Origin of the sequence: Streptomyces sp. NPDC050504, assembly GCF_044458065.1 — a bacterium.
In the GTDB taxonomy this organism is placed as follows: domain Bacteria; phylum Actinomycetota; class Actinomycetes; order Streptomycetales; family Streptomycetaceae; genus Streptomyces.
On record NZ_JBITHO010000019.1, the window covers coordinates 1 to 54,172 of the forward strand.

Here is a 54,172-nt window from a genome sequence, read left to right on the forward strand (position 1 = left end):
CATTCCGAACCCGGAAGCTAAGCCTTTCAGCGCCGATGGTACTGCAGGGGGGACCCTGTGGGAGAGTAGGACGCCGCCGAACAATCATTGTGGGAAAGCCCCGCACCTTATGGTGCGGGGCTTTTCTGCGTTTTAGGGTGCTGCCATGTGCATATCCGTGGCGCCCGCCGCCTTCTCCGGCACCACCCTCTACGTCGGGCGGCAGACCCACCCCGAGCACGGGCTCATCCACGTCCTTGGGTACCAGAACACCGCCGTGAACCTCTCCCGCGGGCCCAACGCCATGCTGCTGCACCTGCCCGGCGTCGGGATGACGCCGCGGAACTTCGTTCCCGTGGGGCACGACGCTGACGTTCTGGTGCGGATGGTCGAAGCCGTGCGGCCCGCTCCCGAGGACGGGCCCGTCCCCATGGACTGGATGGAGTGCGCAGAGCCGGAGGCACACGTCGTGCACGTCTTCGAGCACGACGTGTACACCGTGCTGCTCGCCGCCGATCCGACGTGCGTCCCGGACGCGCTCGCACAGGTGCCGGCGCACAAGAGGCCCGTACTGGAGCCCGAGCTCTTCGAGTTCTACGCCGAGCGGTACTCGCAGCACACCATCGCCGTCTGCTGCTTCGACAACGCCCAGGCGCAGGAGGCCAAGCCGCTGCTGATGTGGTTCGAGCCGCTGGACGACGGCGAGTTGGTGGCGCCCGCGCTCGACTGCCACAGCGGGGCCGCACCCGATCTCGGCGCCCGGGTCGACGTCGACCACTGGGTGGTCTTCGGGACCGACGAGTGCGGTGAGGAGTGGGGCGAGCCCGTCACGTACCGGAGCGGGATGCGGCGTCGGCTGCGGCGGTTGCTGCCCGACAGGGTGATGGGGGCCCGCTTCGACGGGGCGCTGCCCAACGGGGACTTCGCGCTGTCGCACGAGGCGCTGCTCGCGGGAGACTTGGGGCGCGTGCGGCGCGTGGGGCCAGCCTAGGGTGGGCGCATGCGCTATGACCTCGTCATTTTCGACAACGACGGTGTGCTCGTCGACAGCGAGCCCGTCGCCAACACCATCCTCGCCGGGTACCTGACCGAGCTGGGGCACCCCACCACGTACGAGGACTCCCTCCGCGACTACATGGGGGCCGCCGTGCACCGCGTGCACGACCTGATCATGGAGCGGACCGGGCAGCGGCTGCCGGAGGACTTCGACGCGACGCTGCACGCGCGGACCTTCGCGGCCTTCGAGCGGGAACTGCGGCCCGTCGACGGGGTCGAGGACGTGCTGGGCAAGCTGGTCGCCGACGGGGTGCCGTACTGCCTCGCGTCCTCCGGGAGCCACGAGCGGATCCGCGTCGGGCACCGTGCGGCCGGGCTCACGCGGTGGTTCGACGACGAGCGGATCTTCAGCGCGGAGGACGTGGGCAAGGGGAAGCCCGCGCCGGACCTCTTCCTGCACGCCGCCGGGCGGATGGGCGTGGCGCCCGCGCGGTGCGTGGTCGTCGAGGACAGCCGGCTGGGGGTCGCCGCTGCCGTGGCCGCCGGCATGGACGTGTACGGGTTCACCGCCATGACCGAGGAGGAGAGGCTGGCCGGGGCCAATGGATTCTTCTCGGACATGGGGGAGTTGATCGAACTGATGCGGTGATCGACCTACCGGCCGGTATGGCCGAGGTCTAGTGTGCCGCCATGACGGATGCGCGGCTCAGGCACGGCCGGGTCTCACTGGCGTTCTCCTTTCTGGCGCAGGGCGTTGCCTTCGCCCTGCTCGTGACCCGGATTCCGGCCATTCAGGACCGGTACGGGATATCCGACGGGCTGCTGCCCGTGTTCCTGGCCGCCGTGCCGGTCCTCGCGGGGGCCGCGAGCGTCGCCACCGAGCGGATCGTGCGGCGCCGGCCGCCCAGCGTCGTACTGCGCTGGTCGCAGCCCCTCGTCCTGCTCTCCCTGGTGGGCGTGGGGGCCGGGAACGAGCTGTGGCACGTGGCCGTCGCGCTGGGGCTGTTCGGGGTGGCGGTGGGGGCGCTCGACGCGTCCATGAACATGCTGGGCGTGAGCCTCCAGCAGGCGTACGGGCGGAGCATCATGCTCGGGTTCCACGCCACGTACAGCCTCGGCGGGATCGCCGGGGCCTCGCTCGCCTGGGCGGGCGCGCACTGGGACCTGTCGCTGCTGGTGTCCTATCTGCCGGTCGTCGCCGTGCTGTTGCCCGCCGCGCTGCTCGCGAGCCGGTGGTACGCGGACGGGGACAGCGCCGGGGAGAGGGGCGGGAAGGCCGTGGAGAAGGGGGTGGAGGCGGGCGGGGAGGCTTCCGGGGCGGTGGCCTCGCGGGTGCTGCTGCCGCTCTGTCTCGTGATGGCCTTCGCGTACATCGGGGACTCTACGGTCGCCAACTGGAGCGCCAAGTACCTGGAGGACGTGCTCGGTTCGTCCGAGGAGCTGGCGACCTTCCCGTACAACGCCTACATGGTCACCACGCTGCTCGGGCGGGCCGTCGGGGACCTCGGGGTGCGGCGGTTCGGGGCCGTTGCCGCGGTGCGCTGCGGGGCCGTGCTCGGCGGGCTGGGGTTCGGGGTCGTGGCGGTGGCGCCGGGGGCCTGGACGGGGATCGTGGGGTTCGTGCTGCTGGGGCTCGGGCTGTGCGTGATCGTGCCGCAGACGTTCGCGGCGGCGGGGCGGCTGTTCCCCGGGGGCAGCGACGCGGCGGTGGCGCGGCTGAACGTCTTCAACTACGTCGGGTTCCTGGTCGGGGCGCCGCTCGTGGGCGGGCTCGGGGAGGCGTGGAGCTACCGGGGCGCGATGGTGGTGCCGATGGTCATGGTGCTGGTGACGCTGGTGTACGCCCGGTCGTTCGGCGGGGACGGGGCCCGATACGGTGGCGGGCATGAGCGGGCGCGGGTGGTTGATGTGGGACGAGGCGCTGACGACGTATGACTTCGGGGCCAGTCATCCGATGGATCCGGTGCGGCTGGCGCTGACCATGGGGCTGGTGCGGGCGTACGGGCTCGATCGCGCGGTGGACGTGGTGGCCGCGAAGGCCGCCGGGGACTCGACGCTGCGGCTGGTGCACCGCGAGGACTACGTGGCGGCCGTGCGGGCGGCTTCGGCGGATCCGAGGGCGGCGGACCAGGGTTACGGGCTCGGGACGGTCGACGATCCGGCGTTCCCGGGGATGCACGAGGCGTCCGCGCTGATCGCCGGACAGTCCGTCGCCGCAGCTGAGGCGGTGTGGCGGGGGGACACGCAGCACGCCGTGAACTTCGCGGGCGGGCTGCACCACGCGATGCCGGGGGCGGCGGCCGGGTTCTGCGTCTACAACGACGCGTCGCTCGCCGTCGCGCGGCTCCTGGAGCTCGGCGCGGAGCGGGTGGCGTACGTGGACGTGGACGTGCACCACGGGGACGGGGTGCAGGCGACGTTCTGGGAGGACCCCAGGGTTTTGACCGTGTCCCTCCATGAACATCCGAGGACTCTCTTTCCCGGGACGGGGTGGCCCGAGGAGACGGGGGCGGCGTCGGCGGAGGGTTCGGCGGTGAACATCGCGCTGCCCGCGGGGACCGGGGACTCGGGGTGGCTGCGGGCGTTCCACGCGGTGGTGCCTGAGCTGTTGGCGGACTTCCGGCCGCAGGTGCTGGTGACGCAGCACGGGGCCGACACGCACTTCGAGGATCCGCTGGCGCACCTCGCGGTGTCGCTGGACGCGCAGCGGGCCGTGCAGGCGTCGTGCCACGAGTTGGCGCACGAGTACGTGGACGGGGGGCGGTGGGTGGCGCTGGGCGGGGGCGGTTACGCCGTGGTGGACGTGGTGCCCCGGTCGTGGACGCACCTGGTGGGGATCGCGGGACATCGGCCGGTCGACCCGGAGTCGGTGATTCCGGCTTCTTGGCGGGACGAGGTGTACGCGCGTACGCGGCAGTTGGCGCCCGCGCGGATGACGGACGGGCGGACGCCTGCGTGGCGGGAGTGGGAGGCGGGGTACGACCCTGCGGACCGGGTGGACCAGGCGGTGCTGGCCACCAGGCGGGCGGCGTTTCCCTTGCGGGGGCTCCTGGCTTAGGGGCGTTGGGTAGCTCGGTTACGCCAAGTGTGGGGTGTGTTTCGGGTTTTGGCCCCCTTCCGGGGGCGGTGCGGCAGCATCAGGGGGGTGTTGAGCACCGGAGCGCTGCGTGCGCATCTGTTGGCCGCCCGGCTCGCCGGGCCCGTCGCCACCTCGCGGGAGGAGAGCCTGCGGAGCTATCGGCTCTTCGCGGCGCGCGATCCCCGCGTGACGCTTGGGCTGGACCCCGAGTGGGGATGGGGCGAGCGGGACCTCATCGAGTTGATGGCCGACAAGTGCGGGGTCTCGGGCGACCCGGAGCACCGTACGGGGCCCGACGTGATCGACCCCGAGCGGACCCTCGCCGCGCTCGACGCCTTCGCGGCGCGGCTCGCGGACGCGGCCCGGCGGCGGGCGCCCGTTCTGTTCGGAACGGGACATCCGCACCGTTTGCTCGGGTTCTACGCAGCCCTCGCGGACGCGTTGTCGGCGGCGGGATGCCCCGTCCTCACCCCGGCGTATGGCCGCTGTGTCGACATAACGACCCGGTTCGGGGTACGTACGTACAACCTTGACTACGTACGGGGAGTCGCGCTGGTGCGGGAACCCGGCGCGCGGGGACCGGGTTGTGAGACCGGCGCGCACACCCACTCACCCCTCCCGATTCGGGTCGCCCTGGAGGGTGCCGCGGGGGCCGGAGGGCCCCTTCCCGAGCTCGTCGTGGGGGACCACGGATGGGTCTGCGGGGCAGGTCAGCTGGGCATTGAGGCCATCGGCCTGGCGGATACGGACGACCCCGCGCTGTTCGTCGGGGAGGCCGAGGGGCGGGTGTCCGTCGCCGTTCCGCTTGATGACGCTGTGCGGTCTGATTACTACCGACCGCTTACTCGCTATGTACTCAATCGAGCGTGTCTGTCACAGTAGGCGGCCGATGGCAGCTCCTCTTCCCCACTCGTACCACCCGCCCCTAGTCTGGGGAGTGAGCGCACAGCGACGAAGAGTCACCGGAGGGGAAGCCGGTGTGCGTCGGGTGCGGAAGGTACAGGTGGGTCATGGCAGCTGCGAGCGATCGGCCTCTCAACGAGGTCAAGTTTCTTACCGTGGCGGAGGTAGCCTCGGTGATGCGAGTGTCGAAGATGACCGTGTACCGCTTGGTGCACAGCGGTCATCTGCCGGCGATCAGGGTGGGCAGGTCCTTCCGGGTCCCGGAACAAGCGGTCCACGAGTACCTCCGCGAGTCCTTCGTGGGGGTCGAGACCGCGTAGCAGGAGTCCGTTCCGTCCCTCGGATTACGTCCCTCACTCGGCGACGGGTAGGCTAGGCCGACGTAGGTCGTGTGGGCCCAGACGCCCCGCACCGAGATCCCCCGCTGATAGCGGGGGTGTTCCGAGAAGTGAGCGAGGGTAGTCGTGGGCTCTGTTATCAAGAAGCGGCGTAAGCGGATGGCCAAGAAGAAGCACCGCAAGCTGCTCAAGCGCACCCGCGTTCAGCGTCGCAACAAGAAGTAAGCGCGACAGCTGAGCGTGACACCGCAGCCCTCCCACCGGATTCCGGCGGGAGGGCTGCGGTGCGTTTCGGCTCTCTTGTGCCGTGCGGTCATCACATCGCAACACGCAGCCGCTACGGTGACGCCTGGGGGAGTCCCAGGCGAACGGACAGGGAAACCGACAGGGGAAGGCGCAGATCTTGGGCAGGATCGTGCTCGTCACCGGAGTGGCCCGACAGCTCGGAGGCCGGTTCGTACGGCGCGTCCAGCGCGATCCCGAGGTGGACCGGGTCATCGCGGTCGACGCGGTCGCGCCCGAGCACCACCTGGGCGGCGCCGACTTCGTCCAGGCGGACATCCGCCAGCCCGCGATCGCCCGGGTCCTCGCGGAGCACGCCGTCGACACGGTGGTGCACCTGGACGTGACCGGGACGCCGCTGGGCACCGGCGGGCGGGCCGCGGTCAAGGAGACCAACGTCATCGGCACGATGCAGCTGCTCGGCGCGTGCCAGAAGTCGCCGACCGTGCGGCGGCTCGTGGTGAAGTCCAGTACGAGCGTGTACGGCTCCGCGCCGCGCGACCCCGCCGTCTTCCACGAGACGACCCCGCCGAAATCCCTGCCCAGCGGTGGCTTCGCGAAGGACGCCGTCGAGGTCGAGGGGTACGTACGGGGCTTCGCGCGCCGCCGCCCCGACGTCGCGGTGTGCGTGCTGCGCTTCGCGAACATCCTGGGGCCCTGCGCGGACTCGCCGCTCGCCGACTACTTCTCGCTGCCCGTGCTGCCGACGGTGTTCGGCTACGACCCGAGGCTCCAGTTCGTCCACGAGGACGACGTGGTGGACGTGCTGGGACTGGCCTCGCGCGAACCGCGCAGGGGGAGCCCGAACAGCGGTACGTTCAACGTGGCGGGCGACGGCGTGCTGCTGCTCTCGCAGTGTGCGCGGCGGCTGGGCAGGCCGACGCTGCCGATGCTGCTGCCCGCGGTGACCTGGGTCGGCGCGACGCTGCGCACGGTGGGCATGACGGACTTCTCGCCGGAGCAGATGAGGCTGCTCACCCACGGCAGGGTGGTCAGCACGGCGCAGATGAACGAGACGCTGGGGTTCGCCCCCAAGTACACGACCGCGGAGACCTTCGCGGACTTCGCGCGCAGCCGGGGCGAGGGGCTGCTGCCGCCGGAGCGGATGGGCCGGGCAGTGGACCGGCTCGGCGGTCTCGCGGGGTTGGCCGGGCTCGTGAGAGGAGCGCACTGAGGATGGCGGACGCCAAGGTCATTCCGTTCGACGACGACCGTTCGCGCGGCGCTGGACAGCGCGGGGCGGGCCAGCGCGGCGCCGGGCGCGGCGGTGCGCAGCGCGGCTCGGGCCAGCGGGCGGCCGGTCGGCGCAGGGGCGCGGGGCGGCGCGGACAGGGCGCGGACGAGGCCGGTGTGACGGCTGTGACGGCCGCGTCGGGTGCGGCCGGTTCATCGGGTGCGGCCGGTGCGGCCGGGCATCCGGAGGCGTCGGCGGGCGCACCGCCGGAGGAGGCCCCCCGGGAGGAGGGCGGTGGCGGCTGGGAGCGGCGGATCGCGGGCGGCCTGTCGTTCCTGCGGCGCCGGATCACCGGCGATTACGAGGTCGACGAGTTCGGTTACGACAAGGAGCTGACCGACCAGGTCCTGATGTCGCTGCTGCGGCCGGTGTACGAGAAGTACTTCCGGGTCGAGGTGAAGGGCATCGAGAACGTCCCGGCGGAGGGCGGTGCGCTGGTCGTCGCCAACCATTCGGGGACGCTGCCGCTGGACGGGCTGATGCTCCAGGTCGCGGTGCACGACAACCACCCGGCGGAGCGGCACCTGCGGCTGCTCGCGGCCGACCTGGTGTTCATGCTGCCGGTGGTCAACGAGCTGGCGCGGAAGGCCGGGCACACGCTGGCGTGCGCGGAGGACGCGCAGCGGCTCCTGGAGCGCGGTGAGGTCGTCGGGGTGATGCCGGAGGGCTTCAAGGGCATAGGGAAGCCGTTCGGGGAGCGGTACAAGCTCCAGCGGTTCGGGCGGGGCGGGTTCGTCTCGACGGCGCTGCGGGCCGGGGTGCCGATCGTGCCGTGCTCGATCGTGGGCGCGGAGGAGATCTACCCGATGATCGGGAACGCGAAGACGCTGGCGAGGGTGCTGGGCTTCCCGTACTTCCCGATCACGCCGACGTTCCCGCTGCTGGGGCCGCTGGGCGCGGTGCCGCTGCCGACGAAGTGGACGATCCAGTTCGGGGAGCCGATCGCGACGGACGGGTACCCGCCGGAGGCCGCCGAGGACCCGATGCTGATGTTCAACCTGACGGACCAGGTGCGCGAGCAGATCCAGCACACGCTGTACAAGCTGCTGGTGCAGCGCCGCTCGGTGTTCTTCTAGTACTCGGCCGGTACTCGGCGTTCTTCCCGTACGGGTACGGAAAGGGGCGCCGCTCTCCGAGGAGAGCGGCGCCCCTTTCCGGTGCGCTGCGGCTACCTGTCCTCCGTGCTGATGCCCAGGTCCGGGAGGATCTCCGGGAGCAGCGGGGGGATCGTGACGTCCGGGGCCGGCGCGGGGGTGTTCTTCGCGCTGGGGCTCGGCGCGGTCGGTTCCGAGGACGGAGTGTCGTCCAGGAGGCCGCCGGTGTTGCCGCCGAGGAGGCCGTCTTCGGCGCTCTTGCCGGAGCGTGAGCCGGAGCCGGAGGGCTGGGGCTCGGTGGTGCTGGGGTGCTGCTGCCGCTCCGCCGGGGACTTCGGGGGTGCGGGGGTGCCGCGGTGCTTGCCGTCCGAGGTGCCCGTCGAGTCGGACGTGGAGTCCGTCCGCTCGGATTTCGGGGTGCTGGGCAGGAGCTGGCGCAGCGGCTCGACCTCTTCGTCTATGGCGTCGAAGACCGAGGTCACGTCGGAGCTGACGTCGGCGAGCTGGACCGGGAGCCGGTCGCGGATGCCCGCCCAGGTGTCGCGGTGGGACTTGGAGAACGAGGAGAGGCTCTGGATGGGGCCCATCGAGCCGTCCCGTTCGTACGCCTCGCGGAGCAGCCGGTGGCCTTCGGCGGCGTCGTGCTTCATGCCGTTGAGGGCCCGGCGGACCTCGCCCAGGGATTCGTGGTCCATGTGCCCCGATTTGGCGCGCTCCATGAGGCGGCGGGCCTCGCTGAGGCGGGTGGAGGCCTGGTCGAGGTAGAGCTCGCCACGGTCGGTGTTGCCGTCCGTGAGGCCCAGCCTCAGGTCTTCCATGCCGCGTTTCAGCCCGTAGAGCGAGTCACCGGGGAGGGCGTCGGAGCTGGCGGCGGCCACGCCGCCGAACGCTCCGGCGGCCACGCCGACGGTGAGTCCTCCCGCCGCGAGCCCCTTGGACCAGCGGGAGCGTGGGCGCAGCTTGCGGAGGCGGTGTGCGCCCCGGCGTGTCCTCTGCTCGGGCACCGTAGGGCCCCCGGCTCCGCCCGCGGCGAACATGGCCTCCATGGCGGCGACGAGCTGGGCTCGCTGCACCACTTTGACCTCGGGGTCCATCTCGGGTCTCGGCAGCTCACCGAGGCCGTTCGCCAGGGCCAGCAGCCTCCCGCTCTCGGTGGATCCGGCCGGTTCGGCCGGGTCCTCGGGCTGCGTGGCCGCCGTGGCTGGGAGATCAGAGACTGTCTGATCCTCCAGGGCCTGGGCGAAGGCGTTCGCCCGCCGGTGTGCCGAAACATTCGCGATCACTGGCGGCACCTCCTCTCGTCATGACGGTCGACTCCCCGGCGGGTCCGGAAGGTTGCACGCCTTGAGCACAACCACACGATCGAGTGAGCGAATGGGATCTCCCCTGCTCTTTGAGAGCTCGGGGAAGGACATGGCGTGACCACAGGGAGCCTGCATCCCGCACAACGAGCGGCGCGGCACTTGGGTTACGCACGACAGATGATCGGACGAGCGCGGGACGGGAGCGGTGGGGCGCCCGGGGGCGCGGACGGGCGTCAGCGGGCGTCTTCGGGAAGCAGCCGGGCCAGGGTGCGGACGGCCCGGTACTGGAGGGTCTTGATCGCGCCCTCGTTCTTGCCCATGACCCGGGCGGTCTCCGCGACGGAGAGGCCCTGCAGGAAGCGCAGGGTCACGCACTCCTGCTGCTGGGGGTTGAGCTTGCGGACCGCTTCGAGCAGTGCCGCGTTGGAGAGGGACTCCAGGACGGAGTCCTCGGGCGAGCGCTCCACCTCGTTGGCGTCGAGCATTTCGCCCGTGGTCACTTCGAGGCGGAACCTGCTCGACTTGAAGTGGTCGGCGACCAGGTTGCGCGCGATCGTGACCAGCCAGGCGCCGAAGTCGCGCCCCTGCCAGGTGAACGTCGAGATGCGGCGCAGGGCGCGCAGGAACGTCTCGCTGGTCAGGTCCTCCGCCGTCGCCTTGCCGCCGACGCGGTAGTAGATGTAGCGGTAGACCGTGTCGCTGTACTGGTCGTACAGCCGGCCGAAGGCGTCGGCCTCGCCGGCCTGGGCGCGTTCGACCAGGTCCATCATGCGGGCGCTGTCGCTGTCGGCGCTGGGACGGCGGGCGGTGGACGTGCCGCCGGCGGCACGTCCTGTGCCCCGTCTGGCGACCGTGGCTCCTCCGTCGGCCAGGGCGTAGAGGGGTGCGGCCGGGCCGCTTGTGGCTAGGCGGGGCGAGGCGAAGGCGGGGACGGCGTACGCGGTGGGGACGAAGCCGCGCAGGTGGTCGGCGACCGTTGCGCGCAGCGTAGCCAGGCCCGAGGCGTCAACCCCGACGTGTGGGTACACGGGACTCCCAGAGGCAGAGCTTCCATCACGTGCAGTGCGGGACCGTTCACTCGTCGTGTCGACGTGTGGGTTCCGGTATGCGTCTGAGGAGAATAACGCTTCGTGCAGGGAGCGCTACACCCAGTTGCTCAAATCATCGATTCCGTCGCTTCTGTTACAGCTAGAGGGCGGATCAAGTAGCACTTCGTGACCGGTTGTTGATCGGATTGCTTCACGATCTGTCTGCGTGCGCGATCTGTTGTGGCCGAGTGCGGGCAACGGGACTGGCGGCGGCCGGGGGCGGGTACGACTCCGGGATTGGGCGAGAGGGTGCAGGTGACGCGCTCGGGTGGACCCCGGGGGCGGTCACGCTCAGCGGCGGCGCCGGTGCACCGCGACCGCCGCCGCGGTGCCGCCGAGCACCGCGCCGACCCCGGCCGCCGCCGGGATGCCGACCTTCGCGGCCTTGCGGCCCGTGCGGTAGTCGCGCAGCCGCCACTCGCGGGCGCGGGCGTGCTTGCGGAGCTTGGCGTCCGGGTTGATCGCGTAGGGGTGGCCGACCAGCGAGAGCATCGGGATGTCGTTGTGGCTGTCGCTGTAGGCGGCGCAGCGGTCCAGGTCCAGGCCCTCGGCCGCGGCGAGGGCGCGTACGGCCTCCGCCTTCGCCGGGCCGTGCAGCGGTTCGCCGACGAGCTTGCCGGTGTAGACGCCGTCGACGGACTCGGCGACGGTGCCCAGCGCGCCGGTCAGGCCGAGCCGCCTGGCGATGATCGTCGCCGTCTCCACGGGGGCGGCGGTGACGAGCCACACCTTCTGGCCCGCGTCGAGGTGGGCCTGGGCGAGCGCGCGGGTGCCGGGCCAGATGCGGTCGGCCATGTACTCGTCGTAGATCTCCTCGCCGATGCTCATCAGCTCGGAGACGCGGTGGCCCTTGACGATGGACAGGGCGCTCTCGCGGGCGTCCTGCATGTGGTCGGGGTCCTCGACGCCGGCCAGCCGGAACCACGTCTGCTGCCAGGCGAAGCGGACCAGCTCGTCGCGCTCGAAGAACTTCCGCTTGTACAGGCCCCGGCCGAAGTGGAAGAGGGCCGCGCCCTGCATCACGGTGTTGTCGAGGTCGAAGAAGGCCGCGGCGCGGTCGTCGCCGACGACGGGGAATTCCGGTTCCGCCGGTGGTTCGCCCGGCGGTTCGGCCGGTGCGAGTTCCTGTGACGCCTTGCGCGCTGCCTCGGCTGCGGCCTCGCCCGCCAGCACGCTGCGTGCTGTCGCGGAGCGCCTACGGGGGGTGAGCCATCCAAGAGCGGCCATGTCGTGAGCATAGCCAGTCCGTTGCACACGTTCCGACCGGTGGGGATGCGTTGGCGTGAACACTGGGCGGCGGGCCTGTTAAACGGGCAATTCGGTCAAGGGAGAATGACGGGATGAGTCCTCTGTTTCGGCGTGGCGGCGGCAGTAACAAGAAGAACGACGGTGAGGGAGGTGTGCGGATGGTCACGCTCGTGGGCAAGCCCGGGTGCCATCTGTGCGACGACGCGCGGGGCGTCGTGGCGTCGGTCTGCGGGCCGCTGGGGGTGGCGTGGGAGGAGAAGAGCATCGAGGACGACGCGGAGTTGCACCGGGAGTACTGGGAGCAGATCCCCGTCGTGCTGATCGACGGGGAGCAGCACACCTTCTGGCGCGTGGATTCCGACCGGCTCCGCCGCGCGCTCGGAGGCTGAGGGCGTCTGACCGAAAGACGGTTACCATCATGGGCGTTTTGTGTGTTCTCGGGGGCGTAGTCGTTAGGAGTGTGTACGGTTTTGCCCCCTTCAATGCTCCAACGGACCGATGACGCCCCCGGTTCCAAGATCGACGCAATCGGTTGCGTGACCCCGGTCACTTTGACTGGACAAAGCGGACACCATCTTTGTGCACGCGTTCACAAAGACATAGCCTGCATCCGACGGGGCGGTCTTGGGACACACGGCCGCCTACAGCCCCGCTCATCCCGCAGGAGCACCGTGGCAACTGGCCGAAATCACCGACCGGCGACCCGTAGCCGAGGAATTCCCGAGGCCACCGTCGCCCGCCTTCCGCTGTATCTGCGCGCCCTGACCGCGCTCTCCGAGCGCTCCGTACCCACGGTCTCGTCGGAAGAGCTGGCCGCCGCCGCGGGGGTCAACTCCGCGAAGCTGCGCAAGGACTTCTCGTACCTGGGCTCCTACGGGACCCGGGGCGTCGGCTACGACGTCGAGTACCTCGTCTACCAGATCTCCCGCGAGCTCGGCCTCACCCAGGACTGGCCCGTCGTCATCGTCGGCATCGGAAACCTCGGCGCCGCCCTGGCCAACTACGGCGGGTTCGCCTCCCGGGGCTTCCGCGTCGCCGCGCTGATCGACGCGGACCCGGCCATGGCGGGCAAGCCCGTCGCCGGCATCCCCGTCCAGCACTCCGACGAGCTGGAGCGGATCATCAGCGACAACGGGGTGTCCATCGGCGTCATCGCCACCCCCGCCGGAGCCGCGCAGCCCGTCTGCGACCGGCTCGTCGCCGCCGGGGTCACCTCCATCCTGAACTTCGCGCCCACCGTGCTGACCGTGCCCGACGGCGTCGACGTGCGGAAGGTCGACCTGTCGATCGAGCTCCAGATCCTCGCCTTCCACGAGCAGCGCAAGGCGGGAGAGGACTCCGCCGCCCCCGCAGTGGACGCCCCCGCCGTGCCCCCCGCCGCCCGGCGCAAGGGCCCCGACGGCGGCGAGATGCCCGCGGTGATGCCCGTATGAGCCTCCTCGTCGTCGGCCTCAGCCACCGCAGCGCGCCCGTGAGCCTCCTGGAGCGGGCCTCCCTCTCCGCCGACGCCCGCGCCCGGCTGCTGCACGACACCCTCGCCGCGGAGCCCGCGACCGAGGCCGCCGCCCTCTCCACCTGCAACCGCATCGAGCTCTACGCCGACGTGGACAAGTTCCACGCGGGCGTCGCCGAGCTGTCCACGATGCTCGCCCTGCACAGCGGCGTCCCGCTCGAAGAGCTGACCCCGCACCTCTACGTCCACTACGAGGACCGGGCCGTCCACCACCTCTTCTCGGTGGCCTGCGGCCTGGACTCGATGGTCGTCGGCGAGGGCCAGATCCTCGGCCAGATCAAGGACGCCCTCGCGGTCGCCCAGGAGCTGCACACCGCGGGCCGACTCATCAACGACCTCTTCCAGCAGGCGCTGCGCGTCGGCAAGCGCGCCCACAGCGAGACCGGGATCGACCGGGCCGGGCAGTCCCTGGTCACCTTCGGCCTGGAACAGCTCGCGGGCGACGACAGCGTCGACGACTGGGTCAAGGGCAAGCGCGCCCTGGTCATCGGCGCGGGCTCGATGTCCTCGCTCGCCGCCGCCACCCTCGCGCGCTCCGGCGCCGGACGGATCGTCGTCGCCAACCGCACCTTCGGCCGCGCCGAGCGCCTCGCCGAGATCCTGCGCGAGCAGCACGGCACCGACGCGCACGCCGTCGAGATGGACGCCGTCGCTTCGGAACTGACACGTGCCGACATCGCGGTCTCCTGCACCGGCGCCACCGGCCTCGTCCTCACCGGCGAAGCCGTCGCCACCGCGCTCGGCACCGTCCTGCCCGACCCCGAGCCCGAGCCGCAGCCCGAGCCCGCCACCGGACCCGTCCCCGACGAGAGCGCCGCCATCGCCGCGCTCGCCCGTCTGGACCGCGTCCCGCTCTCCGGCGGCCCCGCGGTCCCCCTCGACGACGACTGCCCCGTCGGCCTGGGCGACCCGCCCGCCGTCGACGCGGGCTCCCTGGAACTCCACGGCAGCTGGGCCGACAACGCGGACCTCATGGCCCCGCGCGCCGCCCGCCGCCCGCGCCCCACCTGGCCCGTGCGCCTCGGACTCCTCGACCTCGCCATGCCCCGCGACGTCGACGCCGCCGCGCACCGCGTTCACGGCGCCCACCTCGTCGACATCGAGTCGCTGGCCGCCGCGTCCGCCGACGCGCCCATGGCCGCCGACGTCGACAAGGTCCGCGGCATCGTCTCCGACGAGGTCGCCGCCTTCGGCGCCGCCCAGCGCGCCGCCCACATCACCCCGACCGTGGTCGCCCTGCGCGCCATGGCCGCCGACGTGGTCGCCAGCGAGGTCGCCCGCCTCGAAGGACGGCTGCCGGGACTGGACGACAAGCAGCGCGCCGAGGTCACCCAGACCGTGCGCCGCGTCGTCGACAAACTGCTGCACGCCCCCACCGTGCGGGTCAAGCAGCTCGCCAGCGAGCCCGGCGGCGCCGGGTACGCGGACGCGCTGCGCACCCTTTTCGACCTCGACCCGGAGACGGTCGCCGCCGTCTCCCGGGCCGACATGACCGAAGACGTCAAGAACCGAGGCCGCGTATGACCACCGAGAAGGCATTGAGACTGGGGACCAGGCGCAGCAGGCTCGCCATGGCCCAGTCCGGGCACGTGGCGGACGCCGTCCGGGAACTGACCGGCCGCCCCGTCGAGCTCGTCGAGATCACCACGTACGGCGACACGTCCCGGGAGAACCTGGCGCAGATCGGCGGCACCGGCGTCTTCGTCACCGCCCTGCGCGACGCGCTGCTGCGCGGCGAGGTCGACTTCGCCGTGCACTCCCTCAAGGACCTGCCCACCGCGCAGCCCGCCGAGCTGGCGCTGGCCGCCGTGCCCGAGCGCGAGGACCCGCGCGACGTGCTGATCTCGCGCGCCGGGCTCTCCTTCGCGACGCTCCCCGCGGGCGCCCGGATCGGGACCGGCTCGCCGCGCAGGATGGCCCAGCTCAACGCGTACGCCAGGCTGCACGGCCTCGACATAGAGACCGTCGCGATCCGCGGCAACATCGACACCCGTGTCGGTTACGTGCGCAAGGGGGAGCTTGACGCGGTCGTGCTGGCCGCCGCCGGGCTCAACCGCATCGGCCGCGAGGCCGCCCTGACCGATTCCCTCTCGGCCGAGCACCTGCCGGTCGACGTGATTCTGCCCGCTCCCGGCCAGGGGGCACTGGCGATCGAGTGCACGGCGGCCAACGCCGACCTCGCCGCAACGCTCGCGGAACTGGACGACCCGTACACCCGGGCCGCCGTCACCGCCGAGCGGTCCCTGCTCGCCGCCCTGGAGGCCGGCTGCTCCGCCCCTGTGGGCGCGCTGGCCGACCTGCTGGCCGACGGGCAGGTTGTTCATGAGATGCGCCTGCGGGGCGTGGTCGGCACGACCGACGGCTCCCAGCTGGTGCAGTTGTCCACCACCGGTCCCGTACCCACGTCGCACGACGACGCGGAGGCGCTCGGGCGCGAACTCGCGTCCGAACTGCTCGCCAAGGGTGCGGCCGGTCTTATGGGGGAGCGAGCACGATGAGCCCCACCACCTCGAAGAACTCCACTGGCCCCGCTGCTTTCGGGCAAGGGCAGGTCACCTTCCTGGGCGCGGGCCCCGGAGATCCGGGACTGCTCACCCTGCGCGCCGTGGAGGCGCTCGCGGGTGCGGACGTCCTGATCGCCGAGCCCGATGTGCTGGAGGTCGTCCGGGTGCACGCCCGTGCGGGCGTCAGCACGCCTGAACTGGCGGTGGTTGACGAGGCGTCAACGGCCGCCGGAGTCCCGGTCCTCAGGGACGCGGCCAATCTTGTCATGGAGGCCGCGCGCGGCGGCAGGCGGGTCGTCCGTGCCGTCTCCGGCGACCCCGGGCTCGACGGGAACGCCGGGGACGAGATGCTGCGGTGCGCGGCGGAGGGCATTCCCTTCGAGGTCGTGCCCGGTGTCGCGGCCGCGGTCGGCGTGCCCGCGTACGCCGGGGTGCCGCTGCGCGACGGGAGCGGGGCCGACGTGCGCTTCGTCGACGCCCGCACCGCCGACGAGCGGTGCTGGGGCGAGGTCGGGGCGAGCGACGCGACGGCCGTCGTGTCGACGACCCTCGACACGGTGGCCGCCGCGGCGGCCGAGCTGGTGTCCTGCGGGCGCAAGCCCGAGACGCCGCTGACCGTGACGGTCGCCGGGACCACGACCCGGCAGCGGACGTGGACCGCGACGCTCGGGACGATCGCGGCGGTGCTGAAGCAGGCGAAGGTGCTGCCCTCGCCCGACGGGCACCAGCCGGTGATAGCCGTCGTCGGCGAGCGGAGCGCGGGCGGTGCAGCCGAGCGGCGCGAGCAGCTCTCGTGGTTCGAGTCGAAGCCGCTCTTCGGGTGGCGGGTCCTCGTTCCGCGTACGAAGGAGCAGGCGGCGTCCCTGTCCGACCAGCTCCGGTCGTACGGCGCCGTGCCGCACGAGGTGCCGACGATCGCCGTCGAGCCGCCCCGGACCCCGCAGCAGATGGAGCGGGCCGTGAAGGGGCTCGTCACCGGGCGCTACGAGTGGATCGCCTTCACCTCGGTGAACGCGGTCAAGGCCGTGCGGGAGAAGTTCGAGGAGTACGGGCTCGACGCGCGCGCCTTCGCCGGGATCAAGGTCGCGGCGGTGGGCGAGCAGACGGCCGCGGCGCTCGTCGACTTCGGCGTGAAGCCCGATCTGGTGCCGAGCGGTGAGCAGTCGGCGGCGGGGCTGCTGGAGGACTGGCCGCCCTACGACCCCGTCTTCGACCCGATCGACCGGGTGTTCCTGCCGCGGGCGGACATCGCCACGGAGACGCTGGTCGCCGGGCTGATCGAGCTCGGGTGGGAGGTCGACGACGTCACGGCCTACCGGACCGTGCGCGCGTCGCCGCCGCCGGCGGAGACGCGTGAGGCGATCAAGGGGGGCGGGTTCGACGCGGTGCTCTTCACGTCGTCGTCGACCGTACGGAACCTCGTCGGGATCGCGGGCAAGCCGCACAACGTGACCGTGATCGCGTGCATCGGGCCCGCGACGGCCAAGACCGCGGAGGAGCACGGGCTGCGGGTGGACGTGCTGTCGCCCGAGCCGTCCGTGCACAAGCTCGCCGAGGCGCTCGCGGAGTTCGGGGCGGCGCGCAGGGCCGCGGCGCTGGAGGCGGGCGAGCACGTGGCGCGGCCGAGCGAGCGGCGGCCGGGGTCGCGGCGGCGCCGGACGACGTAGCGGTTCGCATGGGAAGGGGCGGCGCCCCGGGGAAACCCGGGGCGCCGCCCCTTTTTCGGCGTGTGGGCTGTGCGTGCGGGTTGCGCTGGCGGGTTCTCACCTGCGGGCCGGTGGGGGCTGGTCGCGCAGTTCCCCGCGCCCCTGGGTGGATGGGGTGACCCGGTCATGGGTTGGTTGCCCGGGGGGTCGGGGGCGCTCCAGGGTGCACTCCTCGGATCACGAGCCGTGGCCGTTTCCAGTCCTGGATAGCCCGGGTCTTGGCTCGTGCTCCTGCGGGGAGCACCCTTCCGACCCCCACCCCGGGGAGCCCCTGCGGTCCCGGAGGACACGGCCCTCGCGGAGGGGCGACGGACCTGGTTACGAGGCCCGGCGGCTCACCTCGGTGATCCTGCATTTGATCGGGTCCGATGTCTGCGTGAAGCCGTTCGCCGACTCGTTCGCCACCTGGGCCGGTGCCAGGTGGTTCGTCGCTGCGAAGCCCTCCGCGACGCGCTCGCCCTTGGCGTCCACGAACTCCACGTTGATCCAGTAGTCGGACGCCTTCGAGCTGTGGTTCGTGATGCGCAGCTTCGCCTCCGGCCAGGAGGTGGTGCTGTCGACGACGCAGCCGGTGACCTCCACGTCCGCGCGCGGGCCCGACTCGGCTGAGGACGTCTTCTCCTGGGCCGGGGGCGGGCTCGGGGACTTCTTCGGTGGGCTCACGTCGTTGTCCGTGCTGCCCGTCAGCGCTCCCGCTACGGCGATCAGCACGATGAACGCCGCCACGCCGAGGAGTACGTAGAGCAGGGTGCGGCGCTTCTTCCGGGGCGGTGGCGGGCCCTGCGGGGGCTGGCCCCACCCCTGGTCGCCGTACGGCTGTGGCTGGGTCATGGCGACCCCCGGATGTGGCAAGAGCTGGAACTCTCAGCATCTCTCCGCTCCCGCACCCGCGCATTCGGTGGGGGTGGCACCAGGGGGGTGGTGGGGGTGGCTCCTCCTTGGGGGCGGGGGGCTGTCGGATGGGGGTGGGGGCTTTTCGGTGCTGGGATGAGGGGGCTGGTGGAGAGCGGGGAACGGGGGCTTCTGTGTGGGGTGGCGGCAGGGTTTGTGGGCTGGTTGCGGTCGTGGGGTTACTGATCGCCGCCGTGCCCGCCCAGGGGCTTCCGCGGGACGTCCGTGACGGGGGCGCGCTCCAGCGGGACGTGGAGGCCGTTCGGGACACCGGGGTCGTCGGGGCCGGGGCCTCCGGGGCGCGGGGGAGTGCTCGGGCCGGGCGGGGCGTGCCCCTCGACGGGCGGTTCCGGGCGGGGAGCGTCAGCAAGACCTTCACCGCCGCCGTCGCGCTGCAACTCGTCGGCGAGGGGCGGCTCTCGCTGGACGACACCGTGGAGAAGTGGCTGCCCGGCGTCGTCAGGGGCAACGGGAACGACGGGCGGCTGGTGACCGTGCGGCAGCTGCTCCAGCACACCAGCGGCCTCGTGGACCCCAAGGCGGGGCTGCCCGCGCTGAGCAGCGCTGCGGGGTACCGGGCCGAGCGGTTCCGGCGGTTCGAGCCGGAGGAGCTGGTGGCGCTCTCGATGCGGGAGCGGCCCGCGTTCCGGCCGGGCAAGGGCTGGACGTACTCCAACACCAACTACATCCTCGCCGCGATGGTCATCCGCGAGGTCACCGGGCGGAGTTGGGGCCGCGAGGTCGACGCGCGGATCGTGCGGCCCCTCGGGCTGACGGGGACCTCCGTGCCCAAAGGGCCGTACCTCCCCCGGCCGCACGCCCGGGGCTACACCTCCTTCGGTACGGGGACCGCCGTTGACGTCACCGTCCTCGACCCGAGCATGGCCGTCGGCTCGGGCGCGGTCGTCAGCACCACCCGCGACCTGCGGGAGTTCTACGCGGCCCTCCTCGGCGGCCGCCTGCTGGAGCCCGCGCAGCTCGCCGAGATGACGGCCACCATGGACGCGCCCGAGCTGGGCCCCGAGCTGAAGTACGGGCTCGGGCTGGGCGAGATCCCGCTGTCCTGCGGCGGCAGCTTCTACGGCCACCAGGGCGACCTCCTCGGCTACCAGGCACTCGCCGGTGCCGTCACGGGCGGGACCAGGAGCGCGGCCGTGTACGTCACCGGCGACGGCGGGCCCCGTACGCAGGAGGCCATGCTGGCGCTCGTGGACCGGGAGCTGTGCGGGGGCCGGTAGGGGCCGGTGGGGGAAGGGGCGGCGGCGACTCGGTGTCGGCAAGAGCAAGGGGGGCGCGGGCGTAGCGTGGGACGCATGACTGTGTACGGATCGTTTCCCGGCGCGCGGCCCCGGCGGCTGCGTACCACTCCCGCCATGCGCCGCATGGTCGCCGAGACCCGCCTGAACCCGGCCGACCTCATCCTCCCCGCCTTCGTGCTGGAGGGCGCCGACGAGCCCGTCGCCATCAAGGCCATGCCCGGCGTCGTGCAGCACACCCTCGCGAGCCTGCGGAAGGCCGCCCGTGACGCCGTCGACGCCGGGGTCTCCGGGATCATGCTCTTCGGCGTGCCGGAGGAGGGGAAGAAGGACGGGGTCGGGACGGCCGGTACCGATCCCGACGGGATCCTCCAGGTCGCGCTGCGCGAGGTCAGGGAGGAGGTCGGGGACTCGCTCATCGTGATGTCCGACCTGTGCCTCGACGAGTTCACCGACCACGGGCACTGCGGGGTGCTCGCCGCCGACGGGCGCGTCGACAACGACGCCACCCTTGAGCGGTACGCCGAGATGGCCCAGGTCCAGGCCGACGCGGGCGCGCACGTCGTGGGGCCGTCCGGGATGATGGACGGGCAGGTCGGGGTCATCAGGGACGCCCTCGACCAGGTCGGCCACGAGGACGTCTCGATCCTCGCGTACACCGCGAAGTACGCCTCCGCGTTCTACGGCCCCTTCCGCGAGGCCGTGGGCTCCTCGCTCACCGGCGACCGCAAGACCTACCAGCAGGACTCCGCCAACCTGCGTGAGTCCATGCGGGAGTTGGCGCTCGACCTGAACGAGGGCGCGGACATGGTCATGGTCAAGCCCGCAGGGCCCTACCTCGACGTGCTCGCGAAGGTCGCGGACTCCGTGGACGTGCCGGTCGCCGCGTACCAGATCTCCGGCGAGTACTCGATGATCGAGGCCGCCGCCGAGAAGGGCTGGATCGACCGCGAGAAGGCCATCCTGGAGAGCCTGGTCGGCATCAAGCGGGCCGGTGCGCAGATGATCCTGACCTACTGGGCCACCGAGGTCGCGCGCGGCCTCTGAGCGTCTTTCCGGGGAACGGCCCGGTGGGATTCCTCCTGCCGGGGCCGTCCCGGCGCGAACCGGCAGGTCAGGACGGGCTGATCGGGTCGGGCGCCCCGGTGTCCGTGTGACCGGCGTCCGCGCGGTCGGCGTCCGCGCGGTCGGGGAACATCAGCCAGGAGCTGACCGTGATCGCGCCCATCGCCGTCAGCCCCAGTCCCATGCGCAGCAGCCGCATGCCGCCGTGCCAGTCCTGGGGCGTTCCGAAGACGAGCCAGAGCGCGAGCCCGATGCCGGACAGCAGTACGGCTAGCGCTGCCAGCCGACGTATCACCCGGCCACCGTGGTCAGGAACGCGGTCCACGCGGTGGGGGCGAGCGTGAGGTGCGGGAGTTGCTCGTCCTTCGAGTCGCGGACGTGGATCGCGGCGGGGTGCGTCGCGACCTCCACGCACTGCCCGCCTTCGTCGCTGCTGTAACTCGACTTCCGCCAGGCGTAAGCGACTTCGAGGCATTGCCCGCCCTCGCTGCCGCTGTAGCTCGACTTGAACCAGTGCAGTGCGGTGTTGCTCATTGCTCTCCCAGCAGGCTGTCCAGGAGGCCCATGGATTCTTCGGGGGTCAGGGCCTGTGTCCGCAGCATCGCATATTTGCGCGCCAGGATGGACACCTCGTCGGGATCGGAGATCCACAGGCTGCCACGCTGCGACTCGGCGTAGGCGAGGTGTTGGTGCTCGGGGGTTTCGAGGAGGGTGAAGGGGCCGGCCAGGCCCGCGTGCGAGGTGCGGTTCAGGCGGAGGATCTGGATCGTGACGTTGGGGAGTTCGCACATCTCGCGCAGGGCCCGCAGCTGCGCCCGGTGGACCTCCTGGTCGCCCAGGGGCATGTGGAGGACCGGCTCCCAGATCACGAAGCTGATCGTCGGAGGGTCCTTGCGGTAGAGGATCTTCTGTCGTTCCAGTCGGGCCGTCGTCAGCGACTCGATCTTCTCCTCGTCGTGAGCGGGGACCCTGCTGCGGAACAACGCCCTGGCGTACTCCGGTGTCTGGAGCAGGCCCGGCACGACCTGGTTGTCGTACCAGGAAAGGGAGATGGCCTCCTTCTCGTGCTCCATGTACTCCTCCGCCCACTGCGGGAACTGGTCGACCTCCGGGAGGTTCGCCACCCCGACCGCCAGTACGCCCTTGGAATCGAGGATCCCGTCGAGGCGGTCGGCCAGCGTCTTGGTCAGGGTGCGCCTGCCCTGCTCGATGGAGGCGATGGTCTCCACGTCCACGGTCGCGCCCTCGGCCAGCGTCTGCTGGGTCTTGCCCGCCGCTTTGCGCAGCGCCTGCACCTGCTGGCCCAGCAGTTTCATCGCGGAAGCGTTCGGCTTCCTGTTCTTCGGTTTCATACGGTAGAACTCCCCACCCTCGGCCCGGGTTGATCGCATCCGTACCCGTACACGGAATCTGTACGGGTCGGGCCCCTGCCGTACGGGCCCTTCCCTTCAGGACGCTCGTGTGGTGAACGAGCATGAGGAGCAGCGGGAGTTGCTGCGAGAGAAACTGTTCCGCCGGGACCGCAGGTCGGTGCCCGCCGCGAGGGCTTTCGCCCGGTGGGCGCTCTACGACTGGGCCCTGGACGAGGGTGCGTTGGGCGAACGTACGGCCGATGTCGTGCTGTGCGTGAGCGAGTTGGCGACCAACGCGATTCAGCACGGTGTGCCGGTGGGGCGGGGGTTCCTGCTGCGCGTGCGGTGCGGGTCGGAGACGTTGCGCGTGGAGGTGCACGACGGCGGGGGCGGGGTGCCCCGGACGCGGGTGCCGGAAGGGGAGTCGGGGCGGGGACTCGTCCTCGTGGAGGCGCTGGCCGACAAGTGGGGGGTCGGGGAGCGGGAGGCGGGTCCCGGGAAGGTGGTGTGGTGCGAGTTCGGGGTGCTGGTGGGGGCGTAGGCGGAGGCGGTCAGAAGCCGCCGGAGTAGAGGAAGAGGAGGACGATCGGGCAGAGCGCGCCGATGGCGCCGGTGGCGAGGCCGATGGCGCACAGTGCCCGGTTGGCCTTGCCCGACACCAGGCCGAGGACGCCGAAGGTGGCCGCGAAAATGCCCGTGAGGAGGCTGAAGACGCCGTAGAAGAAGAGGCAGGCTACCGCGAGGAGGCCGAAGAAGAGGGAGACGGGCCCGTAGAGGGTCGCGGGGCTTTCGGTGTTGGTGTTGCCGGTGCCGGTTGCCATTTCTCGCCCCTTGCTGTGAGGAGTCGGTGCCTGTGTCGCCCGGGGCCGGGGAACGTGATTTCGACTCCTCGTCATCATCGCATTCGGTCACTTCTCCAGGAGCGTGACCAGGCGGGAGAGGCCGTCCGCCGCGTAGCCCCGTTCGAGGGAGCGGTCGAGGAGGGTCTGGAAGGGTTCGAAGAGTTCGGTGCTCACGCCCTGTTCGCGGTAGGTGGTGAGGAAGTTCTGGAACGCGGCCTGGTTGATCTCCATGGACGAGACGTCGGTGAGGTGCCGGTCGGTGTCGACCGCGTGGGCCATCGCCGGGGCCATGTTCGTGAGCATCGCGCTCACCCAGGGGATCAGCAGGTCGTTGGTGAACCCTTCGGCCGCGATGCCTTCCGTGCGGATCAGGGCCTGGGCCTGGGCGACGCCGATGAACAGGCCGTACATGCCGGTGAGGAGGGAGAGGTCGAAGAGTGCGGCCAGGCCCGGGTCCTCGCCCGCGAAGCGGGTGCCGCCCCAGGCCTCGAAGGTCGTGCGGTGGGCCTCGTACACCTCCTGCGGGCCGCTGTAGAGGACGTACGCGGCCGGGGTCGCGATCATCTGGGGGACGGCCATGATGCCGCCGTCGAGGTACTGGGCGTGCTGCTCGGCGAGGCGGCGGGCGAGGGCGCGGGCCTGGGACGGGGTGCCGTTGGTGAGGTTCACGACGGTCTTGCCGGTCAGGTCGCGGCCGGTGAGCAGCTCTTCGACCGCCGCGTTGGTCGTCAGGCACACGATGAGCAGGGGGCTCGCGGCGATCGCCTCTTCGGGGGTGCGGGCGGGCAGGGCGCCCTGGGCGACCAGGGGGCCGGTCTTGGACTCGGTGCGGTTCCAGACGGTGAGGGGGTGGCCCGCCTTGAGGAGCGCGGCGGCCAGGGCGGTGCCCATCAGGCCGAGGCCCAGGACGGTTACGGGGGCGGGGGTGTTCTGGGTTTTCTGGGGGGTCGTCGTCATGGGGGCGATTCTTTTCGGGCGCTGAACTCCGTACAAGTACCGACTAATTAGTCGGATACGCACCTGCGGGTAAGTCTCCAGGTGAGGGGCTGGCATTGGCCGTATTTGGTCTCGGGACGGGGGCCGGGGCGGGTCCCTAATGGGCTCACGCGTCTGTCGGGGCGTGGATTCTCAAGGGGGAGCCATGGACAATTCAGGGCCTTCGGGCGCGGGGAACGGGATGCCGCAGAGGCCTTCCGCGCCGCCGGCCGCGCCGCGTTCCGGGCCGGGCAGGCTGTCCGAAGCGCTGCTGCCCGCGCGGGGAGCGGTGATCGTCGAAGTCAGCAAGCGACTGCTGAGGGTGGGGGGCGCCGTCTACCCGGTGCACAACATCACCCAGATCCAGGCGACGACGCTCCGCCCGAAGAAGATGGAGGCGTTCCTGAGCATGCTGAAGTGGCTGCTCGCGGTCGCGGCCGTCTACATCGTCGTGGCGGCCATCAGCGAGATGAGCAGGTTCGGCGACAGCGACGAATCGGACGCCGTCGGTCTGCTGCGGGTCCTGTCCATCCTCATGGTGCTCGGCCTGATCGGGCGGTTCCTGTTCGTGTGCGTACAGCCCGTGCTGCTCGCGCTGGTCGTCGAGACGGCCAGCGGGTCCGTCGCGATGCTGACGCTGCCGGACCGCGCGATGCTGGGCGATGTGTCGGGGCGCCTCATCGACGCCGTCGAGAACCCGAACGCCGATTTCCACATGACCGTCCAGCGGCTCGACTTCAATCCGAAGAACTTCCACATCGGCGACAACGTGAACATGTACGGCGGCATCGGGAACACGGGGGTCAGCAAGTGAGCGGCGACAACAACTACTACGGCGACAACGTGAACATGTACGGGGGTACGGGAAACACCGGCATCGACAAGCGGCAGGCCGCCGCCGTCCCCGGGCTCGCGGACGCGGTCGCCGAACTGGAGCGGCTCGTCGGCGAGTTGCGTGCGCAGCTCGCGCCGGGGAGCGCGCGGGTGGTGGACGAGGCGCTGCCCGTGATCCGGGCGGGGGCGCCGGAGGAACGGCACCGGGCGTTGATCGCGGTGGCGACGATCGCGGCGACCGTGGGGGCGGTGGGGCAGCCGGTGGCCGAGGCGGTGCGGGGGGTGTTGGGGGTGCTGGGGGTCGGGTAGGGGCGGGGCGGGCCAGGGGGTCGGGTGTGCGGGGCGGGGGCGTTCTGCTCAGCGTGAAGTTCCGGGGCGCGGCGGGAGTCGTGCTCGTACCGTTGGCGCATGACGACTGTTATCACTCGTACGGTCGAGTACTCCGCTGACGGGCTCACCATGGTCGGGCACCTCGCCCTTCCCGCCGGAGACGGTCCCCGGCCCGGGGTGTTGGTCGGTCCCGAGGGGACCGGGTTGAACGACTTCCAGCGGGGGCGGGCCGATGCGCTCGCCGAACTCGGTTACGCGGCCTTCGCGTTCGACATCCACGGCGGTGGACGCTGGATCAGCGATCCGCAGGAGATGCTGGCGCGCACCACGCCGTTGCTCGCGGATCCCGGGCGGATGCGGGAGATCGGGCACGCGGCGCTCGACGTGCTGCGCGCCGAGCCCTTGGTCGATCCTCGGCGGATCGCCGCCATCGGGTACGGGACCGGGGGTGCGATCGCGCTCGAACTCGGGCGGGACGGCGTTGAGTTGCGCGTCATCGGGACGATCAACGCGTTGACCACCGGGCGGCCGGGGGAAGCGGCGCGCATCCGGTGTCCCGTGTGGGTCGGGGTGGGGTCGGAGGACCCGATCATGCCGCCCGAGCAGTGGGACGTGTTCGCGGAGGAGATGAGGGAGGCGGGGGTGGACTGGCGGCTCGTGGTGTACGGGGATGCGTTGCACGCCTTCCACCACCCGCCGGTGGACCAGGAGACGGTGCCCGGGGTCGGGCACCATCCGGTGCAGGCGGAGCGGGCCTGGCGGGACGTGGTGGGGCTGTTGGGGGAGTGCGTGCCGTTGGGGGGTTGAGGGGGGCGTTTCTTGGGGTGGGCGCTCTTGGGGGCTTCCGGTGCATGAGGGTGCCGCCTTCGCCTGGCGGGGCGTGGTGCTCGGCGGGCCGCCGGGGGACCGTTTCGCCTGTGGCGGGCCGGCCCCTCCCCCTTCCCCGAGCTCTCGGCTTCGCGCGGGCGGGGGAAACCCCGTCCTTCCCGAAAACCTGCCGGTTCCTGGGTGGGATGCTCTGGGGCGAGCCCGCTCGCGCTGACTGGTGATCTGCCGCGTGTGCCCCACTCTCGCGCAGTTCCCCGCGCCCCTGACGGGGCGCACCTGTGCTCGCGCCCGCGCGGCGGAGCCGCGACCGGACCCGGTGGTCAGCGGGCCGCGCCCGCCCAGCTCTCGGGGGTCCGCCCGCGCGCGCCCAGCAACAGGGGCAGCACCGCCAGGAGTTCCGCCACCGCGCCCACCCACAGGGCCGTCCGCGCCCCCGCGTACTGGCCCATGATCCCTCCGGCCAGCGCGCCCAGCGGCATGCAGCCCCACACCACGAAACGGACGCTCGCCGTCACCCTGCCGAGCAGCGCGCCCGGCGTCACCCGCTGCCGCAGCACCACCGACTCGATCTTGAACGTCATGAACGCCGTCCAGCCGAGCCCCTGGAGCACGCACGCCACCGCGTACCGCCAGTCCGCGTGGAAGAACGGCAGGGCCGCCAGCCACAACACCCCACTGACCAGCACCGACGCGCACATCGCGCGGTGCGTGCCCAGGCGCGCCGCGATCCTGGCCGTGAGCAGGCCGCCCAGGAAGCCGCCCGCCGCCTCCGCCGTGAAGACCAGACCGCACAGGAGCGGCGAGAGCCCCAGGTCGCCCGCGAGCAGCACGAGCATCATCGACGCGCCCACCGTGCCGCAGAGGTTGGAGATCGCGGCGGTGAGGGTGAGCGAGCGGAGCATCCGGTCCCGGAAGACGAAGCGCAGGCCCTCCGCGACCTCGTCGCGCAGCCGCGCGCCGGGCGGCCGCTCCTCGGGGCGGGGATCGGCCCGGCGCATCCGGGTCAGGAACAGCGCGGACGCGAGGTAGCTGACGGCGTCCACCGCGAGCGCGACCGGCGCGGTGAGCGCGGCGATCAGGGCGCCGCCCGCGCCGGGGCCCGCGGCGGCGGTGACCGTACGGGAGGACTCCAGGGCCACGTTCGCCGCGACCAGGCGGTCCTCGTCGACGAGGTGGGGGAGGTGGGACTGGTGCGCCACGTCGAAGAAGACCGTGCAGACGGACAGGCCGAAGCCGACCGCGTACAACTGGGCGAGGGTGAGGACGTCCAGGTACGCGGCGAGCGGGAGCGTCGCCAGGAGCGCGGCCCTGCCCAGATCGCCCGCGATCAGGACCCTGCGCCGCCGCATCCGGTCCACCCAGGCACCGGCGGGCAGGCCGACCAGCAGGAAACCCAGGTACTCGCACATCACGAGCAGGCCCGCCTCGAAGGGCGACGCGCCGAGGGGGCCGATCGCCACCAGGGGGAGGGCGAGGACCGTGACGGCGGTGCCCGCCTGGCTGACCGTGTCGGCCAGCCAGAAGCGGCGGAAGTCGGGGAGGCGGTGAAGGCGGGGAGGGGCGGGTGCGGGAGCGGGTGCGGAGGTGTGGGTGGGGGGCTGCTTGGTTTCCATGGGGGCGTACACCATCACCCGCCGCTGGTCACGACCATTGTTTTAGGCTGCGCTAAAACGTACGGGAACGTCATGGGGGAGGGGCCGCGTGGGGGAGATACGGTTCGGCGCCGAGGACCTGGCACAGCTCAGGTTCGCGATCTCGCCGCTGTGGGAGACGGTCGCCGCGCTGCGCGCCACGGCCGATCCGGGGCGGTACGCCCTTCATCTCCCCTGGATCAAGCGGGCGTTGGCGGTGGGAGAGGAGCGGGTGGCGCTGCTTCCCCGCGCGGGGGAACTGGCCGCGTCCGTTCCCGCGCCGCGGTGCCCGCTCGCGGAGATCGAGGAGGAGGCCGCGGTGATGGGGGCGGGCGCGGCCGGGGTGCTCGCGTGGTGGCGGGTCGGCGTACTGCCGTACTGGCCCCGGATCCGGGCCGTCCTGGAGGCCGACCTCGCCCATCGGACCCGGCAGCTCGCGGAGGACGGGATCCAGGAGGTGCTGGCCGGTCTGCACCCGAGCCTGCGGTGGGGCGGGGGGCGGCTCGCCTCGGACGACCTGGGCGGCGGGGAGTTCGGGCTGGGCGACGGGGAGTTCGGGTTGGGCGGGGGCGGGATCACGCTCGCGCCCAGCGCGTTCGCGGCGCGGTGCGTGGTGCTGCCGGGGCGGGAGGGGGTGCCGCCGTGCCTGGTCTATCCGGCGCGGGCGGTCGGCACGCTGTGGGAACGCGGGGAGGCGTGCGCGTCGGGGGAAGGGGTCGCGCGGCTCCTCGGGCGGAGCCGGGCGCGGGTGCTGAGCGGTACGCGCACGCCGTCGACGACCACGGGACTGGCCCTGCTCACCGGGCTCACGCCCGGGGCGGTCTCGCAGCACCTGGGGGTGCTGCGGGGGGCCGGGCTGGTGAGCGGCCACCGGTATCGGCGGGAGGTCTACTACCGGGCCAGCGAGCTGGGGGTGGCGTTGCTGGAGGGGTAGAGGGGTTCGCGTGGGGCGTGCTGCCCGGGTCCCGGGTCAGTTCATGAGGGCGTCGTCTGCCGAGGTGAGCCAGTACGTCACCCGGAGAGCGTCGTCCACGTACGTGCCGCCCTTCGGGAGCTTCGCGTCGGCCATGCCGGTACGGGCGTTGCCCTCGCGGTCGCTGAAGCCGATCGCCAGCGTCCTGACCGTACGGCCGTTGCCGCCGCTGCCGTCGCCCGCCGAGAGGATCACCCCCGCGTAGCCGGACTCGCCCGGCGCGAGCGTCGTGACCGCCTGCGGCTTCGACTCCTCCATCACCGGCGGGACGGACTTCGCCTCGCCGAAGCGGACGGCCGGGTAGCCGTACAGGTCGCAGTACTTGCCGCTCTTGTTCGTGACGGTGATCAGCATGTGGTTCAGCGGGCGCGGGACCGGCTGGGCGGTGACCGCGGTGTTGGCGGCGTCGCAGGTGACGCGGTTCTCGGGGTCCGTGGGGTCCGTGGCGTTCGACTTGGCGGGGGAGTCCTTCGCCGTGCCGCCCTGCGCCTTGGGGGCGCCGCCGCTCTTCTCCGGTCCAGTTCCGGTTCCGTTTCCGGTTCCGTTTTCGGGGTCGGTGTGGGTGCCGGTGCCCGTGCCGGTGTTCGGCTCCTGGACGTTCGCCGCGGGCGCGCTGCCCTTGTCGTCCGTACCGCCGTCGTCGCCGCCCGTCTGGCAGGCGGTGAGCGCCAGCGCCGCGAGGAGCGTGGTCGCGGCTGCGACGGCCGTCTTGGCCGCGGTGCGGGTCAGGTTGGTGCGCATGTGAGTGGTGCTCCCCGTTGTGGTGTGCGGTCAGTGTGGTGTGCGGTCAGTAGTGGGCGATCAGCTTCGCGACGATCGCGGCCGCCGCGAGCAGCACGAGGACGGCCACGGTGTCGGTCATGCCGTCTGTGCTCATCGGACGTCCCCGGTCGCTCGGTTGCCCGGTGGTCGCCGGGCCAGCTGAAGTGGCTCCAGCCTGCGGTGATGTGGAAACCCGGCGCAACGCCCGCCGAACCATTCGGAACCCTGGAACGGGCGCGCGTACTGTGACCTGCGGAATCGCCCCTTCCCTGGAATGCGTTCCTGGGACGGCGGTTCGACGGGGACGAAGGCGGAACGGCAGCGGGACGACGCGTACGAAGGGGAGGACTGCTGTGTCGGCAGCGGCGGTCGAGGAATTCGCGGCGGTACTCAAGGGGCTGAAGGAGCGCTCCGGACTCAGCTACGGGGCGCTCGCGGCGAAGCTGCACGTGAGTACGTCGACACTGCACCGGTACTGCGGCGGGGACGCCGTGCCGGTCGAGTTCGCCCCGGTGGAACGGCTCGGGCGGCTGTGCGGGGCGTCGGGCGAGGAGATGGTGGCCCTCCACCGGTTGTGGATCCTCGCGGATGCGGCGCGGCGGAGCGGCAGCGGCAAGGGGGGCGCGCGTTCGGGGGCGGGGGCTGGGGCTGGGGCTGGGGCTGGGGCTGGAGGCGGGGCCGTGGGTGGTGCTGGTGCTGGTGCTGGTGCTGGTGCTGGGGCGCGTGCGGGTGCGGGTGTGGTGGGTGCGGGCTCGGGGGGCGGTGCGGAGGCGGGGGGCGGCTCGGGGGCGGGGGACGGCATTTCCGCTGCTTCCCACCGGGAGGAGGGCGAGCGGGATTCCGGTTCCAGTGCTGGTTCCGGTTCGGACTCCGGTGAGGACGTTCCTGAGGTTTCCGCTCTTGCCGGGGGCGCCTCCGCTCCCCGTCGGCGGGGGCCCCGGCGCGGGGTCCTCGTCGGGGCCGCCGCCGCTCTCGTCGTCGCGCTCGGGGCCACCGGGGTCGTGTTCGCCGCCCGTGGCGACCGGCCCGAACCCCGGTCCGACGGGAAGGCCGTCGTCGTCAGCGACCGGCCCTCCGGGACTCCCGCCCCGCGCACGCCCTCCCGTACGCCGTCCCCCGGCGGAGCCGCCGCCTCCGCGAAGCCCTCGGGGACGCCGCGCGAGGTGCCCGGCACGCCATCGGCCTCCCGCGAGGCCGAGCGGGAGAGCGGGAGCGGGGGCAGGGGCGAGGCGGAGAACGGGGAGGCGCCGCTGAGCGTGGCCATCCGCTCGTACAACTACGAGGCTCCCTGCGGGCAGTTCTACCTCCTCGACCGCGCTCCCTCCGAGGTGCCGCCGCCCCCGACCGACGGCGGGGACTCCCGTGGGTGGGGGCGGGAGCAGAACGCGGTCGCGGGCGGTGCCATGAAGCTCGAATTCGCCGTGCAGGGGAAGAGCGAGAAGGCCGTCGTGCTGCGGGACCTGCACGTGCGCGTCGTCGAGCGCGGCGAACCGCTCGCCCACAACGGGTACCTGATGGGCAACGGCTGCGGCAGCGGGCTCACGCCCGCCTACTTCGACGTCCCGCTCGACCGGGGCGCGCCGACCGCCGTGCCCAAGGCCGGGGAGAACATGAACGTCAAGGTCCCCGCGCGGCCCTTCCCCTTCAAGGTGTCGTCGAGCGATCCCGAGGTGATCGACGTCGACGTGCACACCGAGAAGCACGACGTGCGGTGGTACCTGGAGCTGGAGTGGAGCAGCGGGGACCAGCAGGGGGTCGTGCGGATCGACGACGGGGGGAGGCCGTTCCGGACGAGCAGCGTCAAGGGGCGGCCGCAGTTCACTTACGCGGGCGGGGAATCGGGGTGGGAGCCGTACGAGTGGGCGGACTCCCCGGAGGGGTAGGGGCGGCGCTCCCGCAGGACGTGCGCGGCAACGCATGCGGCGACCGGGCCGTCTCCCGCTTGCTCGCGACGGGAGAACGGCCCGGCCGGGACGTCAACTGCTAAACGGGGAGCAGGGGTTACAGGCGCTCGGGGGTGCGGATGCCCAGGAGCGCCATTCCCTTGCGCAGCGTGCGCGCCGTCAGGTCCACCAGGAACAGGCGGTTCTCCACGACCTCCGCCGGGTTCTCCTCGCTCAGCACCTGGCACTGGTCGTAGAACTTCGTCAGGTGCGTCGCCAGCTCGTACAGGTACGCCGCCAGCTTGTGCGGCTCGTACGCGTCCGCCGCCTCCGCCACGACCTCGCCGAACCGGTCCAGGTGCAGGCCCAGCGCACGCTCCGCCGGGGCCAGCGCCAGCTCCGGGTGCGCCGCCGGCTTCGTCCCGCCCGCCTTGCGCAGGATCGACTGGATGCGGGCGTACGCGTACTGGAGGTACACCGACGTGTCACCGTTGAGCGACACCATCTGGTCCAGGTCGAACTTGTAGTCGCGGCTCGCCGAGGTGGAGAGGTCCGCGTACTTCACCGCGCCGATGCCGACCGCGCGGCCGTTCTCGACGATCTCCTCCTCGGACAGGCCCACCTTCGCGGCCTTCTCCCGCACCACGGCCGTCGCCCGCTCGGCCGCCTCGTCCAGCAGGTCCTCAAGCCGTACGGTCTCGCCCGCACGCGTCTTGAACGGCTTGCCGTCCGCGCCCAGCACCGTGCCGTAACCCATGTTGTGCGCCGTGACGCCGTCGGTCAGCCAGCCCGCGCGGCGCGCCGCCTCGAAGACCATCTTGAAGTGCAGCGACTGCCGCACGTCCACCACGTACAGCAGCGTCGTCGCGTGCAGCTCGTGCACGCGGTTCCGGATCGCCGAGAGGTCGGACGCCGCGTAGCCGAAGCCGCCGTCCGCCTTCTGCACGATCAGCGGGACCGGCTGGTCGTCCTTGCCCTTGATGTCGTCGAAGAACACGACGAGCGCGCCCTCCGAGCGGACCGCGACGCCCGACTCCTCCAGGAGGCGGGCCGTCTCGGCCATCATGTCGTTGTACGCCGACTCGCCGACGATCTCCTCGTCGCGGACCTCCATGTCCAGCTTCTCGAAGACCGAGTAGAAGTAGACCTTCGACTCGTCCACGAACCGCTGCCACAAATCGAGCGTCTCCTTGTCGCCCGACTGGAGCGCCACGACCCGCTTGCGGGCGCGCTCCTTGAAGTCCTCGTCCGCGTCGAACACCGCGCGCGACGCCTTGTAGACCCGGTTCAGGTTGCTCATCGCCCGCTCGCCGTCGACGTCGGCGGCGGGGGCCAGCTCGTCCGGGTTCTCGATCAGGTACTGGATCAGCATGCCGAACTGGGTGCCCCAGTCGCCGATGTGGTGACGGCCCACCGTCTTCTCGCCCGTGAAGTCCAGCATGCCGCGCAGCGCGTCGCCGATCACGGCGGAGCGCAGGTGGCCGACGTGCATCTCCTTCGCCACGTTCGGCTGGGCGTAGTCGACGACCGTGACGCCCGGGGCGTCCTTCACCGGCACGCCCAGGCGGTCGGCGTCCGCGTAGCGCGCGGCGAGGGTCCCGGTGATCGCCCCGTCGGTGAGCGTGATGTTCAGGAAGCCGGGGCCCGAGACCTCGACGTCCTTCAGGAGGTCGTCCGCGGTCCCCGCGAGGGCGTCCGTGACCTTCGTCGCCAGCTCGCGCGGGTTGCCCTTCAGCTTCTTCGCCAGCGCGAGGATGCCGTTGGCCTGGAAGTCGGCCCGGTCGCTTCGTCGCAGCAGCGGGTCGACGGATCCGGCCTCCGGCAGGGCAGCCGAGAGGGCGGTCGCGAGGCGCTGCTGGACAGTGGAAGCGAGGGAAGGGACCGAGGCCATGGGGTGCCGTTCCTGTTCGGGGGTGGGTGGGTGTACGTGCACCCGAGTATCCCACGGGGCGGGGTGTCGCCCCGGGGCGTCGCTTCGGGGCGGCGCTCCTGCCGGAGGCCGGGGTGTGGGGCGACGTTTTCGTCTGCGGCGGGCCGGGCCCCTTTCCACCCCTTCCCGAAAACCTGCCGGTGGCGAGCCCGCTGACGCGGGGTGGGTGCGCGTGGCGTGTGCCCCACCCTCGCGCAGTTCCCCGCGCCCCTAAACGGGGCACTGTGCCGAACGGGCCCGTCCCGCACAGGGCCCCGACAGGGGCGCGGGGAACTGCGCGACCAGCCACCCACCGGCCCGCAGGGCACCACCTCCGCCCAGTGGGCTCGCCACCCCACCCCGCCCACCCCGCGCCAGCGGGGCGCCGCGCCGGAGGGCCGACCCCCGAAAAGCAACCCGCGCGCACCGCGACCCGTCTGGGAGAATGAGCAGTGGCGCGGAGCGCATCCGCGCGGACCCGACCCGAAAAGGACCCACCGATCGTGGCAGCCCAGAGCACGAACACGGACACCCAGGACTGGGTGTCCCGCTTCGCGGACGACGTCATCGCCGAGTCGGAGCGACGTGCGCCTGGCAAACCCGTCGTCGTCGCGTCCGGACTCTCCCCCTCCGGCCCCATCCACCTCGGCAACCTCCGCGAGGTCATGACCCCGCACCTCGTCGCCGACGAGGTCCGCCGCCGCGGGCACGAGGTCCGCCACCTCATCTCCTGGGACGACTACGACCGGTACCGCAAGGTCCCCAACGGCATCCCCGGCGTCACCCCCGAGACCCACGCCCAGCACATCGGGCGCCCCCTCACCGCCGTACCCGCCCCCGAAGGCTCCGCGCACCCGAACTGGGCCGAGCACTTCAAGGCCGCCATGGTCCAGGCCCTCGGCGAACTCGGCGTCGAGTTCGACGGCATCAGCCAGACCGAGCAGTACACCACCGGCGCCTACCGCGAGCAGATCCTGCACGCCATGAAGCACCGCGGCGACATCGACGCGATCCTCGACCAGTACCGCACCAAGAAGGCCCCCGCCAAGAAGTCCCAGAAGCCCGTCGACGAGGCCGAACTGGAAGCCGCCGAAGGCTCCGGCGCCGCCGCCGAGGACGACGGCGCCACCACCGCCGGGTACTTCCCGTACAAGCCCTACTGCGGCGGCTGCAACAAGGACCTCACCACCGTCACGGCCTACGACGACGCCACCACCGAGCTGACCTACGTCTGCACCGAGTGCGCGTTCACCGAGACCGTGCGCCTCAGCGAGTTCAACCGCGGCAAGCTCGTCTGGAAGGTCGACTGGCCCATGCGCTGGGCCTACGAAGGCGTCGTCTTCGAGCCCTCCGGCGTCGACCACTCCTCGCCCGGCTCCTCCTTCCAGGTCGGCGGCCAGATCGTCGGCATCTTCGGCGGCGCCCAGCCCATCGGCCCCATGTACGCCTTCGTCGGCATCAGCGGCATGGCCAAGATGTCCTCCAGCAAGGGCGGCGTCCCCACCCCCGGCGACGCCCTGGAGATCATGGAGCCCCAGCTCCTGCGCTGGCTCTACGCCCGCCGCAGGCCCAACCAGTCCTTCAAGATCGCCTTCGACCAGGAGATCCAGCGCCTCTACGACGAGTGGGACAAGCTGGAGGCCAAGGTCGTCGACGGCACCGTCCTGCCCGCCGACGCCGCCGCCTACGCCCGCGCCGCGGGCACCGCGGCCGGGGAACTGCCCCGCACCGAGCGCCCCCTCCCGTACCGCACCCTGGCCTCCGTCGCCGACATCACCGCAGGCGCCGAGGACCAGACCCTGCGCATCCTCACCGAGCTCGACCCGGACAACCCGGTCACCGACCTCGACACCGTGCGCCCCCGCCTCGACCGCGCCGAGAACTGGATCTCCACCCAGGTCCCGGCCGACCAGCGCACCATCGTCCGCGACGAGCCCGACACCGACACCCTCGGCTCCCTCGACGACGAAGGCCGCGAGTCCCTGCGCCTCCTCCTGGAAGGCCTCGACACCCACTGGTCCCTCGACGGGCTCACCACGCTCGTCTACGGCGTCCCCAAGGTCATGGCGGGCCTCGACCCGGCCGCCAAGCCCACCCCCGAGCTGAAGGTCGCCCAGCGCTCCTTCTTCGCGCTCCTCTACCGCCTCCTCGTCAGCCGCGAGACCGGCCCCCGCCTGCCCACGCTGCTCCTCGCCGTCGGCGCGGACCGCGTCCGCAAGCTCCTCGCCGCCTGACCCGGCCCCGTACGACACGAAGGGCGGTCACCCGGAACCCCGGGTGACCGCCCTTCGCGCCGCACCGCCCCTACGGCGTCGCCTGCACGTCCAACGACTCCTGGTAGCGGTCCCGGAAGTCGCGCATGTAGCCGCGCAGCGTGTTCTCGCTCAGCGGGCCGTCCCCCGCACGGTTCGTGACCCCGTACATGTCCTGGAGGTACAGCGCGAGCTGCCGGGCGTTCGGGTAGTCGTTCAGCTCGCTCGTGTAGCGGCGGAACGCCTCGTAGTACGCGTCCTCCCGCGACATCCCGTCCGGAATGCCGCCCGGACGCAGCGGCGCCCGGCGCGGAGCCGGCCGCTCCCGCGGCTCCTCGTCCACGTCCAGCTCGGGATCGGGAATCGGCTCGGGCGCGTACTCCTGGTCAGGCTCGGGGGCCACGGACTCCTCCGGCAGCGGCTCCGGCTCCTGCTCCTGATCTTCTTCCGGCACGAACGTGTGGTCGTACCCGCCGTGGTACTCCACGTCCTCCAGCGGCTGGCTCGCGAACCACGGGCTCTCGTGCGTCGCGGGGACCGCGTGCTCCTCCACGTACTCGGGCACGTAATCGGACCGCTCCGCCCGCGGCGGCTCCGGGGCCTGCGGCTGCTTCACCAGCTCCACCGGCTGCCGCACGGGCTCCACCGGCTGCTGTACGGGCTCCACCGGCCGGGCCTGCCGGGCCTGCTGGGCCGGCAGCTCCGGGACCTGCGCCTGGACCGGGTTCGGCGGCAGCAGCATCGGCTCGATCCCCGCCGCCGCGAGACCCGCCGGAGCCGTCTCCGCCAGCGGCACCCCGAACTTCGCCAGCCGCAGCGGCATCAACGACTCCACCGGAGCCTTCCGCCGCCAGCCCCGCCCGAACCGCGCCTGCAACCGCGCCTGGTACACCAGCCGGTCCTGTTCGAGCTTGATCACCTGCTCGTACGAACGCAGCTCCCACAGCTTCATGCGGCGCCACAGCTTGAACGTCGGTACGGGAGAGAGCAGCCAGCGCGTCAGGCGCACGCCCTCCATGTGCTTGTCCGCCGTGATGTCCGCGATCCGGCCCACCGCGTGCCGCGCCGCCTCCACCGAGACCACGAACAGCACCGGGATCACCGCGTGCATGCCCACCCCGAGCGGATCCGGCCAGGCCGCCGCGCCGTTGAACGCGATCGTCGCCGCCGTCAGCAGCCACGCCGTCTGCCGCAGCAGCGGGAACGGAATGCGGATCCACGTCAGCAACAGGTCCAGCGCCAGCAGCACGCAGATGCCCGCGTCGATGCCGATCGGGAAGACCAGCGAGAAGTCCCCGAAGCCCTTCTTCTCCGCCAGGTCCCGCACCGCCGCGTACGACCCCGCGAAACCGATCGCGGCGATCACCACCGCACCGGCCACCACCACCCCGATGAGTATTCGGTGTGTGCGTGTCAGCTGCATCGCGGCCACCCGCGGACCCTCCCCCACCTACGACCGTCCGTGACGAACCACGACGACCCATGACGACAACGTGCGCACAGCGTGGCACACGCGTTCGGGGCCCGGCCCCCAGGGGGAGGCCGGACCCCGAAACGCGATGCCGCCGGACGCCCGGCGGAAGGAACTACTTGTTGGCCGCGGCCACCGCCGCCACCGCCTCCTTCGCGGCCTTCACCGCGTCCTCCATCAGCTCCGTGCCCCTCGGGAACTTCGCCCCCGCGTACCCCGTGCCGTTGTAGTCCAGCGTCAGCACGACGTTGCCCGTGCGCGCCACGATCGTCGTCGACCGCGTCTCGCCCTTCACGCCCTCGGTCGACTTCGTCGAGCTGTGCGTCACCGCCGTCGCCTCGTCGCCCACCCCGTGCGCGGGCGAGGTCAGCAGGTCCTTCGCACCGTCCACGACCTTGGCCTTCGCCACGGCCTTCGCGTACTCCTCCTGCGCCCGCTTCTCACCCGCGCCCAGCGTCGGGTCCGACTCCAGGCGGTTCAGCGACAGCGCCAGCCAGCGCCACTGCGAACCCGAGACGCCCTTGTCCGACAGCCCGTCCCACGAGCAGCGCGAACGCGTCGTGGCGTCGCTGGAAGCCCCCGCCGTGCCGTTCTTGTCCTTCGCCTTCGGCACCAGCTCGTCCACCGTCTTCGCGGTGATCGCCTTGCAGGCCGCGGGAAGCTTCGCGAACTTCGCCGGAGCGACCTCCGCCTTCTTCTTCGCGGCGGCCTCGGCGGCCTCGGCGGACGCCGAAGCGGCGACCTCCGCCTCCTTCGACTTGGACTTCTCCTTGCCGCCGTCACCGTCCGAGCAGCCGGCGGCGACGAGCATCACCGGTACGGCTGCGCAGGCGAGTATGCGGGACAGTCGGCGTCGCGGGGCTGATCGGTGCATGGTTCCTTCACTCATCTGGATCGTGCGGGTCGGTCGTGCGGCGCGGGGCCGGGCGGTGCGGTGCGGTCGTGCGGTGCGGTGCGGTGCGGTCGTGCGGTGCGGGACCGGCTGTGCGGGCCGGTCGTGCGGTGCGGTCGGGACCGGTGTGCGTGTCGGGCCCGGTCGGCCACGGTACGCGGAACGGCGCCCCCGTGCGGCGCTCCACCGCACCCGCACACGACCGGACACCGACCGCCCCGCGGCCGTCAGCCGTTGATCTGCTCGTTCAGCTTCCGGGCCAGACCCCGCGCCTTTTCCTGCAGTTCCTTGCTGTCGGGCACCTCCGTGACCAACGCGGGCTGCTCCGCGTACTGCACCGTGACGATCACGTTCGATGTGCGGAACACCACGCTCACCGTCCGGCTCTGCGCCGTCGAACCGGCCCGCGCCAGCTGATCGTCCAGAAACGCGGAGTCGCCCAGGTCGTCGAGCACGCGCGGTTCGAGGCCCTCGTCCTCCTCGCCCCCCGCGGGAGGCGAGGCCTTACCGGCGGCGGGCGCACCGGACGCGGCGCCCGTCGCGGAGGCCCCGCGCGAGGACGGGGCGCTGCCCGAGCCCCCGGCGGAGGGCGACGCCTTGTCGCCGCGCGGGTCCTCCGCGACGGGCAGCCGGGCACCTGCCTGCTTCGCCGCGTACACCTCCTGCGCCCGGTCCTCGTCGCTCACCTCGGCGTCGTAGGACACGACCCGCTCGAAGTCGATGACCAGCCGGTGCGAGGCGGACGGCGAGTCGGCCTGCCAGCGGCAGCCCACGCGGCGGTCGGTGTCGTACGTGACCGCCGCCGTACCCGCGTACGCCTTCCGCTGCTGGTCCGCCGGGAGCTCCGCCGCGCCCGGCAGCAGGTCCTTGAGGGTCGACCGCCCGACCGTCCTGCACGCCTCGCGCAGGGTGCGGTACTTGCCGGGGGCCGCGGCGGCGGCCACACCGCTGCCCGGCTTGGCGTCGGAGGCCGCGCCCGGGGTGCCGGACGAGCCGGAGCACCCGGTGAGGGCGGTGAGGCCGAGCACGGAGAGGAGCGCGACGGCGGTCCCGGATGCGTACGCGTTGGCCCTTCGCTGCACGGTGCCAGGCTCCTTCCTGCCCGCGACGCGGGGAAAAGCGGTTGCCGCCGGGATGCGGCCGGTGGACACAATGTCTATCGCACGCACCGCCGTCGATGCCGAGTCCATGACCCTTTTGATGACTCTGGCTCCGGTTATTGCGCTTGAAGACTTTTCGGGGGAGATGAGGGTTTATGTCGTACGTGGAGGTGCCCGGCGCGAAGGTGCCGATCCGGATGTGGGCCGATCCGGCGTCGGTCGAGGACGTGGCGATGCAGCAGCTGCGCAACGTCTCGACGCTGCCGTGGATCAGGGGCCTCGCGGTCATGCCCGACGTCCACTTCGGCAAGGGCGCGACGGTCGGCTCGGTGATCGCGATGCAGGGCGCGGTGTGCCCGGCGGCGGTCGGGGTCGACATCGGCTGCGGGATGTCGGCGGTGAAGACGTCCCTCACGGCGAACGACCTGCCGGGCGATCTGTCGCGGCTGCGCTCCAAGATCGAGCAGGCGATCCCGGTGGGACGCGGAATGCACGACGACCCGGTGGACCCGGGCCGCCTGCACGGGTTCGCCACGGCGGGGTGGGACGACTTCTGGGGGCGGTTCGACGGCGTCGCGGAAGCGGTCAAATTCCGCCAGGATCGGGCTACTAAGCAGATGGGTTCGCTAGGCGCGGGCAATCACATGATCGAATTCTGCTTGGATCGATCAGGTTCGGTCTGGCTCATGCTGCATTCCGGCTCGCGGAACATCGGCAAGGAGCTTGCCGAGCACCACATCGGAGAAGCCCAGAAGCTTTCGCACAACCAAGGGCTGGTCGACCGCGACCTGGCGGTGTTCATCTCCGACACGCCGCAGATGGCGGCCTACCGGAACGATCTCTACTGGGCCCAGGAGTACGCCAAGTACAACCGCGCGATCATGATGGCGCTCTTCAAGGACGTGGTCCGCAAGGAGTTCAAGAAGGCGAAGCCGGTCTTCGAGAACGAGATCTCCTGCCACCACAACTACGTGAGCGAAGAGCGCTACGACGGGATGGACCTGCTCGTCACCCGCAAGGGCGCGATCCGCGCGGGGTCGGGCGAGTACGGGATCATCCCCGGCTCGATGGGCACCAGCTCGTACATCGTCAAGGGTCTCGGAAACGAGAAGGCGTTCAACTCCGCCTCGCACGGTGCCGGTCGGCGCATGAGCCGCAACGCGGCGAAGCGCCGCTTCACGGTCAAGGACCTGGAGGAGCAGACGCGGGGCGTCGAGTGCCGCAAGGACTCGGGCGTCCTGGACGAGATCCCCGGCGCGTACAAGCCGATCGAGCAGGTCATGGAGCAGCAGCGGGACCTCGTGGAGGTCGTCGCGCAGCTGAAGCAGGTCGTCTGCATCAAGGGCTGAACAGCGCCCCGAGAACGGCGGAGCCCCGGCTGTGGTGTGCCGGGGCTCCGCTCTGCTTCCTAGAGTTCGGACGGTCCGTCGGGAGGCAGCGGGACCTTGCCCGCCTTCAGGCGCCAGAGACGGTTCCTGCAACTGGACGCCGTCCGGTTCAACTCGGTCCCGGCGGCTTCGGGATCGTCGATTTCGAGCAGTGCGCGATCCTCCCACGGCTTCCAGCGACGGGAGTCGGTGATCTTCCGCATTCCGGCCGGGCGTACCCAGTCGGCCAGTGCGGCGGCGCTGGTGCGTTTGCGGTCGAGCGCCAAGCAGCCCGGGTAGTAGAGGTGCGCGGCCAGGTCCATGGCCGCTTCCTTCACGTAGAGGACGTTGTAGATCCCGTCTCGGGCGTTGCGCTTGATGTGGCGTGAGACGCCGGTGATCTTCTTGGTGTAGTGGCAGAAGTAGGCGGCGACCGCCGTACTTGCGGTGGTGAGGGAGACGAAGGGAAAGCCGTCCTTCGTGAGGCCCACGGAGCCGTCCGCGTCGATGACGCCGCGCAGGTAGTCGCGGCGGGAGAACTCGACGCGCGGTGGCGTGATCTTCTTCGACTTGCGGCCGTAGGGCAGACCGAGTCCGTTGAGCGTGGTCCTGGCTTCCAGGGCGCAGAGGGTCCACGTCGCGGAGTGGTGGGCGTCGGCGAAGTTGGTGGAGCGGGTTCGCTCGGTGATGCTGCTGTTGTACGGCGTCAGTTGCTGGAACTCGCGCAGGATGTCGATGTCCCGGACGCTGATCTCGACCGTCAGACGGCCTTTCCGGCCCGTCCCCGCCGCGAGGTGCCCGTCCGCCTGGATGAAGCCGAACATGTAGGCGTAGCGGGGGTCTTCGAGGTTCATGAAGGTCGGGGATGTCGGGGTGAGGGCGCTCAGGTCGAAGAGCGCGGACAGGTTAGGGTCCTGTTCAGCCACGGGAAGTTTGCCTTCCTTGATGGTCAGACCCTCGGCGGGGACCGCATATCCCTGCCGAGGGTCGCTCTGTGTGGTGCTTGTGTCGCGAGCGTAGGACCGTTTTTCGTGTGCCGAGTGGGTGATCGATCTTGTTCACCCGTACGGGTGGATCAGAGGTCGCGGTGGACCTTGGTGTTGGAGGCCTGGGCTCGGGGGCGTACTACCAGGAGGTCGATGTTGACGTGCGGGGGGCGGGTGACCGCCCAGGTGATGGTGTCCGCGACGTCGTCGGCCGTGAGGGGGTCGGGGACGCCCTCGTAGACCTTCGCGGCCTTCGCCTCGTCGCCGCCGAAGCGGGTGAGGGCGAACTCGTCGGTCTTGACCATGCCGGGGGCGATCTCGATGACGCGGACCGGGGTGCCGACGATCTCCAGGCGGAGGGTTTCGGCCAGGACGTGGGCGCCGTGCTTGGCGGCCACGTAGCCGCCGCCGTTCTCGTACGTGGCGTGTGCGGCCGTGGAGGAGACGATGACCACCGTGCCGTCGCCGGACGCCGTGAGGGCGGGGAGCAGGGCCTGGGTGAGGTTGAGGGTGCCGATGACGTTCGTCTCGTACATCCGGCGCCAGTCGGCGGGGTCGCCGGTCGCGACGGGGTCTGCGCCGAGTGCGCCGCCCGCGTTGTTGACGAGGAGGGCGAGGGAGCGGAAGGCCGTCGCGAACTCGTCCACCGCCGCGCGGTCGGTGACGTCGAGGGCGTACGCGGTGGCCTGGTGGCCCGCGGCGGTCAGTTCCGCTTCGAGCGCTTCGATGCGGTCCTTGCGGCGGGCCGTGAGGACGACGCGGTATCCGGCGGCGGCCAGGCGGCGGGCGGTGGCCGCGCCGATTCCGCTGCTGGCTCCGGTGACTACGGCGATGGGCTTGGCGGTGGTGGGTGTCGTCGGCATGGGGACAGGCTAGTCAGCCCGTGGTGCGTACATGATCACGGCCATGCCCGCCAGGCAGATCAGCGCGCCGACGACGTCCCAGCGGTCGGGGCGGTAGCCGTCGGCGACCGCGCCCCAGGCGATCGAGCCCGCGACGAAGACGCCGCCGTACGCGGCGAGGATGCGGCCGAACTCGGCGTCGGGCTGGAGCGTGGCGACGAAGCCGTACACGCCGAGCGCGACGACGCCCGCGCCGATCCAGAGCCACCCCTTGTGTTCGCGCACTCCTTGCCAGACGAGCCAGGCGCCGCCGATTTCGAAGAGGGCCGCGAGGAGGAAGAGGGCGGCGGAGCGGGTGATCGACATGGGGCAAGGGTGGCATGAAGCGGGCATGGCCCACGGGCATGTCCTAGCCGGGGATATATCGGGCTTATATGTATGTTTTGGACATGCGAATGTTGCGCAAGGGCATGGTCGTGTGCGGTGTGGCGGCGCTGGTGGCGGTGGCGGGCGGGGCCGGTGGAGCCGGTGCACAGGGGGTCCCGGGGGCGTCGGGGGCGTCAGGTGCGGTGGGTGTGGCGGGGCTCGGGAGTGCGGACCACGAGGCGGACCTCGCCCACCACGGGCACGTGTCGCTCTGGGACGGGCGCCTGTCGGTGTGGCTGGAAAGCGCCAACCACGGGCCGTCCGACGTGGCGGGCGCGGCGGTGCGGCTGCGGTTCTCGGTGCCGCTCGTCGCGGGGCAGGAGCTGCCGCCCGGCTGCCTGTGGTCGGGCAGCGAGGCGATGCTCTGCGGTACGGGCAAGCTGCGCGCCGCGGGGGCGGCGCGGCAGTTCGCGTTCGAGCTGCGGACGGTGGGGCGGCCGCACGAGGCGGTGGTGACGGTGGACACGCTGTGGAACGGCGGGGCGGTGGACCGGAACCGGGAGAACGATCGGCACCGGGTGCTGGTGCCGGCCACCGGGGACCGGTACGTGTTCTAGGGGCGTTGCCCGTGGGGGCCCTGGGGTTCGTGGGGGCTCGGGGGGCTCTTCACGCCGCCGTCTCGCCGAACTCCGTCAGCGCTCCCGTGACGATCTCCTCCAGGCGCTGGTGGTGCGCGCCGCGCCAGTAGACGCGCTCGCAGGCCGTGCACTGCGCGAACACGTCGTACGCGCGCTGCGTGCCCTGCTGGAGGCGGCCGCTCACGCTGTCCTTGTCGGCGCTCACCAGGTCTCCGTTGCAGGCGGTGCAGCGCGTCCAGGGCGCCAGGGTGAGGGAGGGGGCGAAGCGGTTGAGGACGTCGCGCAGCTGCTCGTCGGGGCGGTGGCTGTAGACGTACGCGCCCGCCCACAGTTCGCGGCGGTGCAGCAGGCCGCGGTCGCGGGAGAGCAGTACGCGCTGTTCGCGGGCGGAGAGGGCGGCGAGGGCCGGGTCGCCGATGTCCTCGCTCTCGTACGCGGCGTCGATGCCGAGGAGGCGCATGCGGCGCGCGAGGGTGCCGAGGTGGACGTCGAGGAGGAAGCGGAGCGGGGTGCCGTCGGGGTGCGGGACGCGGCCCGGGGTGCGCTGGGGGCGGGTGACGGCGGCGACGTGGACGGTCTCGCCTTCGGCGGGGACGTGCGAGGGGGGTACGGGGCGGCCGTCCACGCGGAGTTCGCCCGCTTCCGTGAGGGGGATGCCCAGGGACTCCACCACGTGTCCGAGGGTGGCCTTGCCGTCGGTGGTGAGGGGGGTGGGGGCGGTGGCCTCCGCGGTGCGGCGGGGGGCGGGGAGGAAGAGGTGGAGTTCGGGGGCGAAGGTGAGGTGGATCTTCGGTCCGGTCACGTTGGCAGGATGCCACTGGGGGGTGGGGGGTGGACAGGGGTTTTGCGTTGCCCCGGGCGCTGGCCTGCCGGGGGCGGGGTGGGGCGGGGTGGGGCGGGGTCTGGGGCGGGCCCGCTCGGGGTGGGTGGGTCGGTGCGGCGTGTGCCCCACTCTCGCGCAGTTCCCCGCGCCCCTGTCGGGGCTCCTGTACCCGGGGCGCCTGTACCGGGGCGGCTACACCTGGGGTGCTGGGCGGTGGGTGTATTCCTCGCGGAGCGTTCGCCAGCGGGCGGGGGTCCAGGTCGGCCAGTCCGTCGGGCGCAGGTCCAGCGCCTCCGTCAGGAGCTCGAAGTGGTCGTGCCAGCCCGCCAGGCAGTCCAGGCGGTACGCGTCGGGGCCCACGAACTCGTTGGTGAAGCGGAGCGTCGTGCGGGGCGTCGGGGTTCCGGACGGGGACTCCAGGTGGAAGCGGATCCTGCCGTGGACGGTCACGGTGTACTCCGCGACCCGTTCCGGGTCCCACGCCGAGACCTCGCCCGTGGCGACCGTCGGGTCGCCCTGCGCGTCGCCGTTGAGCCAGCGCAGCCCGACCCGGCCGCCGATGCGCGGCTGGAGCTCGTCCGCGGCGGCGAGCCAGCGGGGCAGGCCCGCGGGGGTGGCGACGGCCGCCCAGACCTCCGTCACGGGGTGGGGGAGGTCGAGGGTGAAGCGCAGGACGTGGGTCTCGCCGTGGCTGAGGCTGGTTCCGTGGGGGATCGTCATGGGTACAAGGCTGGCATTTCGCATGGGAAGGGGCACGTGGGACGCGCGCGGGGCGCCTCCCGGGAGCCGTTGCTCCGGAAGACGCCCCGCGTCCGTGTTCCCGTACCCGTACCCGTACCCGTACCCGTGTCCGTACCGCCGGGTCAGACTCCCGCGTACGAGTGCTTGCTGCTCACGAAGATGTTCACGCCGTAGTAGTTGAACAGCCAGCAGCCGAAGGCGATCAGGGCCAGGTAGGCGGCCTTGCGGCCCTTCCAGCCGGCCGTGGCGCGGGCGTGGAGGTAGGCGGCGTAGGCGACCCAGGTGATGAAGGACCAGACCTCCTTGGCGTCCCAGCCCCAGTAGCGGCCCCACGCGTCGCCCGCCCACACCGCGCCCGCGATGATCGTGAACGTCCACAGCGGGAAGACCATCGCGTTGACGCGGTAGGCGAACTTGTCGAGCGAGGCGGCCGAGGGCAGGCGCTCCAGGACCGAGCGGGCGAAGGCGCTGGGGGTGCCGCCCGCGGCGAGCTTGGTCTCGTAGCTGTCGCGGAAGAGGTAGAGGCCCGTCCCGACGGCGCCGAGGTAGAAGACGGCGCCGCAGAAGATGGCGGTGGAGACGTGGATCCACAGCCAGTACGAGTGGAGCGCGGGGACGAGCTGCGCGCTGTCGGTGTAGAGCCAGGTGGTGGCGATGCCGAGGTCGACCAGGACGGTCGCGACGAGCAGCAGGCCCATCCAGCGGACGTTCTTCTTCGCGGCGAGGAAGCCGAGGAAGGTGCCGACGGCGACGGCGGAGAAGGTGATGGAGAACTCGTACATGTTGCCCCAGGGCGCGCGCTGCACCGAGAGGGCGCGGGCGACGACGCCGCCCGCCTGGACGAGGAAGGCCAGGACCGTGAGGGAGATGGCGATGTGGCCGTAGAGGTCGCCCTGCTCGGTGCCGCCGGCCGCGCCGGGGCCGTCGGGGACGTCGCGGTGGCCGGAGGTGGAGCGGGTGACGACCGCGGGTGCGTCCCCGGTGGTCCCCGGGACGGTCTCCGGCTTCTCCAGTACGGCGGTGCCGCCGCCCTTCTTGGCGACCTGGATCTTGGGCGCCGTCGTGGCCGTCGCAGCCCCGGGGGTGAGCGCCGCGGCGGTGCGGGCCACCTTGGAGCGGCTGCCGAGGCTCCATTCGGCGATGTACGCGAGGAAGGCCAGGGTGTAGACGGCCATGGAGGAGTAGATCAGCACGTTGCTGATCTGGGCCAGGTCTTCGTTGGTCCCGGCTGCGAGGAGGTTCACTTCTCGGCCCCTTCGGCAGGAAGGTCGGTTGATTCGTCTCCGGCGTCGGGTGCGGCGTCGGGTGAGGCGTCGGCTCGGGTTCCTGTGTCGGCTCCGGCCTGTGCGTCGGCTTCCGGCTCGGGGTCGGCCGCTGTCGGCGCCTGTGCGTGGAGCGCGGCCGCGAGGCCGGCCAGTTCTTCGGGGAGCTTCGCGGACTCGCTGCGGCCGAGGCCGGCCATCTCGACGACGGTCGTGCCGTCGTCCGCGGCGGCCGCCCTGATCCAGACGCGGCGGCGCTGGATGAACAGCGATCCCGCGAGGCCCGCGATCGCGGCGATCGCCCCGGTCAGGGCCCAGCCGTCACCGGGCTGCCGGGTGATCTGGAAGGTGGCCCACTCGCGGAGCTCCTTCTCGTACGTGATGGAGCCCGCCCCGTTCGGGAGCTTCATCGTCTCGCCGGGCTCGAGCTGCTGCTTGAGCAGCTCGCCCTTCTCGTTCTTGAACTCCTTCATCTTGGACGTGTTCAGCTGGTACACGTTCTGCGGCAGTCCGGCGTCGACGCCGAGGGAGCCGTGGTACGCGCTGAGGGCCAGGATGGGGAAGTTGGCGGCGGGGAACTGGGAGAACATCTGGCCCTTCCCCGCGCCCGCGTAGGTGGGGACGAAGAAGGCGTTGAAGCCCAGCTGGTCCTTCTTGCCGTTCTTGTCGCTGTAGCCGTCCATCACCTTGATGGCGCCGGTGGAGGTGATGTTGTTGTCGATGGGCAGCATGGGGACGGCGGCCGAGTAGACGCGCTTGCCGCGGCCGTCCCTGACGGTGACCCGCGGGGCGTAGCCGTGGGCGTTGAGGTAGATCTTGGTGCCGTTGACGTTCAGCGGCTCGTTGACCTTGACGACGGCGTCCTTCTCCTTGCCGTCGACGCCCTCGGAGTAGCGGATGTGAGCCTCGAAGGTGCGCGCGGTGCCGCGCTGCGGCCCGCTCTCCTCGTACGTTCCCTTGAAGTCCTTGAGGCGGAAGTGGAACGGTTCGAGGTCGTCGGTGTCGAAGAGCGAGCCGGACTTGAAGTCGTCGTACTGGGTGAGCGTGTTGGCGAAGCCCCCGTCGCCTTCGAGCATCAGCTTGCCGCCCTCGGACTTGAAGAGCTGGCCCCAGGCGAAGGCGATGAGCATCACGATGAGCGCGAGGTGGAAGAGGAGGTTGCCGACCTCGCGGAGGTAGCCCTTCTCGGCGGCGACGGCGTCGCCGGAGAGGTGGGCGCGGAAGCGGCGCTTCTTGAGGAGGGCGAGCGCGGCGTCGCGGACCTCGTCGGCGGGGGCCCCGGTGCGCCAGGTGGTGTACGCGGGGAGGCGGGTGAGGCGGCTGGGGGCGGCCGGGGGGCGGCCGCGCAGCTGTCCGACGAACTGGAGGGTGCGCGGGACGATGCAGCCGATGAGGGAGACGAACAGCAGCAGGTAGATGGCGGAGAACCACACCGAGCTGTAGACGTCGAAGAGCTGGAGCCGCTCGTAGAGCGGGGCGAGGCCGGGGTTGGCCTGCTTCCAGGCCTGCACCTTGAACTCGTCGGCGCTGGTCTGCGGGAGCAGCGAGCCGGGGATGGCGCCCAGCGAGAGCATCAGCAGGAGCAGGAGCGCGACGCGCATGGAGGTGAGCTGGCGCCAGAACCAGCGGGCCCAGCCGATGATCCCGAGGGTGGGGCCGCCGACGGCGGTCTCCTCCTTGGGGGCGGTGGAGAGCTGGGCCCCGGCGGCGCCGAGGTCCTGTTCGCTCCGGTCCTTCGTGGTGTCAGTGGTGTCGGTCGTACCCATGAATCAGATTCCCACCGTGAAGCCGTCGGACCAGCCTTGCATGACCTGCATGATGTGGGCCCACGCGCCGGTCAGCAGCAGCAGGCCGGTGACGATCATCATGCCGCCGCCGATGCGCATCACCCAGGTGTAGTGGCGCTTGATCCAGCCGAACGCGCCGAGTGCCTTGCGGAAGGCGACGGCGGCGAGGACGAAGGGGACGCCGAGTCCGAGACAGTACGCGACGGTCAGTATGGCGCCCCGGCCGGCGCTGCCCTGCTGGAAGGCGAGGGACTGGACGGCGGCGAGGGTCGGGCCCAGGCAGGGGGTCCAGCCGATGCCGAAGAGCGCGCCGAGCAGGGGGGCGCCGAGGAGTCCCGTGACGGGCTTCTTGTGGAAGCGGAACTCGCGCTGGGTGAGCCAGGGCATGAGGCCCATGAAGAAGAGGCCCATGAGCACCATGAGGACGCCGAGGACCTTGTTGAGCACCGACTGGTACTCCATGAGGGTCTGGCCGAAGAAGCCGAAGAGCGCGCCCATGGAGACGAAGACGGCGGTGAAGCCGAGGACGAAGAGCGCGGCGCCGGTCGCCATGCGGCCGCGCCTGGCGTCGGCGAGGTCGGTGCCGCTGACCCCGGTGACGTAGCTGAGGTAGCCGGGGACGAGGGGCAGGACGCAGGGGGAGAAGAAGGAGACGAGCCCGGCGAGGATCGCGATGGGCGCGGCGAGGAGCAGCGCGCCGCTGGTGACGGTCTCGGTCATGCGGTCACCGCTTCGCGGGGGGCGGTCTCGGTGGTGCCGGTCATGCCGCTCACTTCTCCGCGATCAGGGGGTCGATCATCTTGCGGAGGTTGTCCTCGCTCGCGGCGCCCATGATGCGGGCGGCGATCTTCCCGTCCCGGTCGATGACGAGGGTGGAGGGGATGACCTGGAGGTTGAGCGTGCCCTTGGGGAAGCGGAGCAGGAGCTTGCCCGCGGGGTCGTGGAGGCTGGGGTAGGTCACCCCGTAGTCCTCTTCGAACTTGATCGCGGGCAGCTTCTCGGCGTCGCGGGTGTTGATGCCGATGAATTCGACGCCCTTGGGCTTGGTGGCCTTGGCGACGGCCGTGAGGTTCTTGGCCTCGGCGCGGCAGGGGGTGCACCAGGAGCCCCAGACGTTGAGGACGACGATCTTGCCCTTGTAGTCGTCGGTGTTGAGCTGCTTGCCTTCGAGGGTCTCGCCGTCGAGGGTCGGGGCGTCCTTGCGGTCGCCCTTGTCGACGGTGGAGATGCCGCTCTTGCCGGTGACGAAGTTGGTGTCGCCGCCCCCTGAGGGGTTGTCGTTGGTGCATGCCGACAGGGTCAGGGCGGCCAGCGCGGCTCCTGCGGAGAGCGCGGCGAGGCGGCGGCGGGGGGCGCGGCTAAGGCTCATGTGAAAAGTTTCGCATGGGGGTTCGGGGGATCTTCCGCGCCCCCCTACGTGCCCGTAAAGACCCTTGTCAAGAGGGTCTAAGCGGGCGTGAACGGATCTAGACGGTCTTCAGGAAGGTGTTCCAGCCGCCCGCGGGTGCCTGTCCGACCTCCAGGGTGCGGAGCTTGTCGAGGATCTTGGGGTCCTGTACGTCGAGCCAGTCGACGTACTGCTTGAAGGAGACGAGGCGCACGTCCTTCTTGTCGGCCATGCCTTTGAGCGCCTCTTCGACGGCGTCCATGTAGATGCCGCCGTTCCACTGTTCGAAGTGGTTTCCGATGTAGAAGGGCGCGCGGTTGCCCTCGTGGGCGCGCTTGAATCCGGCGAGGTACGACTCGGTGGCCTGCTTGCGCCAGCCGGGATAGCGCGACGGCATTCCCTTGGTGGAATTCTTCGACTGGTTGGCGAGGATGTTGTAGTCCATCGAGAGGACTTCGAAGGAATGTCCGGGGAAGGGGATGGCCTGGAGCGGGAGGTCCCAGATCCCCTGCTTCTTCTCGGGCCACACCTGGCGGCCGCCGGGCGAGGAGGCGTCGTAGCGCCAGCCGAGCTTCTTGGCGGTGGGCAGCAGGTTGTCCTGGCCGAGCAGGCAGGGGGTGCGGCCGCCGACGAGTTCCTTGCGGTAGTCGAAGGGCAGCGGTTCCTCGTCGGTCCAGCCGGTGTTGGTCTTCCATTCGGTGACGAACTTCACGGCCTGGTCGATCTCGTCCTGCCACTGGGCGGGCGTCCACTTCTCGACGGAGCCGGAGCCGGCGCAGAAGTGCCCGTTGAAGTGGGTGCCGATCTCGTGCCCGTCGAGCCACGCCTGGCGGACGTACTTCAGGGTGTCCTTGACGTGGGCGTCGGAGAGGTAGCCGATGTCGGAGGCGCCGACGCGGTTGTTCGGCGGGCGGTAGAGGGACTTCTTCGATTCGGGCAGGAGGTAGATGCCGGAGAGGAAGAAGGTCATCGCGGCGTCGTGGTTCTTCGCGAGTTCCAGGAAGCGCGGGAAGAGGCCGTTGCCGACCTCGCCCGCGCCGTCCCAGGAGAAGATCACGAATTGCGGCGGGGTCTGTCCCGGCTCCAGCGGGACGGGCTTGGGGGGCTGGTGCGGCTGCTTTCCGGTGTCGGAGGTCGAGCCGTCGCCGATCGGCCTGCCCGCTTTCTTCGCGGGGTGGTTGCCGCCCTTGTCCGGGCCCGCGCTGCCCTTCTTGTCGTCGCCGTTCGAACCGCAGCCCGCGATCGTGAGTGCGGCCGCCGCTCCGATTCCGGCTCCCAGCAGTTCCCTTCGGCTGATGTCTTGCATGAAAGAACCGATCCCATCCGTGTCGCCGTCCCCGTGCACCCGTACAAACAGGCAACGAGTCAGATGCGACGGCGAGCACGGAGGTTCCGGCAATTCGCTCGACTTTGCAAAAGCGACAAGGGGCTTTTTGGGAAGCTTTAAGCTCCGAACGCCTTCGCCTTGCCCTTCACCGGCTTCGCGCCCGCGAGGAGGTGCGCGGGCACCAGGTCGCGCGCGGGCTCGGTGTAGCCGACCGAGACGATGCGGTCGCCGCGGTAGGTGAAGGTGGTCAGCGAGGCGAGCGTGCACTGCCGCTTGCGCGGGTCGTGCCAGAGCCTGCGCCGCTCGACGAAGCTGCGCACGATCCAGATCGGCAGTTGGTGGCTGACGCAGACCGCCTCGTGGCCGCGGGCCGCGTCGCGGGCCGCGTTGAGCGCGCCCATCATCCGTACGACCTGGTCGACGTAGGGCTCGCCCCAGGACGGGCGGAACGGGTTCGTCAGGTGCTTCCAGTTGGCGGGCTTGCGCAGTGCGCCGTCGCCGACGCCGAAGGTCTTGCCCTCGAAGACGTTGCCCGCCTCGATGAGCCGCTGGTCGGTCGCCAGGTCCAGGCTGTGGGCCTTGGCGATCGGGGTCGCGGTCTCCTGGGCGCGCTCCAGCGGGGAGGCGACGACGTGAGTGATGTCGCGGCCCTCCAGCGACTCGGCGACCCGCTCGGCCATCTGCCGGCCGAGGTCGGAGAGGTGGTAGCCGGGGCGGCGGCCGTAGAGGACGCCCTCGGGGTTGTGCACCTCGCCGTGGCGCATCAGGTGGACGACGGTCAGTTCGTCGCTGGTGTTGTTGACGCTGTTGTTCATGCGGTGGCCTCCGCGGCGGCTCGGGCTGCCGCGGGGAGCGCGGCCGCGATGCGCTCGATCGCGCGCTCGTCGTGGGTGGTGGAGACGAACCAGGACTCGAACGCCGAGGGCGGCAGGTAGACGCCCTGGGACAGCATCGAGTGGAAGAAGGCGTTGAAGCGGAACGCCTCCTGCTTCTTCGCGTCGTCGAAGTTCCGCACCTCGTCGGCGGTGAAGAAGACGGAGAACATGTTGGACGCGGTCTGGAGCCGGTGCGCCACGCCCTCCTTGGCGAGCGCGCCCGTCACCAGCGCCTGGATCTCGGCGGAGACCGCGTCGACCTTCGCGTACGCCGCGTCGTCGAGCAGCCGCAGCTGGGCGAGGCCCGCGGCGGTGGCGATCGGGTTCCCTGACAGGGTGCCCGCCTGGTAGACGGGGCCCGCGGGGGCGAGGTGGCCCATCACGTCGGCGCGGCCGCCGAAGGCCGCGGCCGGGAAGCCGCCGCCCATGACCTTGCCGAAGGTCAGCAGGTCGGGGGCGACGCCGTCGACGCCGTACCAGCCGGCCTTCGAGGTGCGGAAGCCCGTCATGACCTCGTCGGAGATGTAGAGCGCGCCGTGCTCGGCGCAGGCCGCCTTCAGTCCGGCGTTGAAGCCCTCGCGGGGCGGGACGACGCCCATGTTGCCCGGCGACGCCTCGGTGATCACACAGGCGATCTCGCCGGGGAAGCGCCGGAACGCCTCGTGCACGGCGTCGATGTCGTTGTACGGGAGGACGATCGTGTCGCCCGCCTGCGCGCCGGTCACGCCCGGCGTGTCCGGCAGGCCGAAGGTGACGACCCCGGAGCCGGCGGCGGCGAGGAGCGCGTCGACGTGGCCGTGGTAGCACCCGGCGAACTTGATGACCTTGGCGCGGCCGGTGAAGCCGCGCGCGAGACGGATCGCGGACATGGTCGCCTCGGTGCCGGAGGAGACCAGGCGGACCTGCTCGACCGGGGCGACGCGGGCCACGATCTCCTCGGCGAGCGCGACCTCGCCCTCGCCCGGCGTGCCGAAGGAGGTGCCCTTGGCGACGGCCTCCTGGATGGCGGCGACGACCTCGGGGTGCGCGTGCCCGAGGATCATCGGGCCCCAGGAGCACACCAGGTCGACATACTCGCGGCCGTCGGCGTCGGTGAGGTACGGACCGGTGCCGGACACCATGAAACGGGGCGTACCGCCCACGGCGCGGAACGCGCGGACCGGGGAGTTCACGCCGCCGGGCGTCACGAGGGACGCGCGGTCGAAGAGACTCTGCGAAACTGGGGCGTCGAATTCGTACGGATAGCTCACACAAGCCATGGTGTCAGAGGACCGGACGGAGTTGCGGACAGGTGTTTCACCGCATCTCCGCGGGGGAGGTCACTGACACGATGATCGGGTCGCGCGGCGGTCGCTGTGCCACCCAAAAGCAGTCGGGTGGAAGATTATGCATCGCGGTGGCGGACTGGGTGAGGGGACCGACGGCCTGGGTCCCGAGCCCGCCAGGAGGGGTCGGCACCGGCGCAAGGCGGAGAGCGCACGGGCTGAGAGCGCGCGCGCTGAGAGCAGGAGTGGCCGGGTGGGGGTGACCTACAAGTACTTCGGCGCCCCGGACGGCGCGACCGCCGCGAGAGTCCCGATCTCCATGCGCCCCGAGGAACTGGGCGGCGACGAGCTCGGCATGGGCGGCATGTTCACCAAGATCAAGCCGGAGACCGTGGCGGCGATGGTCCTCACCGGCATCCAGGGCATACCCCTGCACAAGGTGCCCCCCCTGGAACTGGTCGTCCTCCACCCCGACTACGCGGTGGTCAAACTCCCCATGACCGTCGTCGACCCGCTGCGCGGCATCGGCGAGGAATCGGTCGGCGCGGCGGCGTTCATCTGGTCCACGGTCCCCGACCGTGGCGGGCCGCGCGACGCCTTCAACGTGTACCAGCTGCTGCACGAGTGGCAGCAGTTCAGCGAGCGGCTGCACGAGAACGGACACCAGCCGTACTGCCTGGTGTGGCCCTGAGCCGCCGGGGCCCCGTACCTCGGACCCGTTCCGGCTTCGAGTCGCCGCGTGTCCGCTCCGCGGCGAACTGCCCCTTCCCGCCTTCCCCTTGAGGTCCGTCTGCGCCTTGAGGCCCGCCTGCCCCTTGAAGCCCGCGCGCCGGGCGGCGAGCGCCAGGAGCGGCGGCTCCCCCCGCCCGTTCTAGGCTGGCCGGATGAGCGCAGGCAGTGGTCCGAGGCGGGACACCCGGGGCATCGTGGAGGCCGGGGAACTCTTCGCACGCGTGCGCTTCAGGCGCCGCAGGCCCGCCGCCGCGCTGCGCCCGTACCTGGAGCACTACTGGCTCATCGACTGGGACCTCGCGGAGCCGTACGCCTCCCACGTCGTCCCGCACCCGAGCGTCAACGTCGTCTTCCAGCGGTACGGGGACGAGGCGCCGTGGGGCGAGGTCGCGGGGGTCGGGCTCGAACTCTTCACGCAGAAGCTGGAGGGGACCGGGCGGGTCTGCGGGGTGCAGTTCAGGCCGGGCGGGTTCAGGCCCTTCGCGCCGGGGCGGCCGGTCTCGGAGCTGACGGGGCGGCGGGTGCCGCTGGACGAGGTCTTCCCGGGTGCGGGTACGGATACGGGTACGGGAGGCGCTTCCGTCCCCGGACCCGCATCCGTCGTCGCGCCCGACGCGGAGGACGCCAGGGTCGCGGCGCTCGACGCGTACCTGCTGGGCCTGGGCCCCGCCGACGACCCGGCCGCGCTGGACGCGATGGCCCTGGTGGAGCGGGTGCGCGGGGACCGCGCGATCCGGCGCGTCGCCGACTTCGCGCGCGCCGAGGGCGTGTCGGTACGGGCGTTGCAGCGGCTCTTCGCGGGGTACGTGGGGGTCAGCCCGAAGTGGGTGATCCTGCGGTACCGCATCCACGAGGCGCTGGAGCGCGCCGGGGCCGGGGGCGCGGCGGTGGAGTGGGCGCACCTCGCGGCCGAGCTGGGGTACAGCGACCAGGCGCACCTGGTGCGGGACTTCACCGCGACGGTGGGCGTCCCGCCGACGGCGTACGCCCAGGGCGCGGCGGCGTCCGGCGGGTGATCCGTCAGGCGAGGGGCTTGTCGAAGTTGAACGCCACGATCGGCATGCCCTCGCGGAAGTAGAAGCGGTGGGCGTCCGTGCGGTGCGTGCCGGAGTCCAGGTTGAGGTGGTGGCAGCCGGCCGCGCGGGCGTGCTCCTCCAGGTGCCCGATGAGCGCCTTGCCGACGCCGGTCGAGCGGGCGTGGGCCGCGGTCACCAGGTCGTCCACGTACAGCTTCTTGACCTGGGCGGTGTTGTGGACGAT

55 protein-coding genes, 1 rRNA gene and 1 pseudogene (1 of these 57 cut by a window edge) are annotated in these 54,172 nt (G+C 71.4%); 29 read left to right on the forward strand and 28 right to left on the reverse strand.

Going from position 1 to position 54,172, the window contains the following annotated elements; genetic code table 11:
* The 10 genes from rrf to ACIBNE_RS40110 all read left to right on the forward strand — a co-directional run.
* Window positions 1-82: ribosomal RNA gene (gene rrf, locus ACIBNE_RS40065) — 5S ribosomal RNA — on the forward strand; the annotation flags it as partial.
* Window positions 83-145: 63 nt separating this feature from the next.
* Window positions 146-970 carry a hypothetical protein gene (locus tag ACIBNE_RS40070; RefSeq protein ID WP_399280842.1) on the forward strand — a complete coding sequence of 275 codons (825 nt, stop codon included), beginning with the start codon at window positions 146-148 and terminating at the stop codon, window positions 968-970.
* 9 nt (window positions 971-979) lie between these two features.
* Window positions 980-1,624, forward strand: coding sequence for an HAD family hydrolase (locus tag ACIBNE_RS40075; protein WP_399280844.1), 645 nt, complete (start codon window positions 980-982; stop codon window positions 1,622-1,624).
* A gap of 41 nt (window positions 1,625-1,665) precedes the next feature.
* Window positions 1,666-2,910: an MFS transporter gene (locus ACIBNE_RS40080; protein ID WP_399280845.1), complete on the forward strand. Its 1,245-nt coding sequence runs from the start codon at window positions 1,666-1,668 to the stop codon at window positions 2,908-2,910.
* The gene (locus tag ACIBNE_RS40085) at window positions 2,861-4,033 is read left to right on the forward strand and encodes an acetoin utilization protein AcuC (protein ID WP_399280847.1); all 1,173 of its coding nucleotides are present in this window, start codon (window positions 2,861-2,863) and stop codon (window positions 4,031-4,033) included. Before ACIBNE_RS40080 ends, ACIBNE_RS40085 begins: the two co-directional genes overlap by 50 nt.
* A gap of 87 nt (window positions 4,034-4,120) precedes the next feature.
* The gene (locus ACIBNE_RS40090) at window positions 4,121-4,936 is read left to right on the forward strand and encodes a phosphatase (RefSeq protein WP_399280849.1); all 816 of its coding nucleotides are present in this window, start codon (window positions 4,121-4,123) and stop codon (window positions 4,934-4,936) included.
* A gap of 128 nt (window positions 4,937-5,064) precedes the next feature.
* Window positions 5,065-5,277 carry a helix-turn-helix domain-containing protein gene (locus tag ACIBNE_RS40095; RefSeq protein ID WP_399280851.1) on the forward strand — a complete coding sequence of 71 codons (213 nt, stop codon included), beginning with the start codon at window positions 5,065-5,067 and terminating at the stop codon, window positions 5,275-5,277.
* Window positions 5,278-5,421: 144 nt separating this feature from the next.
* A complete protein-coding gene (locus ACIBNE_RS40100; RefSeq protein ID WP_003948845.1) occupies window positions 5,422-5,520 on the forward strand; it encodes a 30S ribosomal protein bS22 in 99 nt (32 codons plus the stop codon).
* Window positions 5,521-5,698: 178 nt separating this feature from the next.
* A complete protein-coding gene (locus ACIBNE_RS40105) occupies window positions 5,699-6,751 on the forward strand; it encodes an NAD-dependent epimerase/dehydratase family protein (RefSeq protein ID WP_399280853.1) in 1,053 nt (350 codons plus the stop codon).
* Window positions 6,752-6,753: 2 nt separating this feature from the next.
* Window positions 6,754-7,887, forward strand: a complete 1,134-nt coding sequence (locus ACIBNE_RS40110; protein ID WP_399280855.1) for a lysophospholipid acyltransferase family protein — start codon at window positions 6,754-6,756, stop codon at window positions 7,885-7,887.
* Between the two features lie 92 nt (window positions 7,888-7,979).
* Here the strand turns inward: ACIBNE_RS40110 and ACIBNE_RS40115 are convergent, their stop codons facing one another.
* The 3 genes from ACIBNE_RS40115 to ACIBNE_RS40125 all read right to left on the reverse strand — a co-directional run bounded on the left by ACIBNE_RS40115 (window position 7,980) and on the right by ACIBNE_RS40125 (window position 11,524).
* Window positions 7,980-9,188 (reverse strand): DUF5667 domain-containing protein, encoded by a 1,209-nt coding sequence (locus ACIBNE_RS40115; protein ID WP_399280857.1) that lies wholly within the window; start codon window positions 9,186-9,188, stop codon window positions 7,980-7,982.
* Window positions 9,189-9,442: 254 nt separating this feature from the next.
* Window positions 9,443-10,237: an ECF subfamily RNA polymerase sigma factor, BldN family gene (locus ACIBNE_RS40120; RefSeq protein ID WP_399280858.1), complete on the reverse strand. Its 795-nt coding sequence runs from the start codon at window positions 10,235-10,237 to the stop codon at window positions 9,443-9,445.
* Between the two features lie 351 nt (window positions 10,238-10,588).
* Window positions 10,589-11,524: an HAD family hydrolase gene (locus ACIBNE_RS40125; protein WP_399280860.1), complete on the reverse strand. Its 936-nt coding sequence runs from the start codon at window positions 11,522-11,524 to the stop codon at window positions 10,589-10,591.
* A gap of 113 nt (window positions 11,525-11,637) precedes the next feature.
* On the opposite strand from ACIBNE_RS40125, the gene ACIBNE_RS40130 reads away from it, so the two are divergent.
* The 5 genes from ACIBNE_RS40130 to ACIBNE_RS40150 all read left to right on the forward strand — a co-directional run bounded on the left by ACIBNE_RS40130 (window position 11,638) and on the right by ACIBNE_RS40150 (window position 17,229).
* A complete protein-coding gene (locus tag ACIBNE_RS40130; RefSeq protein ID WP_399280862.1) occupies window positions 11,638-11,934 on the forward strand; it encodes a glutaredoxin family protein in 297 nt (98 codons plus the stop codon).
* Between the two features lie 282 nt (window positions 11,935-12,216).
* The gene (locus ACIBNE_RS40135) at window positions 12,217-12,978 is read left to right on the forward strand and encodes a redox-sensing transcriptional repressor Rex (protein ID WP_399280864.1); all 762 of its coding nucleotides are present in this window, start codon (window positions 12,217-12,219) and stop codon (window positions 12,976-12,978) included.
* Window positions 12,975-14,582: a glutamyl-tRNA reductase gene (locus ACIBNE_RS40140; RefSeq protein ID WP_399280865.1), complete on the forward strand. Its 1,608-nt coding sequence runs from the start codon at window positions 12,975-12,977 to the stop codon at window positions 14,580-14,582. The genes ACIBNE_RS40135 and ACIBNE_RS40140 overlap by 4 nt, the downstream gene beginning before the upstream one ends.
* Complete coding sequence (hemC, locus tag ACIBNE_RS40145) at window positions 14,579-15,556, forward strand: hydroxymethylbilane synthase (protein WP_399280867.1); 978 nt, start codon at window positions 14,579-14,581, stop codon at window positions 15,554-15,556. The genes ACIBNE_RS40140 and hemC overlap by 4 nt, the downstream gene beginning before the upstream one ends.
* Window positions 15,553-17,229, forward strand: coding sequence for a uroporphyrinogen-III synthase (locus ACIBNE_RS40150; protein WP_399280869.1), 1,677 nt, complete (start codon window positions 15,553-15,555; stop codon window positions 17,227-17,229). The genes hemC and ACIBNE_RS40150 overlap by 4 nt, the downstream gene beginning before the upstream one ends.
* 357 nt (window positions 17,230-17,586) lie before the next feature.
* Here the strand turns inward: ACIBNE_RS40150 and ACIBNE_RS40155 are convergent, their stop codons facing one another.
* On the reverse strand, window positions 17,587-18,099 hold the full coding sequence (locus ACIBNE_RS40155; RefSeq protein ID WP_399280871.1) for a hypothetical protein: 513 nt from the start codon (window positions 18,097-18,099) through the stop codon (window positions 17,587-17,589).
* 233 nt (window positions 18,100-18,332) lie between these two features.
* Between ACIBNE_RS40155 and ACIBNE_RS40160 the strand changes: the two genes are divergently transcribed.
* Both ACIBNE_RS40160 and hemB read left to right on the forward strand, forming a co-directional pair.
* The gene (locus ACIBNE_RS40160) at window positions 18,333-19,397 is read left to right on the forward strand and encodes a serine hydrolase domain-containing protein (protein ID WP_399280873.1); all 1,065 of its coding nucleotides are present in this window, start codon (window positions 18,333-18,335) and stop codon (window positions 19,395-19,397) included.
* A gap of 75 nt (window positions 19,398-19,472) precedes the next feature.
* Window positions 19,473-20,462, forward strand: coding sequence for a porphobilinogen synthase (gene hemB / locus ACIBNE_RS40165; RefSeq protein ID WP_399280875.1), 990 nt, complete (start codon window positions 19,473-19,475; stop codon window positions 20,460-20,462).
* A gap of 67 nt (window positions 20,463-20,529) precedes the next feature.
* Here hemB and ACIBNE_RS40170 read toward each other — a convergent pair whose 3' ends face one another.
* Genes ACIBNE_RS40170 through ACIBNE_RS40180 form a run of 3 tightly spaced genes read right to left on the reverse strand, consistent with a single transcriptional unit; the run spans window position 20,530 to window position 21,832 of the window.
* Window positions 20,530-20,775 carry a hypothetical protein gene (locus tag ACIBNE_RS40170; RefSeq protein ID WP_399280877.1) on the reverse strand — a complete coding sequence of 82 codons (246 nt, stop codon included), beginning with the start codon at window positions 20,773-20,775 and terminating at the stop codon, window positions 20,530-20,532.
* A complete protein-coding gene (locus tag ACIBNE_RS40175) occupies window positions 20,772-21,014 on the reverse strand; it encodes a DUF397 domain-containing protein (RefSeq protein WP_399280879.1) in 243 nt (80 codons plus the stop codon). The genes ACIBNE_RS40170 and ACIBNE_RS40175 overlap by 4 nt, the downstream gene beginning before the upstream one ends.
* The gene (locus ACIBNE_RS40180) at window positions 21,011-21,832 is read right to left on the reverse strand and encodes a Scr1 family TA system antitoxin-like transcriptional regulator (protein WP_399280881.1); all 822 of its coding nucleotides are present in this window, start codon (window positions 21,830-21,832) and stop codon (window positions 21,011-21,013) included. Before ACIBNE_RS40180 ends, ACIBNE_RS40175 begins: the two co-directional genes overlap by 4 nt.
* A 112-nt stretch (window positions 21,833-21,944) precedes the next feature.
* Between ACIBNE_RS40180 and ACIBNE_RS40185 the strand changes: the two genes are divergently transcribed.
* Entirely contained in the window at window positions 21,945-22,373 is a 429-nt protein-coding gene (locus tag ACIBNE_RS40185; RefSeq protein ID WP_399280883.1) for an ATP-binding protein, read from the forward strand.
* Between the two features lie 10 nt (window positions 22,374-22,383).
* Here the strand turns inward: ACIBNE_RS40185 and ACIBNE_RS40190 are convergent, their stop codons facing one another.
* The gene (locus ACIBNE_RS40190; protein ID WP_399280884.1) at window positions 22,384-22,653 is read right to left on the reverse strand and encodes a hypothetical protein; all 270 of its coding nucleotides are present in this window, start codon (window positions 22,651-22,653) and stop codon (window positions 22,384-22,386) included.
* An 87-nt stretch (window positions 22,654-22,740) separates the two neighbouring features.
* Window positions 22,741-23,631 (reverse strand): NAD(P)-dependent oxidoreductase, encoded by an 891-nt coding sequence (locus ACIBNE_RS40195; RefSeq protein ID WP_399280886.1) that lies wholly within the window; start codon window positions 23,629-23,631, stop codon window positions 22,741-22,743.
* 220 nt (window positions 23,632-23,851) lie between these two features.
* Here ACIBNE_RS40195 and ACIBNE_RS40200 point away from each other — a divergent pair, with 220 nt between their 5' ends.
* From ACIBNE_RS40200 to ACIBNE_RS40210, 3 genes are all read left to right on the forward strand, one after another.
* Window positions 23,852-24,463, forward strand: coding sequence for a DUF6232 family protein (locus ACIBNE_RS40200; RefSeq protein WP_399280888.1), 612 nt, complete (start codon window positions 23,852-23,854; stop codon window positions 24,461-24,463).
* Window positions 24,460-24,792 (forward strand): hypothetical protein, encoded by a 333-nt coding sequence (locus ACIBNE_RS40205; RefSeq protein ID WP_399280889.1) that lies wholly within the window; start codon window positions 24,460-24,462, stop codon window positions 24,790-24,792. The genes ACIBNE_RS40200 and ACIBNE_RS40205 overlap by 4 nt, the downstream gene beginning before the upstream one ends.
* A 99-nt stretch (window positions 24,793-24,891) precedes the next feature.
* Window positions 24,892-25,620, forward strand: a complete 729-nt coding sequence (locus ACIBNE_RS40210) for a dienelactone hydrolase family protein (RefSeq protein WP_399280891.1) — start codon at window positions 24,892-24,894, stop codon at window positions 25,618-25,620.
* Between the two features lie 341 nt (window positions 25,621-25,961).
* Here the strand turns inward: ACIBNE_RS40210 and ACIBNE_RS40215 are convergent, their stop codons facing one another.
* Window positions 25,962-27,254: an MFS transporter gene (locus ACIBNE_RS40215; protein WP_399280893.1), complete on the reverse strand. Its 1,293-nt coding sequence runs from the start codon at window positions 27,252-27,254 to the stop codon at window positions 25,962-25,964.
* 88 nt (window positions 27,255-27,342) lie between these two features.
* On the opposite strand from ACIBNE_RS40215, the gene ACIBNE_RS40220 reads away from it, so the two are divergent.
* Window positions 27,343-28,206, forward strand: a complete 864-nt coding sequence (locus ACIBNE_RS40220; RefSeq protein ID WP_399280895.1) for an ArsR family transcriptional regulator — start codon at window positions 27,343-27,345, stop codon at window positions 28,204-28,206.
* A 36-nt stretch (window positions 28,207-28,242) separates the two neighbouring features.
* Here the strand turns inward: ACIBNE_RS40220 and ACIBNE_RS40225 are convergent, their stop codons facing one another.
* The gene (locus ACIBNE_RS40225; RefSeq protein ID WP_399280897.1) at window positions 28,243-28,986 is read right to left on the reverse strand and encodes a DUF4232 domain-containing protein; all 744 of its coding nucleotides are present in this window, start codon (window positions 28,984-28,986) and stop codon (window positions 28,243-28,245) included.
* A gap of 119 nt (window positions 28,987-29,105) precedes the next feature.
* On the opposite strand from ACIBNE_RS40225, the pseudogene ACIBNE_RS40230 reads away from it, so the two are divergent.
* Window positions 29,106-29,561, forward strand: a pseudogene (locus tag ACIBNE_RS40230) (helix-turn-helix domain-containing protein); the annotation flags it as partial.
* A gap of 447 nt (window positions 29,562-30,008) precedes the next feature.
* A complete protein-coding gene (locus ACIBNE_RS40235; protein WP_399280965.1) occupies window positions 30,009-30,890 on the forward strand; it encodes a transcriptional regulator in 882 nt (293 codons plus the stop codon).
* Between the two features lie 118 nt (window positions 30,891-31,008).
* On the opposite strand, the gene argS is transcribed toward ACIBNE_RS40235, so the two are convergent.
* Window positions 31,009-32,781, reverse strand: coding sequence for an arginine--tRNA ligase (gene argS / locus ACIBNE_RS40240; RefSeq protein ID WP_399280899.1), 1,773 nt, complete (start codon window positions 32,779-32,781; stop codon window positions 31,009-31,011).
* A gap of 521 nt (window positions 32,782-33,302) precedes the next feature.
* Here argS and lysS point away from each other — a divergent pair.
* Window positions 33,303-35,033: a lysine--tRNA ligase gene (lysS, locus tag ACIBNE_RS40245; protein ID WP_399280901.1), complete on the forward strand. Its 1,731-nt coding sequence runs from the start codon at window positions 33,303-33,305 to the stop codon at window positions 35,031-35,033.
* Between the two features lie 70 nt (window positions 35,034-35,103).
* On the opposite strand, the gene ACIBNE_RS40250 is transcribed toward lysS, so the two are convergent.
* The 3 genes from ACIBNE_RS40250 to ACIBNE_RS40260 form a co-directional block, all read right to left on the reverse strand.
* Window positions 35,104-36,483: a DUF2637 domain-containing protein gene (locus ACIBNE_RS40250; RefSeq protein ID WP_399280903.1), complete on the reverse strand. Its 1,380-nt coding sequence runs from the start codon at window positions 36,481-36,483 to the stop codon at window positions 35,104-35,106.
* Between the two features lie 154 nt (window positions 36,484-36,637).
* The gene (locus ACIBNE_RS40255) at window positions 36,638-37,396 is read right to left on the reverse strand and encodes a DUF3558 domain-containing protein (RefSeq protein WP_399280905.1); all 759 of its coding nucleotides are present in this window, start codon (window positions 37,394-37,396) and stop codon (window positions 36,638-36,640) included.
* A gap of 245 nt (window positions 37,397-37,641) precedes the next feature.
* Window positions 37,642-38,496, reverse strand: coding sequence for a DUF3558 domain-containing protein (locus ACIBNE_RS40260; RefSeq protein WP_399280907.1), 855 nt, complete (start codon window positions 38,494-38,496; stop codon window positions 37,642-37,644).
* A gap of 173 nt (window positions 38,497-38,669) precedes the next feature.
* Here ACIBNE_RS40260 and ACIBNE_RS40265 point away from each other — a divergent pair, with 173 nt between their 5' ends.
* Entirely contained in the window at window positions 38,670-39,863 is a 1,194-nt protein-coding gene (locus tag ACIBNE_RS40265; RefSeq protein ID WP_399280908.1) for an RtcB family protein, read from the forward strand.
* A 59-nt stretch (window positions 39,864-39,922) separates the two neighbouring features.
* Here the strand turns inward: ACIBNE_RS40265 and ACIBNE_RS40270 are convergent, their stop codons facing one another.
* The 3 genes from ACIBNE_RS40270 to ACIBNE_RS40280 form a co-directional block, all read right to left on the reverse strand.
* Window positions 39,923-40,807, reverse strand: coding sequence for an LAGLIDADG family homing endonuclease (locus tag ACIBNE_RS40270; RefSeq protein WP_399280910.1), 885 nt, complete (start codon window positions 40,805-40,807; stop codon window positions 39,923-39,925).
* A 149-nt stretch (window positions 40,808-40,956) separates the two neighbouring features.
* Window positions 40,957-41,730 carry an SDR family NAD(P)-dependent oxidoreductase gene (locus ACIBNE_RS40275; protein WP_399280912.1) on the reverse strand — a complete coding sequence of 258 codons (774 nt, stop codon included), beginning with the start codon at window positions 41,728-41,730 and terminating at the stop codon, window positions 40,957-40,959.
* A gap of 9 nt (window positions 41,731-41,739) precedes the next feature.
* The gene (locus tag ACIBNE_RS40280; RefSeq protein WP_399280913.1) at window positions 41,740-42,075 is read right to left on the reverse strand and encodes a YnfA family protein; all 336 of its coding nucleotides are present in this window, start codon (window positions 42,073-42,075) and stop codon (window positions 41,740-41,742) included.
* A gap of 83 nt (window positions 42,076-42,158) precedes the next feature.
* Between ACIBNE_RS40280 and ACIBNE_RS40285 the strand changes: the two genes are divergently transcribed.
* On the forward strand, window positions 42,159-42,692 hold the full coding sequence (locus tag ACIBNE_RS40285; RefSeq protein WP_399280915.1) for a hypothetical protein: 534 nt from the start codon (window positions 42,159-42,161) through the stop codon (window positions 42,690-42,692).
* 49 nt (window positions 42,693-42,741) lie between these two features.
* Here ACIBNE_RS40285 and ACIBNE_RS40290 read toward each other — a convergent pair whose 3' ends face one another.
* From ACIBNE_RS40290 to hemL, 9 genes are all read right to left on the reverse strand, one after another.
* A complete protein-coding gene (locus ACIBNE_RS40290; protein WP_399280916.1) occupies window positions 42,742-43,515 on the reverse strand; it encodes a Mut7-C RNAse domain-containing protein in 774 nt (257 codons plus the stop codon).
* Window positions 43,516-43,728: 213 nt separating this feature from the next.
* Complete coding sequence (locus ACIBNE_RS40295; protein WP_399280918.1) at window positions 43,729-44,256, reverse strand: SRPBCC domain-containing protein; 528 nt, start codon at window positions 44,254-44,256, stop codon at window positions 43,729-43,731.
* 143 nt (window positions 44,257-44,399) lie between these two features.
* Window positions 44,400-45,521 carry a c-type cytochrome biogenesis protein CcsB gene (gene ccsB, locus ACIBNE_RS40300; RefSeq protein WP_399280920.1) on the reverse strand — a complete coding sequence of 374 codons (1,122 nt, stop codon included), beginning with the start codon at window positions 45,519-45,521 and terminating at the stop codon, window positions 44,400-44,402.
* Window positions 45,518-47,305 carry a cytochrome c biogenesis protein ResB gene (locus ACIBNE_RS40305; protein WP_399280922.1) on the reverse strand — a complete coding sequence of 596 codons (1,788 nt, stop codon included), beginning with the start codon at window positions 47,303-47,305 and terminating at the stop codon, window positions 45,518-45,520. The genes ccsB and ACIBNE_RS40305 overlap by 4 nt, the downstream gene beginning before the upstream one ends.
* Before the next feature lie 3 nt (window positions 47,306-47,308).
* Window positions 47,309-48,046: a cytochrome c biogenesis CcdA family protein gene (locus ACIBNE_RS40310; protein WP_399280923.1), complete on the reverse strand. Its 738-nt coding sequence runs from the start codon at window positions 48,044-48,046 to the stop codon at window positions 47,309-47,311.
* A 49-nt stretch (window positions 48,047-48,095) separates the two neighbouring features.
* Window positions 48,096-48,695 (reverse strand): TlpA family protein disulfide reductase, encoded by a 600-nt coding sequence (locus ACIBNE_RS40315; RefSeq protein WP_399280925.1) that lies wholly within the window; start codon window positions 48,693-48,695, stop codon window positions 48,096-48,098.
* A gap of 97 nt (window positions 48,696-48,792) precedes the next feature.
* Window positions 48,793-50,019, reverse strand: a complete 1,227-nt coding sequence (locus ACIBNE_RS40320) for a hypothetical protein (RefSeq protein ID WP_399280927.1) — start codon at window positions 50,017-50,019, stop codon at window positions 48,793-48,795.
* 137 nt (window positions 50,020-50,156) lie between these two features.
* Complete coding sequence (locus ACIBNE_RS40325; RefSeq protein WP_399280929.1) at window positions 50,157-50,855, reverse strand: histidine phosphatase family protein; 699 nt, start codon at window positions 50,853-50,855, stop codon at window positions 50,157-50,159.
* The gene (gene hemL / locus ACIBNE_RS40330; RefSeq protein WP_399280931.1) at window positions 50,852-52,174 is read right to left on the reverse strand and encodes a glutamate-1-semialdehyde 2,1-aminomutase; all 1,323 of its coding nucleotides are present in this window, start codon (window positions 52,172-52,174) and stop codon (window positions 50,852-50,854) included. The genes ACIBNE_RS40325 and hemL overlap by 4 nt, the downstream gene beginning before the upstream one ends.
* Before the next feature lie 127 nt (window positions 52,175-52,301).
* Here hemL and ACIBNE_RS40335 point away from each other — a divergent pair, with 127 nt between their 5' ends.
* Together ACIBNE_RS40335 and ACIBNE_RS40340 are read left to right on the forward strand one after the other, a co-directional pair.
* The gene (locus ACIBNE_RS40335; RefSeq protein WP_399280933.1) at window positions 52,302-52,871 is read left to right on the forward strand and encodes a hypothetical protein; all 570 of its coding nucleotides are present in this window, start codon (window positions 52,302-52,304) and stop codon (window positions 52,869-52,871) included.
* 193 nt (window positions 52,872-53,064) lie between these two features.
* Window positions 53,065-53,928, forward strand: coding sequence for a DUF6597 domain-containing transcriptional factor (locus tag ACIBNE_RS40340; protein WP_399280935.1), 864 nt, complete (start codon window positions 53,065-53,067; stop codon window positions 53,926-53,928).
* A 4-nt stretch (window positions 53,929-53,932) separates the two neighbouring features.
* On the opposite strand, the gene ACIBNE_RS40345 is transcribed toward ACIBNE_RS40340, so the two are convergent.
* On the reverse strand, window positions 53,933-54,172 hold the 3' portion of the coding sequence (locus ACIBNE_RS40345) for a GNAT family N-acetyltransferase (protein ID WP_399280937.1). It continues 195 nt past the right edge of the window; the window shows 240 of its 435 coding nt (coding positions 196-435); its start codon lies off the right edge, out of view; its stop codon occupies window positions 53,933-53,935.

What these genes read in the sequence shown, in the direction of transcription:
- ACIBNE_RS40095 (WP_399280851.1), top strand. Translation starts at nt 5,065, where the DNA reads ATGGCAGCTGCGAGCGATCGGCCTCTCAACGAGGTCAAGTTTCTTACC.
- hemL (WP_399280931.1), bottom strand. Translation starts at nt 52,174, where the DNA reads ATGGCTTGTGTGAGCTATCCGTACGAATTCGACGCCCCAGTTTCGCAG.
- ACIBNE_RS40280 (WP_399280913.1), bottom strand. Translation starts at nt 42,075, where the DNA reads ATGTCGATCACCCGCTCCGCCGCCCTCTTCCTCCTCGCGGCCCTCTTC.
- ACIBNE_RS40275 (WP_399280912.1), bottom strand. Translation starts at nt 41,730, where the DNA reads ATGCCGACGACACCCACCACCGCCAAGCCCATCGCCGTAGTCACCGGA.
- ACIBNE_RS40125 (WP_399280860.1), bottom strand. Translation starts at nt 11,524, where the DNA reads ATGGCCGCTCTTGGATGGCTCACCCCCCGTAGGCGCTCCGCGACAGCA.
- hemB (WP_399280875.1), top strand. Translation starts at nt 19,473, where the DNA reads ATGACTGTGTACGGATCGTTTCCCGGCGCGCGGCCCCGGCGGCTGCGT.
- ACIBNE_RS40200 (WP_399280888.1), top strand. Translation starts at nt 23,852, where the DNA reads ATGCCGCAGAGGCCTTCCGCGCCGCCGGCCGCGCCGCGTTCCGGGCCG.
- ACIBNE_RS40130 (WP_399280862.1), top strand. Translation starts at nt 11,638, where the DNA reads ATGAGTCCTCTGTTTCGGCGTGGCGGCGGCAGTAACAAGAAGAACGAC.
- ACIBNE_RS40210 (WP_399280891.1), top strand. Translation starts at nt 24,892, where the DNA reads ATGACGACTGTTATCACTCGTACGGTCGAGTACTCCGCTGACGGGCTC.
- ACIBNE_RS40180 (WP_399280881.1), bottom strand. Translation starts at nt 21,832, where the DNA reads ATGAAACCGAAGAACAGGAAGCCGAACGCTTCCGCGATGAAACTGCTG.
- ACIBNE_RS40315 (WP_399280925.1), bottom strand. Translation starts at nt 48,695, where the DNA reads ATGAGCCTTAGCCGCGCCCCCCGCCGCCGCCTCGCCGCGCTCTCCGCA.
- ACIBNE_RS40285 (WP_399280915.1), top strand. Translation starts at nt 42,159, where the DNA reads ATGCGAATGTTGCGCAAGGGCATGGTCGTGTGCGGTGTGGCGGCGCTG.
- ACIBNE_RS40190 (WP_399280884.1), bottom strand. Translation starts at nt 22,653, where the DNA reads ATGGCAACCGGCACCGGCAACACCAACACCGAAAGCCCCGCGACCCTC.
- ACIBNE_RS40070 (WP_399280842.1), top strand. Translation starts at nt 146, where the DNA reads ATGTGCATATCCGTGGCGCCCGCCGCCTTCTCCGGCACCACCCTCTAC.
- ACIBNE_RS40110 (WP_399280855.1), top strand. Translation starts at nt 6,754, where the DNA reads ATGGCGGACGCCAAGGTCATTCCGTTCGACGACGACCGTTCGCGCGGC.
- ACIBNE_RS40195 (WP_399280886.1), bottom strand. Translation starts at nt 23,631, where the DNA reads ATGACGACGACCCCCCAGAAAACCCAGAACACCCCCGCCCCCGTAACC.
- argS (WP_399280899.1), bottom strand. Translation starts at nt 32,781, where the DNA reads ATGGCCTCGGTCCCTTCCCTCGCTTCCACTGTCCAGCAGCGCCTCGCG.
- ACIBNE_RS40215 (WP_399280893.1), bottom strand. Translation starts at nt 27,254, where the DNA reads ATGGAAACCAAGCAGCCCCCCACCCACACCTCCGCACCCGCTCCCGCA.
- ACIBNE_RS40085 (WP_399280847.1), top strand. Translation starts at nt 2,861, where the DNA reads ATGAGCGGGCGCGGGTGGTTGATGTGGGACGAGGCGCTGACGACGTAT.
- ACIBNE_RS40325 (WP_399280929.1), bottom strand. Translation starts at nt 50,855, where the DNA reads ATGAACAACAGCGTCAACAACACCAGCGACGAACTGACCGTCGTCCAC.
- ACIBNE_RS40340 (WP_399280935.1), top strand. Translation starts at nt 53,065, where the DNA reads ATGAGCGCAGGCAGTGGTCCGAGGCGGGACACCCGGGGCATCGTGGAG.
- ACIBNE_RS40265 (WP_399280908.1), top strand. Translation starts at nt 38,670, where the DNA reads ATGTCGTACGTGGAGGTGCCCGGCGCGAAGGTGCCGATCCGGATGTGG.
- ACIBNE_RS40255 (WP_399280905.1), bottom strand. Translation starts at nt 37,396, where the DNA reads ATGCACCGATCAGCCCCGCGACGCCGACTGTCCCGCATACTCGCCTGC.
- ACIBNE_RS40295 (WP_399280918.1), bottom strand. Translation starts at nt 44,256, where the DNA reads ATGACGATCCCCCACGGAACCAGCCTCAGCCACGGCGAGACCCACGTC.
- ACIBNE_RS40140 (WP_399280865.1), top strand. Translation starts at nt 12,975, where the DNA reads ATGAGCCTCCTCGTCGTCGGCCTCAGCCACCGCAGCGCGCCCGTGAGC.
- ACIBNE_RS40155 (WP_399280871.1), bottom strand. Translation starts at nt 18,099, where the DNA reads ATGACCCAGCCACAGCCGTACGGCGACCAGGGGTGGGGCCAGCCCCCG.
- ACIBNE_RS40150 (WP_399280869.1), top strand. Translation starts at nt 15,553, where the DNA reads ATGAGCCCCACCACCTCGAAGAACTCCACTGGCCCCGCTGCTTTCGGG.
- ACIBNE_RS40335 (WP_399280933.1), top strand. Translation starts at nt 52,302, where the DNA reads ATGCATCGCGGTGGCGGACTGGGTGAGGGGACCGACGGCCTGGGTCCC.
- ACIBNE_RS40080 (WP_399280845.1), top strand. Translation starts at nt 1,666, where the DNA reads ATGACGGATGCGCGGCTCAGGCACGGCCGGGTCTCACTGGCGTTCTCC.
- ACIBNE_RS40225 (WP_399280897.1), bottom strand. Translation starts at nt 28,986, where the DNA reads ATGCGCACCAACCTGACCCGCACCGCGGCCAAGACGGCCGTCGCAGCC.
- ACIBNE_RS40320 (WP_399280927.1), bottom strand. Translation starts at nt 50,019, where the DNA reads ATGCAAGACATCAGCCGAAGGGAACTGCTGGGAGCCGGAATCGGAGCG.
- ACIBNE_RS40305 (WP_399280922.1), bottom strand. Translation starts at nt 47,305, where the DNA reads ATGGGTACGACCGACACCACTGACACCACGAAGGACCGGAGCGAACAG.
- hemC (WP_399280867.1), top strand. Translation starts at nt 14,579, where the DNA reads ATGACCACCGAGAAGGCATTGAGACTGGGGACCAGGCGCAGCAGGCTC.
- ACIBNE_RS40075 (WP_399280844.1), top strand. Translation starts at nt 980, where the DNA reads ATGCGCTATGACCTCGTCATTTTCGACAACGACGGTGTGCTCGTCGAC.
- ACIBNE_RS40175 (WP_399280879.1), bottom strand. Translation starts at nt 21,014, where the DNA reads ATGAGCAACACCGCACTGCACTGGTTCAAGTCGAGCTACAGCGGCAGC.
- ACIBNE_RS40310 (WP_399280923.1), bottom strand. Translation starts at nt 48,046, where the DNA reads ATGACCGAGACCGTCACCAGCGGCGCGCTGCTCCTCGCCGCGCCCATC.